We start from the raw sequence: 57671 nt of genomic DNA, 5'->3' as shown, positions 1-57671 counted from the left end.
GATTCTGAATGGCATCTTGGATTTTCTTCTCGGATTTTGCTTGCATAACAACAGTCCTTATGACCTGGCTTTATATAAAGTTAAAAAAGTGTCGTGAAAACACAAATAAAATAATCATTAAGTGAATTAATATTTACTTAAGGTTAATTGTTTATTATCACGAACAAATTATATTTACAAAAATTATATTATACGATGCATGAGAAAAAAGACAGGCTCACTCCTTCTAATCCAAAACCATTTAATCAAGAAGAATTCAAAGAAAACGTACTAAAAGGTGCCGTAATAGGTGCAACGAGTACAACTACAACTTTTTGCTTAATGGATAAACCTTTAGCCCAGGCAACAAAATCAGTTGCTGAAAATTCTAAGTTCCAATCTCAGGGTTTAAGATGGTTCGGTCAACAACTAATACAAGCAAATTATGCACGAATCTGGAATAATAGTTTATATACACATGCTTATCGTGCTGCATGGGTACACCCTTTCAAAGGATATCCCATTGCTCTATTGAATTCCTGCATAAAAAATACCGTACTTTTTCCTGCAATATATCTCTCTGAAAAAGCATTAAATTCACAATTAACAGATTCGGAAAATGCAAAGAAGTATTCCGGATTTCTTGGGGGACTTGCAACTGTTTATATAACAACCCCTATCTCTGTAATAAAAACAAGGATGATGACTGATGTGCCTCTAAACACCCTAAGCGTAAGTCGCTTCATGTCTGGGGTCAATGCTATTGCTATGAGGGATGCTGTTCAATACGGCATCTATTTTAATACGTTGGATTACCTTAAAGGAAGATATGGAGATAATTCCTTAGTGGCAGGTGTGGCAGGAATCGTGGGATATGCGTTTAGTAATCCTTTAAGTGTCATTGGACTTAATCAAAAAATTACAGAAAAGCCGGTGAATATTGGAGCCATGGCAGGCCAAATTTATAAAACGAGTGGTGTAAAGGGATTTTATCCTTTAATTGGCTTATCTGCTTTTGGAATGTTTGCACGTGGTATTGCAATTAGTCATGGAAAAAAAATATATGATGCGTTAATGAGTAACGATACATGTGAACAAGGCAATAAGTTATAGTTATCAAAAAATACATCAACGTAGAAATTTACTTATATTAAGCGATTTTTATCACTAAATGCATTTATTGGACTGGATGGCGAAATCTAAAGTGTAATGTTTTTAGAAGCATAAAATAACAGATAAATAAAACATTCTATACTATAATCATGCATACATGACACAAATAGGATTTTCCCATGTATGAAGAGTTTCCATTTGAAAACTATTATGCTTTTCTATGTAGCGATAATGAAGACTCTATCGCAAAAAGAAAAATAGCCCGAGAAGCACATGTTGCACGACTGAACCACTTAAGAAAAGAAGGGAGACTTTTATTAGCTGGTCCCCTTCTGAATCCAGAACATTTAGACATCCCCACAGGGGGGGTAATCATTGCACAATTTAATTCTTTAGAGGAAGCAAAAAAATGGTTAAATGAGGAGCCCTATTTAAAAACAACCGCCTATAAAAAAGTGGATATCCTTGCGTTTAAAAATGTCTTTAATAATTTATCTACTTGAGCAAATCAATGAATAAAAATAATAACTCCCTCATTTTTGTTAGCTTAAATGTCTCTGCAGAAAAAGAAGCTGAATTTAATGATTTTTATCATCACTTTTATATTCCCAATTTATTAAAAATTATTCCTGAAATAAAACTTGCAAGGCGTTATGAAGAGCATAATGTTGATGGCACGCTTAGGTATTACAGTAAACGATTCCTGACCATTTATGAATGTACTACAGAAACGGACACGCAACTCGCTTTAAAAGCGATCAAGGAGCGCCCGGGTCGAGAAAAAGAAAAAATGAAGTGGCTGCAATTTCAAACCAATGACTTACACCATCTTGAAAGTGCTTGTATTTATACGCTTCGCTACCAACATCTCCGTGGTATAGAAAATAAACATCCATTTGGTAGCCGCCCTTTTTTTATGGTCAGTGTCGAAGTTGTTTCCGATAAAACAACGTATTTTAATGAGTGGTATGAAACCGTTTATTTACCTAAAAATGTTGCTGATGTGCCAACCTGGACATCCTGTTTTCGTTACAGCAGTCAAGAAAGAGATCCTGTGTGATACTTCACTATTTATGAAACCCAGGATTTATGTACCTTAAAACAGAGCTTGGAATTAATGCGTGCACCCCATCGTTTAAAGGAAAATGCCTCATGGAAGCAATGGGATACAGGTAATAATGCTGCTATTACGTGGGAGGATGCGAGTAGTTTTAAACCCATTTTTCGTTATCCCGATTAAAGCAAGCCCATTACTAAGGCGACAGGAACAAGTCGCGCACGTAGGTGGTGGGTCAACACGACTTAATCAGCTGTTAGAATTATATTTTCCGAGTCATGCTTCAAATAAGCACATAATGATTCATTTAAGGCGCCCTATTCTAATGACTTTGATGTGGTTCCTTAGCCCCTCTTTTTCGAAGAAGTAGCTCTTTTGGCTATGTTTGCTATTGTGTCTTCAGGTTGTTGCCCAGGAATAAGGAACTTCATAAAAAATAATGGTATGGAATATAAATTGAGCGTATTCGCTATAAAAATTTCGAATTGGTTTTCTATAAGGTGAATAGGAGAAAAAGTCTCACCCCAGTCTTGAAAAGGAGGATAAGCTAAATTTAAAAAAAAACTTTCTGGTGCCATAATGATGGATGACCAATAAGCGTTCGAATCTTCCATTTCTATCTCCCTATTAATTCCTAATATTAATATAACTTATACTAAATAAGAGGAATTTTGAAACTTTTTTTATTATATTTGGAAGCTACAATAATATTCACTCATCGGAATAGATTGATTTAAAAAATGGTTCGTTGAATTTTCGTCAACAGACTTAACTTCATCTCAACTATTTTCTTAATAAAACCTTAAGGTTTTACTTTTATACTTGCGGCGATTTTGGCTTATATTATAAGGAGAAAAAATTGCCTAAACATCATCATAACCATCCTGGCCAGACATATGCCCCCCAACATGTACATGCTCATCCACATATACATGCTCATCCACATATACATGCTCATCCACGCGCACGTTTTTTTCCTCTGTTTCGTCCTTCTGTTCATGTTCATCGAGGATACACGTACTATAGTTCAGGCGCATTATTAATATGTGCTGCGATCTTAATCCCAGCCATGATTCTTGCTTTACTATTAAGTCCCACTCCAGGTGTTGCAGGCTATGCTGCGTCAACAATGACATTAGGAGCTACGTCTGCAGGAGCAGCAACTGTGTTTAGTGCCGCCACTTTTGGTCTAGGGGCGCTTGTACTGTATAGTGCAATAGGTTTAGCTTATCTTTATTCCAGTGCTAAAGAATGCTATTCAGGCAACAAAAGCATGATGGAGATGATGCATTCACGTGTCGTGAATGAAGATGGCTTAACAGTTAAAGGTATTGTAAAATCAATAGGTGCTGTGGTTTGGTCACCATTCTTACTTATTGGTGGCTTGGCAGGAGTAGGAATAAAAGCTACTGTCAACTTATTTAATGCTAGAAAATCAAGCGCCCAAGTTGATGAGCCCTTATCACATGTTGATCAACTAGTGGAAAGCCCTACATCTGATTTAGTTAAGGATCGTAATTTATCAGAAAAAAGTAATGAACCTACTAAGCCGGTTCACACTAAATCAATTTTTTCTGAATTTGATAAAAAGAATGATGAACCCCTGACACATAACAGCAGTTATACACTTTAGTGTTAATCTGGCTGACCAAGTTGAGTCTTAAAGTGAAAGAAATCACCTTAAGCTCAACTTATATAATCGATTATCGCTACGAATGTTAACGCTCCGATCCTAACCCATATAGAAACCCAGTAAAATAATTCCCCCTTTAAGAGGAAAGTATCTCGATAATGCCTTTAACATCAAAGACCTCGTAAGCAAATACCTCAAAAACTCCGCCTTAAGGAGATAGTTAGAGTTTCTAGTGATCCCTTGCAGTTTTTCGATAGCAATCACTAAGAGCATTAACTTTTAACGAAATATGTATACCAACAACGGAATTTGGCTATATACATTAACCTTCTCATAATTTTTTTATATTTAAATATAAATAATGAGTCTACTGATTTTAGGAGCCTTTTATGAGTATTTGGCAAGGAAATATAATAGAAACTATTAATGCTTATTTAGAAGAACATCCAACACCTATTCGAGTAAATACAAGCGGTATTTGCCGTGGCCTTTCAATTTTACACGCAAAATACATACTAGACGGGAAAGAAAAGGAATTTGAAGAATTACTTAAATTATTAGCTGGGGAACCAGAAATTTCTTTACGTAATGAAAATGAAATAGATCAAAAAATTTATAATTTTCTCACCAATCTTATCGAGGTTCATAATCCAAGAGAAGATCACCGCTACGCTAAAAGCTACGCAGAATCTTATGAGCAATTTTTTATAGGTAAAGACTCAAAACCCATAAAGTCGATGTATAAATTAGGCATGGTCACCACACCAGAGAATTGGGCTTCTATTTTTCAAGAACTTGACCTAAAAAATGATGAAGTAATGCTGGTTGGGAGTACCCGCCATGGTATCTCTATCATCAAAAGTGATTCTACTTATAAAATTTATGATCCCAATAACCCAATGCTCTACAAGGAGTTCTCTGCGGATAATCTAAGAGAAATGATGGAGTATTTACAAAATACGACCTTTCGCTATAAAGAAGAAGATAATTGCTTAGGATTGAGTCTTAATATAGTAAGCATAAAAAATCCAGATATGCGCTCTTTTCCTTCCAAAGATAGTTTTTATGAAAAATTCTTTTCTAAAGATCAAGATAAAGTTTCTTATAAAAAAGATGGCTATACAGAAACAAGTCTTATTTTTGCTGCACGAGTTAGCGATAAGGATTCTGTTGATTTACTGTTGAATCAAAACCCACCTAAAGAGGATATCCTTGAGGCAGCTATCCTTACCATTCAATATGGTAATTCTTACGTGTTGCCATCACTTGTTACTTCTTTAAAAAATATGGGGGACAAGTTTACAGTAAATGACAAAAAGTCATTGGTTAACAATGGAATTTCTTTCGGCTCACTTGAAATGCTTAAAACGCTCCTGGAGGAACCATCCATAAACGAAGCCTATCAGGCTTTTTTAAAACGTCTTCCTGGTGATTTTTTAAATTTAAGTCTGAAAGGTGGTAATCCTGATGTCATCTCAAAAGCATTGGATGATATTTTTTGTGAAAAAGAAATTCAAGAGATCTTTGAGGCGTTGCAAACAATGATTGGCAATCCGGAGGAAGACATTTTTCTGCGAGCAATCAATAGCCAAAATCCGAAAGCACTTGAAGTATTATGCCAGAAGCTTAAAACCTACCCTCAAGGTAAAGATTTAATAGAAAACTTAAAGAATAATCCTGACTATCTGGCTCAATCCATTAAAAACAACAATCCCGGGATGGTACGCACCTTGCTCGAAGAATTTAATTTTCAAACTGACAATGATAAAGACCATGAATGTATAAACACCATTTCTTTGAGCTTATCTGCTGTAAATAAAACGGATATAACCTTGTTGAGGACGCTGGAAACTTATGGGATGGAATTTTCAACAACTGCAAAAAACTTAATGGATAAAAAAGAATCTCTTAAAATAGGTGTTTTGGCTCAGTTTGGAATTGCTTTAATGAGTTTTTCGGAGTTTTTAAAGCGTCATATTCTAAGAAAAACTGAAGAAATTAGACTAAAGAACACGACAAACCCAACTCCAGTGGGGCATGACCAGTCAACCCCAGATCTATCTTCCTCGCCAATTATTATTCAATTTGATGAAGAAGAGGATACTGAAGAACGAAAAGCTAAAAAAAATATCGTTATTCAATTTGAAGATGATGATGACGAGGAGGAGGATAAAAGTGAGATGAAAGATGCTTCTTTAGTTGAGTCTATTCATTCAAACCCAGAGCTTTCTTCCTTGTCAACTGAAGAACCAATGTCTAAAGAAGAAAAACCTTATCAACAATTCCCACAGTCAGCACAAGCAAATAAAGCATTCTATGACTTCAAAAAAGAATTCAATTCTATCGTAGAATCTCGAAAAGACATCAATAAAGATAAAGAACCGGAAGCTCTCTCTTTTTCAAGTCCATAAGCAATCTCCTCATCAGCTCAAACATGAGATTGATGAGGATCAAAAGCATCTCTCACGGCATCGGCAAATAAGTTTATCGCCAGCACCAATAAAAACATAAAAAGAAATGCAGCAAACATAGGCCACCAAATAACCGGATTACGCGCCAACTCAAGACGTGCGCTGTTAATCATATTTCCCCAACTAATCGTCATTGGTGAGACGCCTGCCCCTACATAAGAGAGTAATGCTTCAGCCATGACTAAAAAGCTAAAATCCAATACTAAAGTAATCACCACAATATGCATGACATTAGGCAGTAAATGTTTACGAACAATAGTAAACCAATTGGATCCCAAGGCACGTGCTGCTAAAACAAAATCTATTTCACGTAATTTTAAAGTTTCAGCACGCAAAAGCCTGCATAGACTCGTCCAACTCGTTACGCCTAAAATGAAACAAAGAGCTAACAACCGAGCATCTGCACGTTGGGCTAAGGTAACAAATTGTCCTGGGTGATTAGCAATATATATCTGTAACGACAAAACGGATGCAGTAATTAATAAAACTCCCGGAATAGAACTTAGTGTAGTATAAAGATACTGAATCACATCATCAGCCAAACCACCAAAATATCCGGCTACAACTCCTAAAAATAAAGCTAATGGTAACATAAATAATGTGGTTAAAAAGCCAATTACTAATCCAGTACGAATACTTTTAATGGTGAAATAAAATATATCTTGTCCAATTTGTCCCGTACCTAATACATGAAATGTTCGTGATAACTCATATCCAAATACCACAAAAAAGGTAAGTAGACCTAATGTAATTAGTGTACTTAAGCTTGTAGAAGTTATAGTAAATAGATTTAACCCCAGACTAAATCTTATGGCAATTAATCCTAGACCACTTAAAAGAATTAAAAAAATGCTGCATTGCGACGCTTGAATAAGTGTATTTACTATAAGCTTTTTTTTCTCCTTTTCAGTTTTTATCTTGGCAGAATAAATAAGCGGAGGATATATTTGCTTGACCACTCCATTAATTAGAATAGTTTCACTGACAAACTGCCTTAAAGCCAATGGAGCTGAATAGGTTTTTTCTGTAATCTGATCGATAGGAGCTAAAATATTATCCAGAACGGTGCTTGGTGTTTCTGCTTGATGGTTCTTTGGCATTAAATGAATAGAGTCTAACACAGCAATTGCAATAAAAAACAAAAGGATAATTCCCGCACTTACTGCAATTGGTCGATGCAAAATAATAGAAAAAGAACGTCTAACATGTTGCTTACGCAAGCTCAATAAAATAACCCAGATGCTTAAGACTAATAAAGAAAGAAAACATTTATCTGTCCATAAAAATTCAACGGTCATTTTGTTCCTTGTTTTTTGATTTTTCTCATAGTCTTATATTAAATCAACGTGAGTATTGGATAGGGATTATATATAATCGGGCCTTTCCAGATCCTTTCGGGCTGGGTAACAGTGCTGAAGAAGCACGAAGTGTAAAACGCTGTTTGAACCAAGCATAAATTCGCTAGCTACCAACCTTTGCCCCTCCTCTTACTCAACGGTTCCAAGTAACTGCTAAATCATTCGTATTTAAATTTTGTGGCCATCTATCAATAAATTACGATAATTTTACACGCGGATCTACGAGCATGTAAGAAAAATCAGTCAGAACCAGCCCCATAATGTAAAGAATAGACCCTAAAAAAACCATTGCTCTTACTATAGCAAAATCCTGCTGCTGGATTGCATCAATCGTATAACTACCTAATCCAGGCACACCAAAGAATGACTCTAGAATCAAACTCCCCATAAATAAAGAGGGAATAAGTACAACAACCCCAGTTAAAATAGGCAACATAGCATTTTTTAACACGTGAACGAACATCACTCTTTGTTCGGATAATCCCTTTGCTCTAGCTGTTTTGACATAATCTTTATTGATTTCTTCCAAAAATAAAGTTCGATACCAACGTCCTCCTGCTCCTAAACCACTAAGTACCGCGACGGTAATTGGCAAAATAACAAATTTCAATGCATCAAAACCTCCGTCATAACCTGAAATAGGTACTAAGCGCAGCAACTTCCCAAAAAGATATTGGCCTCCAATAATATAAAACAAACTTGAAATTGACATTAAAATAATACAAATGATGACACCAGTTAGATCAAGATATGTCCCTCTAAAAAATGCCATAGCCATAGCTATAATAATATTGCTGATGATATCCAGAAATAAAACCGGTAACGCAATTGAAAGACTTGGCCACATTCTATAAGTAATGTCTTCACTGATATCTCGTCCCGCATCAGAAATACCAAAATCAAACGTAAAGAGTCGCATGGATTTTTGAAAAAATAAAGTTTCTGTTATTTTTTGCATTCCATTTTTTTGCCCATTGTAGAATAAGGGCAAATTATAGCCGTGTGTCGTTTTCCAATCATCGATCACTTGCTGTTCTACATATTTTTGTCCCAAGTGCATACGCGCAATATCGTCAGGTGTATTCACCATAAAAAACAAAATAAAAGTCAGTAGATTTATCCCCACCAGAATGGGAATTGAATAAGTAATTCGACGCAACAAATACTTAATCATAATATATTAAATCCTTTTTGCAGGTTGTTTCTCTTTTTTATGATAAGCAATCACCAGAGGCAGAATCAAAACCAAAAGAAGCAAAAATAACCAACCCAAAGGCCAAAGAACAGGCTGGTTCCAAACTTGCCTCAATGTATTTCTCTTGACTACATTAATCGCTGTATATTTTAAAGTTCCATAGCTCATAGCATTAGGCTTAATATGGGAGACCCAACTTTGGGATAATACAAACTCTTCAGGATTAATACCCCAGATCCAGGGAGCATCATGTCTTACAATATTCACCATAGCATCAATTAGCTGCTGCCTTTGTGTATCATTTTCTCGATTTTTCATTAAATTAAATAAACGATCAAACTCGGGATTTTCATAATTAGCAGCATTTTCACCACCAAATTTGACCTTGCCATTACCTCCATATAATTGAAATAAAAAATTCTCTGGATCCGGATAATCGGCCACCCAACCCCAACTAAATATCTGAGTCTCTCCAGTACGCATTTTTTCTTGAAAACGGTTATATAAAGTTGCTCTTACATTCAAATCAATACCAATTTTTGCAAATTGCTTACGCATCCAATCAAATAATGATTTATCCTCTGGCCCTCCCGACGAGGTTACATCATAATGAAGAATCAATGAATTGCCTGTTTTTAGATCAATACCCCCAGGATAACCTGCCTCAATCATTAATTGTTTCGCATCACTAATCGGCCTACGTATCGCTTCGTCATTGTCCCATTGATAAATATAAGGATTAATTCCATCTTTACCTTCTTTATAGCCAAAAATACCTGGTGGTATTGGGCCTTGTGCAGCGAGTCCTCGTCCATTAAAAAAAATTGCTATTTCTTCATCATAGTTTACGGCAATAGAAATGGCTTGCCTTAACTTACGAGCACGTTCACTAAAACCGCCAACAACGCTATCGAGCATATTAAAGCCCATATAATAAGTACTAGGCTGGACTGTTTGTGTTAAATACATATGCTTTTTACGCATTTCTCGAGTTAGGGTTGCATCACCATGTCGATTAATATGGATAGCCTGATCAAAACTATTCGAGCCAATTGCTGAATTATCATAATAACCTTGCAAAAACTTATTCCAACGAGGTATAGACTCCTTTTCCAAGGTAAAAACTACCTGATCCACTAAAGGAAGGCGCTTGCCTGCATTATCTAAGTACCCTAATTTCCTATCTATTTCAGAACCATGACTGGGATAGTACATCTCCCGAAAGTTAGGATTCTTTTGTAATACCATGCTCCGATTAGGGTTGTTTTCAACTAGCATGAAAGGACCAGTACCTATTGGATACCAACTTAGTGTAATATTATTATCTGCCATCCCTGGTTGAGAATAAAAAAGATCCGCCTCCCAGGGCACAGGTGCGAAAAAACTCATAGCCAGCCAAAATAAAAACTGTGTATATACCCCCTTTAAAGTAATCTCAAACCTATAATCATCGAGTTTTTTAATGCCCGCCAGGGGATAGCGACGCAAATCAATGTAATGCTTGGTGTTAGGAAGGGTCTGTCCGTATTTTTCAAATCCAACAATATAATTGCCCATAAGCCCGTATATTGGCGAACTTACTGCTGGATTAGCTAAGCGCTTAATTTGATATATATAATCATCAACAATTAACTCTCGAGTACCTGTATATTTAAAATCTGACAGCTGATGAATTTCTGCATCATCTAAATAGTCTTCTGATAAATGATGATAACGGTAGTCCCCTTTTTCATCTTTGGCAAACGCAGGATGTGGTTGATAATAAATTCCTTTTTTAATCTTAATAGTATAAACACTATAACTCGGGGTAACCTGGCTTTTTGCAGAGAGTACATTTCCTTCTTCATCCAGATACCTTAGTTGTGGCATTTGTGTTGCTGTTAACGGAGTTAATTGATAAGGCCTTAATAGATAGTCATATTCCAATAGAGGTTCATAAATTTGAGCAATAAAAAGATATTCATTTAAAGAATAAGAAAGAGCAGGATCCAATGTTTTAGGTTGTTCCGAAAAAGAAGAGTAATAAATATTCTTTTTGGCTTCACTTTGTGGATAAGGATTATTTAAAACCCCAGGCCATGCATAGACACAGCCTAGATTTTTAAAAAACAGAATAATGAAAATTATTCGATGTATGCGATTCAACTAAAATCCTTGTCCTAAGGTCATGTTAATTTATAACATATGAAGAAATTGTTCTTCATCCAAGATAGAAATCCCTAAATTATTTGCTTTATCAAGCTTTGTCCCTGCTTCAATGCCAGCAATCACATAATCTGTTTTTGCCGATACGCTACCACTTACTTTGGCACCCAAGATGAGTAATTTCGCTTTAGCCTCTTCTCGACTCAGTGTATTTAAAGTTCCAGTGAGTACCACAGTTTTTCCAAATAAAGGGTGCTCCTTATTTTGCTGTTTTTTCTCAATTTTTGGCCAATGAATTCCAAGTTCTAACAAATGTTGAATCACTTGCAGGTTGTGAGTTTGTGCAAAAAAATGGACTATATTTGCAGCGCCAACAGGCCCCATATCCTCCAAACTCATGAGATCTGCTTCTGTTGCATTTGAAATTGCTTCAATATCTCCAAAATGCTCTGCTAACACCCGAGCACTTGCCTCACCAATTTCGCGAATTCCTAAAGCATAAAGAAAACGACTTAATGTGGTCTTTTTGCTATGTTCTAAGGCTTGTAATAAGTTTTTTGCAGACTTCTCACCCATACGCGGAAGATTTGCCAATGTAGAAACGTCAAGCCGATAAAGATCAGGGAGATGCCGTACAATACCTTCATCAACCAATTGTTCTATTAAAACCGAACCTAATCCTTCAATATGCATTGCCTTACGTGAGGCAAAATGCCACATCATTCTTTTTAATTGGGCTTTGCAAAACAAACCACCAATACACCGGGCAACCGCTTCACCTTCTTCACGAACGACATCAGAATCACAAACAGGGCATTTCAGAGGTAAACAAATTTCCTTAGTATCTGCGGGTCGTTGTTCTAAAACAACTGAAACCACCTCAGGAATGACATCGCCAGCGCGACGGATAATCACTTTATCCCCTATTCTAATATCTTTTCTGGTAATTTCATCCATATTATGCAGCGTGGCATTACTCACCGTAACCCCAGCAACATTTACTGGCGCTAAACGAGCCACGGGCGTTAAAGCCCCGGTTCTCCCAACTTGAAAATCAACGGCTAAAATCTCTGTTATTTCTTCGGTAGCTGGAAATTTATGTGCGCAAGCAAAACGAGGGGCTCGGGAAATAAAACCCAATTGCTGTTGTAAAGCAATACTATCCACTTTATACACAACACCATCGATTTCAAAAGGAAGTTGGTCACGCCTGGCGAGCATGTTGCAGTAATAATCCAAACAACCTTTAATTCCCACTTCCCTTTTTGATTCAGAAGAAACTTTAAAACCAAGTTCTTTTAGTAATTGCAATTGCTCCCAATGAGTGTTTGGTAAACGATAATCTTCACAAGCGCCAATACCATAACAATAAATCGCCAATGGTCTATTTGCCGTTACTGCAGGATTCAATTGCCGTAAACTTCCAGCAGCTGCGTTACGTGGATTCGCAAAGGTTTTTTCACCCAATTCTTTGGCTTTTTTATTGTATTGCTCAAACCCTGATTTTGGCATATATACTTCGCCACGTATTTCAATAAAACGAGGCGGCTTATTGCTTCTTAAAACTAAAGGTATTGCTGCAATCGTTTTAATGTTGGCAGTAATGTTTTCACCTGTAGTCCCATCTCCACGAGTGGCTGCATAAACCAATACTCCATTTTCATAAGTAATATTTACAGCAAGACCATCCAACTTTGGCTCACACGTAAAAACTAATTGCTGAGCTGGCTCATCTAATTTTTCAGTGACTCGCTTAACAAATGCCTGTAACTCTTCTTCACTGAAAACATTTGACAAGGACAACATAGGTTGTCTGTGGGTTACGGGAGCAAAAGCATCTGCGGGAGTACCTCCGACACGTTGTGTTGGTGAATCAGCAGTCAATAATTCAGGATGCTGCGCTTCTAAATTTTGTAAAGCACGAAAACATCGATCATACTCAACATCAGGTACTAAAGGTTCATCCAGTACATAGTAATGATAATCATACTGTCTTATCTTATCTTTTAGTCTAGCCGCTTGTTCCTTTATTTCATCAATAATCATTCATTGCCATCCATCTAAAACATAACTACAAAGCATAAATCAATACTTATAATTATCTTAAAAACATTAGTTTATCACTAAAAAATATGCTATAGATACATGTTGATTTAATATAATCTAGGATAATAAAATGGATTTTAAACGTCTTATATTTACTTTGTATTTTCTTCTATTTTCTTCATGGGTTTATTCGCTTCCAGAGCCTGGTGGCAATTTAGGTATTGCATTAGTCCATGGCACCAAAGATCATCGTGATGATGCGGAAGGAGTTTACTGGAAAACAGACTTTATCCAGAGTCTCACCCAAGCACTTCCAAACCCCGAGAACTATTACGTGGTGCACTGCGATTTCAGCAAGTATATGTGGGATGAAGATGCAGCTGGATGCGCAGCAGATCAATTATTGAATTTTATAGCAGATAAAAATATTAGCTCTTTAATCGTATATACCCATTCTAATGGTGGAAATGTCATTCGTTGGATTCTTTCTAACCCCACCTATGACAGTCGCTACCTTCAGTTAAAAAACAAAATCGATCAAGTTATTGCTCTAGCACCATCAAGTGGAGGAACTCCACTCGCTGATGCCTTGCTTAATGGTGGAGTTTTTGAGGCCAGCCTAAGCTGGTTATTAGGCTATACCGGGGATGCTATAAAACAGCAGCGTATTGGTGATATGTACATTTATAATGAAGAGCTTTTGTTTGGTACAAAAAATCGCCCTTCCTTACCTAAACCCTTTAAGTCTGTTGTAGGTACCGATGTTATAGCATCTCCTTTGAATTCATCCAGTTATTGTAATGGATATATTCTTAACAGTGGCCTAAAAATAGCCAAACTCTATTTAGATAGTTGCGCTGATGGTTTTTTAAATTGCAGCTCACAAGCAGTTGCCGGCTCAATTTGGTTTTATGATAAAGATAAATTAGAGGATCATTTAACCTTAAGCCATAATCAGAGCAGACACTCATGTTTTGGTTTGGAAAAGATACTTACCTCTGTCATTGATTCAGAAGGAGCTGCTTAATGAAGACTAAACTTATTTTATTATCGTTGTTATATTGTGTTCAGCTAAATGCATACAACTTACCTCAACATCCAATCAAATCTTATGATTGCGAGACATGTGCTAATTTATCTCATGAAAATCTAAAAGACAGCTGGCAAACTACTGAGGCTCCTTTGAAAGCCCCAAGCAGCAATGCTCAAAAAAGCTACAGCTACATTAAGAAAGTAACAGCAGCACAACTAGAACAAGGAGTTACCTTACCTATTCATGCCCCAGGCGCCGTAATGCGTATTATACCTTTAGAAGATAAAGCTATTCCTGCATTAGAGCTTAAAAGTGCTTCGAATCCATTCGTGAGCTTGAAAGATGCATCGTCTTTATACAGCCAGGATGAAGCCATTGATGAGTCACTAAAAATGGGGGCACATCAGACGATGCTGCAAATCAAACCGGAATTAGGCATGGGCAATTTCATCATCAAAAGCAAAACGACCAAGTCTCCCAATGAGTCAAGCGCTTATCTGATTCATGTTTTTGAAAAATATTCGTTAATCTATCTACAAATCGAGCCTGCTGCATTACAGTATCAATATGGAGATCAATTTAATGCAACCATAACTTTAAAAGATAACGAGACCTCTTATCCTATAGATGATATTAATGCCACTTTAATTGGTCCTAATAATCAAGCTATTTCTCTTAAATTAAAAGAAATAAAACGCAATCAATATGAAGCCAGTGCACATTTACTTTCAGATATCAATACACGTGGTGATAATTGGTATATAGAAGTTGATGTGACAAGCGAGCTTGAGGACAATAGTCCTACTCATCGCACAGGACGTGCCGCATTTTCCTATTCCATACCTTCTGCAGGATTAGTCAGTATTAAAAAAACATCTTCTAAGCCGTTAACTTTCGCTGTAACTGCAGATATTGCCACCGCGAGTCGCTATGCATTACAAAGCGTTCTCTATAAAAAAAATGCAGCAGGTGAAAATATTCCAGTGGAAACAGCCCAAAGCGCATTATGGCTAGAGCCAGGAAGGCAAATAATTCACTTTAGCTTTGACAATTCCGCTCAATTAGCAGAGGATCTGCTTTCAGTGGGTTATTTACATTTAACCGATTATGGGCAATTAAAACCGGTTTATCAGCACGATCTTCCGATTAAACTCAGTCAAGTATTGGACTAATGAATGCAATTTTTATCATCAATACCCTTAATTGAGGGCATAGCATGTGCTTTAGCCCTCCAGTTTTTAATCGTAGTATGGCTTTTAATAAAACAACATCAATTAAAGAGTCTTAATGAACACTATCAGGAGAAAATTCTCAGCACATTTACTACAGAAATACATCAAATACACCTCGATATTAGTGGAAAAATTGCTCAAGGACAATTAATAACACAACAACTCATCCATGATACAGTTCAAAAGCAAATGACGGATGTTCGTGAACAAATAAACCATAGTTTTAAACAGCATGCCAGTGCACTTACCTCTCACTTGCAATTACTGACTGAAGAAATTCGCAATCACCTTCACAGTTTAACGCAACAAGTCAATCATAAACTAACCGAAGGCTTTGAAAAAACTTCCTCCACTTTTATTGATGTGGTCAAACGATTGACTATTATTGATGAAGCACAAAAGAAAATCACTGAATTATCAAATCATGTCGTAAGCCTACAAGATGTACTGGTTGACAAAAAAGCACGCGGAGCTTTTGGTGAAGTACAGCTTTCAACTCTCATCAGTAATATGATTCCTGCCAATCACTTTCAAATGCAATATACATTGAGCAATCAAAAACGGGCTGATTGTATTTTATTCTTGCCTGAACCCTCTGGAAACGTAGTTATTGATGCTAAATTTCCCCTGGAAACCTATCAACGTCTTATTAACGTCATCGATCCAGGATCAATGGAACGAAAATCCTTACAACAACAATTTCGACAGGATATTCAAAAGCATATTAAAGATATTGCAGATAAATACATCATTCCTAATGAAACAACTGACGGAGCTATGATGTTTATTCCTGCTGAATCTATTTTCGCTGAAATCCACGCAAATTATCCAGACTTGATCGCCCTATCACAAAGACTAAAGGTTTGGCTTGTCTCTCCAAGCACTTTGATGGCCGTGTTAACTACCGCTAAAGCGGTACTCAAAGATGATGCCACACGTAAACAAGTCCATATTATCCAAAAGCATTTACAAGCACTTGCAGATGATTTCCAGCGCTTTGAAAAACGAATGGATAAATTGTCCAAACATATTAATTTAGCACATCAGGATGTTAGTGAAGTAAATACTTCAGCCAAGAAGATTACATCACGTTTCCAAAAAATTGAATCTGTAGATATAGCATTAGATGAATTAGAGCTTATTGATACTGAAACATCAAACAACGCTTAAGTTATCGCTTCATATAAAATGAACATACATTTTGGGGTAAGAGAGCCTGATTTTACTACGCACAAAGCGAAAACTCTAAAAATCAATAAACCTTTCATAACAACTCACATTCGTCATGAAAAAGCACATTGGGAAATAATCCCTCATCTCTTTAATCTTGAATTACCCCAAGATATTTGACAACCTATAAACAGACTTATCCACAGAAAATGTGTATAACTTACAATATTAAACTGCTATGAAATTGACGAAAAATCTAGATAAAACAATGACTCTTAAAAAATTAAGTGTAAATTGCGGCTTTTACTTGAAAAAATATCCACAGGTGTGTGGCATGAAGAGAATTTAGCGAAAGCTATTTTATACAAACAAAAATAAAAAAAACAGTCTTGACTTGAACTATTTTCCTTTTGATTAGCTCGAGAGACATTTATCCAAAATAATCCTCCCTACAAAGTCGCACCTTCCTAATTCAAATGAGCCAAGATAAGAATGAGTCTTTATCCCCAAACCGACGTTAAGTATCATATAAGACCTCAAACTCATTTAGAGCAAATGAATGACACACACATTTCATGCAAAGACATATATTGAACAGACATTCACACAAGTAACTATTAAAAAAGGTCAAATAGAATTTGTTGCTTTTGAAAATTGCCGATTCAAACAATGCAAATTCCTTGAGACAATTTTTACTCATACCAAATTTATTGATTGTGATTTTGAATCCTGTGATCTTAGCCTCTCAAAATTTCCAAATTGCAAATTTTCAGAGGTCTCTTTTAATCACTCAAAACTCATTGGAATCAATTGGACGGAGTTGAACTGGCCTCTAGTCAAACTTACAAGCCCGCTCTATTTTTATAATAGCAATGTGAGTCATTCCAGTTTTTTTGGTTTAGAACTTGCTGATCTGCAGATGGAAGAGTGTAAAGCTCATGAAGTTGATTTTCGAGAAACCAATTTAAGCCATGCTCATTTTACAGGTACTGATTTACTCGATAGTTTATTTGTGCATACGAATTTAACTTCCGCTGATTTCACAAACGCGATTAACTACGGTATTAATCCAAACGAAAATAGAATCAAAAATGCACATTTTTCATTCCCTGAAGTTATTACCTTATTAAACTATTTCGAAATCAAAATTAATGACTCGCCATTTAATTAAAGAGTCATATTAATTGATGCTTCATTAGTCTCAGTTTTTGTTTCAGTCTCCTTTGAGGATGAAATAATAGAATGAAACCTTTCTTTGAACTCCTTAAAAAAAGGGACATTCTGCTTTAAAGATTTAGCCTCAACGGTCAATTCATCATCATCTCTTTCATCATCAGTGGCAAAAACAATCACTGTTTTTTTTGCTCGGGAACCTTTGGTGAATATTCATTAACTTTATCATTGTCTACTTGAATCTTGTTTTGATTGGTAAGAAATTCTGAAAAACGTATAAACGCAATACCTAAACGCTGCAAAATCCCAATACTTCGTGCTTGCTTACGCTCAATTAACTCCTCTGCTTCTGGAGTAAATTGATAGCCACTCTCTTTTGAAGTGATAAAAATTTCAACATTATATTTGTTAACTACCAACAACCCCATATTTAAGCAGTTTTATTCATCTGATGATATATTGAGATTAGTGATTAATGATCTAACCATTACCGGATCATTATTCTCTATAGCTTCCTTTAAAAACCCTAAACGATTATTACTAGAAATTATTCGATCAAAATTGGCTATTTTTTTAGCAAGAAGACTTATAGCATGAGCATTTTGTTTTTCTACGGATATTTCTATCAACTCCGATACAAGTTCAGGGGTAAATACTTTATGTCCTTTCTGTTCCAAAACATCTTTCACTACTTTATCAATTAACTGCTCATTCATCCCTGTAAACACACCTTGTAGAGTTTTTTACATTCAAATTCTATGCAATCATTTTATACTTCGGAAATATGGGCATTTTTCAAAAATTTATCTATGCATCGAGCACTACCCGAAGACAATGCGGACCAAAAGGCCGCTTCAAGAACATTCATTTTTTCATCTTTCACTAGGTCAATGAGCTCACCTAGGGCATTGGCTGTATCACGAGCAATCGCACATAATGCAATACGTCCAATTTCTTGATCGTCTAAAAGGGTTAAGTCCATTTCGCTATCTCTTAATAAAATATACCTAGCAGCTTCAGCATCATCAAACTTCATCGCAAAGTGCAAACCACCGCCAAGCTTGGCATCGAGCTTTTTTTGCTCTGGTGTTATATATTTGCCCAATAGATCATTTTTATCGGGAAAATTTCTATCCATTGGGCTTGGCTGATGACTAATGACACTTATATTCATGTCCAACTTGTCGGAGCCCGATGAAACTAAAGAGAAATTAAATGCTTTTTTGGATAACCACCGGACCATTTCCTGTTTATTTTGGAATTTCTGATTTATGTTTGAATTATTTGGGTCATATACTTTATAATGGCTCTTTTTATCCCGTGCAATTGCAATAGTATGCTCTAATGTACTGACACGCATTACTTCATTGTCTCTTAAATTGACATCTTTTGCTATTTGGGCTCAGTTATCAAGATTGGTTTGAAGGCCCATTTGAAAAACTGACTCCAAATTTTGTCTTTTTACCTGTAACTGTTCATGGAAGTTAGATTGACTGTATTTATTACGGGTGCTTTTCCCCTCTTGTAACGCGATTATTTTTTCAACCAAAATAAATAGTTCTGCATCGGGAAACTCATTGCTATCCACCGGAATTTCTTGGGCTATAAACGATAAAAGCTTTTCAAACTCCTTCTCTTTTCCCTCTAATGTATATTGAATGTATAAGGTAGATAATGCATGGCAGATTCCATCTTCAACTACTTTGAGTGGCAGATCATGATATTTAAGGTAATTGTTTAAATTCCTAATTACTAAATATTGTTCTGTATTGACGCTGTCTCTTGGCATAATATGGCTCCTAAAATTAATACTAAACATATTTACTATTTAAATATAAAAAAATGTGGGTAGGATTAACGGGACTATTCAAGTTTCGTTGTCGGAATACGTATATCGATATAAGATTTCAAAATCGCTACTAATCGACAACTTTAAGATACAACCTAAGCAACTTATCAGGTATAATAAGTGATTTGTCAGCCGATTAACCAAGCTATGCCCATAAGTACACTACTCTTCCAACCACCACAAGCCAAACAAACATGGGGACAGCTCCATGGCAGTAGCCTGGCACTTGCACTGGCAGAGTATTGCCAACAAACATCTGGAATTAAGCTCTTGATCGCACAAGACAATCTGAGCGCTAATCAATTACAAGCAGAGTTAACTTTTTTTCTTAATACGGCTTCGTCTCAAGAATTACTTTTTTTTCCTGATTGGGAAACACTGCCTTATGACCAATTTTCCCCACATCAGGATATTATTTCTGAACGATTGTATGCTTTAAGTCGTATTCAACAAGTGACTGATGCAATTATTATCACTTCAGCAAGTACCTTGATGCATAGGTTATGTCCCCCTGAGTTTTTGAATCAACATGCATTAATGCTTAAAGAAGGGCAGAAATTAGACCTAAATGCTTTTCGCAACCAACTCCAGCAATCCGGATATCATTGTGTCAACAAAGTACTCGAGCATGGTGAGTATGCCTTACGGGGTTCAATAATTGATGTATATCCCATGGGCTCAGGTTTACCCTTTCGTATCGAACTTTTTGATGATGAAATTGAAAGTTTAAGAGAATTTGATACTGACACGCAGCGTACCATAGAAAAAATTAAAGAAATCAATGTATTACCCGCGCGAGAATTTCCTTTAAACGAACAAAGCCAACTCAAATTTCGGCGCGCTTTTAGAGAGTTATTTTCTGGAAACCCAAGCCAATGTCCGATTTATGAAGCAATCAGTGAGGGACAATTCCCTTCTGGTATTGAATACTATCTTCCTTTGTTTTTTGATAAAACAGTGACTTTTTTTGATTATCTTCCAAGCACGGCCAAGGTATGTTTCATTGAAAATATTCAAGATAAAGCAGAGCAATTCTGGCTGGAGTTAAATGAACGGTTCGAACAAAGACGATACGACATTAGCAGGCCTATTTTATCTCCATCGACCTGTTTTATTAATCCTAATGAACTTTTAACCTTGGCAAATACTTATCAACAATTACGTTTATTTCATCATGCCTCAGATAAAAAGGGTGCAGTTAATTTTGAGGTTGCTCCTGGCCCACAATTACCGATTGACAGGAAAACCCAAGAACCTTTAAGTCAGCTGCGTGATTATTGCTCTGACTCTTCCAGACGCTACCTAATTGTGGTTGAAAGTGCTGGACGACGTGAAGTATTACTTGATCTGCTAAAACCAAGTGGGCTTACTGCTAAAATACAGTCCTCATGGGATAGTTTTATTCATGATACAGCTAAACTCAATATAACCACAGGAGAGCTCATTTACGGATGTGAGTTAATCCAGAATAATATTGTGATTATTGTTGAATCACAATTATTTGGAGAGCACAGCACACCACAAAGACGTAGTTCACAAAAATTGGTTGATCCAGACCTGATTATTCGTGATATGGCTGAATTACGTATCGGCTCTCCTGTAGTGCATTTGCAGTTTGGTGTTGGACGTTATCAAGGATTACAGCATATTGAGTCCAACGGAATGGCTAGCGAATTTTTAGTTCTCGCCTATGCGGGAGAAGACAAAATTTATGTTCCAGTGACATCCCTTCATCTCATCAGCCGTTATACTGGTGTAGATAGTGAGCATGCACCCCTGCATAAATTGGGAAGCGATCAATGGCAAAGGGAAAAGAAAAAAGCCGCCGAGAAAATCCATGATGTGGCGATTGAATTACTTGACCTCTACGCCAAAAGAGAAGCACAACCGGGACATCAATATCAAGTCGATCACAGTGACTATGCTAAATTTGCAAGCGGTTTTCCTTTTACAGAAACTCCAGATCAACTAAACGCAATTGAACAAATTATCAAAGATATGGAGTCTTCGAAGCCCATGGATCGCTTAATTTGTGGCGATGTGGGTTTTGGTAAAACTGAGGTAGCTATGCGTGCGGCATTTGTGGCCGTTCAAAGCAATAAACAAGTGTGTGTCCTGGTACCGACCACACTTTTGGCCGGGCAGCATTTTGAATCATTTAGGGATCGGTTCGCTGATTTCCCTATTAATATCGAGCTGCTTTCGCGTTTCCGATCCAACAAAGAAAGTGAAGCGGTACTTGCTGGATTAAAATCAGGTACTGTAGATATCGTTATAGGAACACATAAACTATTTCAAAGCAGTATCGCTTTTAAAAACCTGGGACTTCTCATTATTGATGAAGAGCACCGCTTTGGGGTAAAACAAAAAGAGCATATCAAAGCGCTACGTACCCACGTGGATATTTTATCGATGACAGCCACACCTATTCCCAGGACATTAAATATGGCTATGGCAGGGATTCGCGATATATCATTAATGACTACCCCCCCTGCAAAACGTTTAGCGATTAAAACCTTTTGGCAGGAAAAAAAGGATCCTATTGTTCGTGAAGCCATTTTAAGAGAAATTTTAAGAGGTGGCCAAGTATTTTTCTTACATAATAATGTCGAAACCATTGAGCGCATCTGTGAGGACCTGCAAAGTTTAGTTCCAGAAGCTAAAATTCGCAGTGCTCATGGGCAAATGCGTGAGCGTGAGTTAGAGCGCGTGATGTCTGACTTTTATCATCACCGTTTTAATGTTTTGGTATGTACAACAATTATTGAAACAGGAATCGACATCCCCACGGCCAATACAATTATTATTGATAGAGCTGATAAATTTGGCCTGGCACAACTTCATCAGCTACGTGGGCGTGTAGGACGCTCCCACCATCAAGCCTATGCCTATTTGCTTACGCCCAACCAAAAGTCCTTGACTTCTGACGCTGTAAAACGCCTTGAAGCAATTGTATCTTTAGAAGACTTAGGAGCAGGCTTTACTTTAGCGACTCATGATTTGGAAATTCGTGGCGCAGGAGAGCTTTTAGGTGAAGAACAAAGTGGTAACATGCACGCCATAGGATTTAATTTATTTATGGAGATGCTTGATAGAGCCGTAAATGATTTAAAAGCCGGGAAAATACCTGAATTATCCGCTCCCATGTATCAAGGCCCAGAGATCGACTTGCGGATTAGTGCAGTAATTCCTGAGGATTATATTTCTGACGTCCATAATCGGCTTATCATGTATAAACGAATTTCAAATGCAAAAAATACTCAGCAATTACACGATTTGCAAATTGAACTCATTGATAGATTTGGACTGCTCCCCCAACAAGTGAAACATTTATTATTGATTACTGAATTAAAATTAAAAGCAGAAAGAATGGGGATTCAAAAAATCAGCGCTGGAGCCCAGCAAGGTAAAATTGAATTTGGTGATACCCCAACTATCGACACTGGCGTTTTAATCAGTTTGATACAGGTACATGCCAAAAGGTATAAAATGGATGGGCCTCAATGCTTACGTTTTACCCTCGACAGCACATCTGCCGAGGAGCGTCTTTTTGAAATTGGGTCTTTGCTTGATAAATTGACAGGTTAAATTGTATTGATAAATAGTACCAGGATAAATATTATTTTTGACTCATTTTCGAATTTGACTCAAGACCATGTTGTGCTGATGCATGTTATTTCAAGAAGTTAAATATATTTTGCCCAATACCACTCGGTTCCGAATACGAAGACTACATAGAATCGTTGGGCCTGAGCCCAACAAGACAATCAACTTAAAACCAATAAGTAAACGTTAATTAATGGGTACCACCTACTGTCAAGGCATCTATTTTTAGCGTTGGTTGCCCTACACCAACTGGTACGGACTGTCCTTCTTTTCCACAAACACCAATTCCACGATCTAATCCTAAATCATTTCCTATCATACTGATTTTTTTCATCACATCAGGACCATTACCAATTAATGTAGCTCCCTTAACTGGTGTAGTAATTTTCCCATCTTCAATAAGATAAGCTTCGCTCGCAGAAAACACAAATTGGCCAGAGGTAATGTCAACTTGCCCACCGCCAAAATTAACTGCATACAAACCACGTTTAACTGAGCGAATAATTTCTTCAGGATCATATGAACCAGCTAACATATAAGTATTTGTCATTCTTGGCATAGGCACATGGGCATAGGATTCACGACGGCAATTACCTGTAGATTTCATACCCATCAATTTGGCATTCAGTTTATCCTGCATATAATTCACTAAAATACCATTATCAATTAAAGTGGTACATTGCGAAGGAGTTCCTTCATCATCAATAGTTATTGAACCTCGCCTGTCTTTTAAAGTGCCATCATCTACTACGGTAACTCCTGGTGCAGCAACCTGTTCACCAATACGCCCTGAAAATGCAGACAATCCCTTACGATTAAAATCACCTTCCAATCCATGCCCTACTGCTTCATGTAATAAAACACCTGGCCAACCAGGACCTAGTACAACGGGCATAGTTCCTGCGGGTGCAGGTCGAGCTTCCAAATTAATTAAGGCTTCACGTACGGCTTCACGTGCATAACTTAAAGCATTTTCTTTTTCAAGAAAATAAGAGTAGGCTACTCGACCACCGCCTCCAGAACGAGCAGATTCTCGCCTTCCTTGTTTATCCTCCACAATGACGCTTACATTGATACTTACTAATGGCCTAACATCCGCGATCATCTGTCCGTGCATCCCCGCTACCATCACAACCTCATAACAGCCGCTTAATGCAGCATTTACTTGAATGACGCGAGGATCAATCCGGCGTGCTTCTTTATCAATTGCTTCTAATAAAGCGATTTTTTCATGTTTACTCATACCTTCCATCGGGTTTAAACCTTGATAACGGCTTATCGCAGCACTTTTTACATGAATGGATTGAGTTGGCCTGGAGCCAGTTAGTGCAATGGATCGTGCCGCATCAGCTGCTCGCAGCATTGAGGGCAGTAAAATATCATCGCAATAGGCAAAACCTGTTTTATCGCCACTAACAGCACGAATACCCACCCCTTTATCCAAAGAAAAACTACCACTTTTCACGACTGAGTCCTCTAGATACCAAGACTCATATTGGCAGCTTTGAAAATAAAGATCTGCATCGTCAATATGATGGTTCATCATGGTTTTAAATAATTTTTCAATCCCTGTCTCATCCAAAGCCGCAGGAGCCAATAAAACTTTTTTCGCTGTAATCAGTGCTTCTGTCATTTAATTACCCATATAAAATATTTATCCAATTACGCTGTGTTAAGCAGACCCTATATCTATAAGTTTAATACATGATGGTCTAAACAAGGGAACTTTTGGCGTAACTCTTGCTGTTTTTTTAAATCAATATCTGCAGTAACAATACCAGATCCGGTTTCTTTTTGTACAAGTATCTTACCCCAAGAATCAACAATCATGCTATGTCCATAAGTAGTTCGTCCATTTTCATGTATCCCACCTTGATTCGCTGCCAAGACATAACATAGATTTTCAATGGCTCTTGCCCGTAATAATGTATCCCAATGCGCCAAGCCTGTTGCTGCTGTAAATGCAGAGGGAACTGTAAACAACTGGGATCCTTGAAACATTAGTTGTTGATAAAGTTCAGGGAAACGTAAATCATAACAAACAGTTAAACCTATTTTTCCAATTGGCGTATCAACAAGGGCAAGCTCATACCCGCGCTCAATAGATGAGGATTCCAGGTAAGATTCATGAGGTGATACCTGGACATCGAATAAATGAATTTTATCATAACGTGCGGCGCATTTTCCTCGTTCATCATAAACAAGGCAACTGGCTCGAACCTTAGCTCCCGAACTTTTCAGAGGAATAGTCCCGGCAATTATCCATACACCTAACTGCTTTGCGAGTTGGCTAATTTTTTTTTGAATTGGGCCTTGGCCATAGACTTCTCCTACCTGTAGTTTGTCCGACTCATGCAGCCCCATAAATGCAAAATTTTCAGGCAAAAGAACGAGATCAGATTGATCCTCGCGTGCTTGCAAAACCAGTTTTTCCACTTGTTGCAAGTTATCAGTGACATTTGCTGACGAAACCATTTGTACTAATGCTGCCCGTGCCATATAAATCCCCAATTTATGTCATCAAACTGTCGAACTAATGCCTATTGTAGACATAGGATACAATAATGTAAAACATAGAAAAGCCGAGGGCTGCTTCTTTAGATTTATCCCTCGTACATGAATTTATATTTTATTATCCGGAGGACAATTTATTGTACCAATCTATCCACTTAATCTTGTCGAGCGCAAAATTAGATCGCCCTGATCAATGACTTACTTAAAGAAGTCCTAAAATTTTACTTATGATACTTAGGCGTGTTGACATGCCTTAAAGAAGTATTGTTGAATTTAAAACAAAAATAATAGGTTTTAGACTTGAAATATGGGAAACTTTCCCTTAGATATGCTAGACTAAATATATACATAAAGAGGAGATCTAAACAATGAACCGAAATGATGTTACTGTCCTAACGAGACGTAATGAATCTGTGCTCGCAAGCAACAAAGTATTGCGAAATACTTATCTGTTACTTAGCCTAACCTTTTTTTTCAGTGCGTTTATGGCCTACATCTCCCTTGCAAGCGGTGCTCGGCCGATGAACCCCATACTTATGATAGTTGGTGTTTATGGGTTAATGTTTTTAACTCAAGCACTGCGTAATAGCGTTTGGGGCTTGGTAAGTGTTTTTGCTTTCACTGGATTTTTAGGTTATACACTTGGTCCAGTACTAAACTTTTACATTAGTAGTTTTACAAATGGGCCGCAATTAATTGCTACTGCATTAGGCGGAACTGGTATGATTTTCTTTGCATTATCAGGTTATGCGCTTACTACAAGAAAAGATTTTAGTTTTCTTGGCGGGTTCCTTTTTGTTGGTGTAATGGTAGCATTATTAGCAATGATTGCAGGAATTTTCATTCAGATTCCCGGATTACAACTCGCTATTTCAGCCGCCTTTATCCTAATTTCTTCCGGATTAATTTTGCTACAAACCAGTGAGATTATCCATGGAGGAGAAACAAACTATATTTCAGCTACGGTAGGTCTGTTCGTTTCAATATACAACTTATTTGTGAGCTTGCTTAACATATTAAGCGCCTTTTCTGGCCGCGACTAGTTATCAGTCTCCTCTACCTGAATCCCGGTTATTTATAGCCGGGATTTTTTTATGCGCATAATAAATTGATAATCAATCCAAAACTTCTTAGCCCGAGACTGTTAAAATTTGATTTTGATAATTACTAAAACTAATTCACCTATGTCCTCTGGTTTACCTATTCTTTTTAATGATATTTAATTGTTAAGTTTACCAACAGCCCCACTAAGTGATTTGCACGATTAGTCATTATCAACCCAGCCGCTTTTACATCAACCTTTAATACAGGAGTCAATAGCAATTTTAATACCCATCACAGAACGCATTTAGAAATATTATCGCTTATCCAATAAGAAGATCCAATAGTAATAGTAACTTTAGGTTTTACTGATAGAGGATACTTAACCAAGGTTTATGGGAATAATGCCGTGTTTATAATTCTTTAGAAAATGCAAGGTATCAGAGGAAGGCATCGGTTTAGCAAGCAGGAATCCTTGCCCATAATCACATTTGTTAGCAATAAGAAAATTTAATTGATCTTGATTTTCTATACCCTCTGCGAGCACAGAAAGATTTAGTGTTTGAGCTAAATAAATGATGGCTTTAATGAGATTTTTATTATTTTCACTGTACATCAAATTTGATATGAATGATTGATCAATTTTCAACTTATCAAGAGGAAAGTTTTTAATACGGTTGAGATTTGAGTATCCCTTACCAAAATCATCTAAAGCGATCGTTATCTTTTTCTTGCGTAACTCCCTTAGTGTCGATATTACCTCTTCAGAGCCTTGTATCAAGGTTTGTTCAGTCAATTCCATTTCAAGACATGAACCTGGCAAAGCATAATGATCTAATGCCTTATTAATATCATGAAGTAACTGGGCGTGTTTAAACTGCTGAGCAGTTACATTTATAGAAATTTTAATTAAATGATGTCCTTGTTGTCGCCAAATATTGAGCTGGCTACAGGCTTCATTCAACACCCAGGTACCTATTTTAGTTAAAAGCCCCAAATCATGCGCATAAGGGAGAAAGTTATCAGGGCTTAAAAGACCTAATCGCGGATTTTGCCATCGCAACAATGCTTCTAAGCCAATAACTTTTTGAGTTTTCAACTCAACCAATGGTTGAAAGAACAACTTAAATTCTTCATTTTCCAACGCCATATAAAGTTCATTTTCAACCAACATGCGCTCGTATGTGTATTCACTAAGCTTCTTTGTATAATAGGCAAAAGAGTTTCTACCCTGTTCTTTTGCTCTGATCATGGCAATATCAGCACACCTTAACAATTCATCTGCTTTAATTCCATCTTGAGGACAAATCGCCACTCCAATAGCACATGACAGTGTCAAGTAACTGTGATCAAACTCAAAAGCTGGCTTCAAAGCACATAGAACTGCTTTAATGATTTTTTTAGCGGAAACATGATGATTCAGCGATGAAAGAATAACAAACTGATCCCCCCCCAAACTGCACAAGGTGCCCAGGTTTTTGACAGCGTCATTTAATCGTTCGGCAATCATACATAAAAGCTGATCACCTTTGCTGTGTCCAAAAACATCGTTTACTTGTTTAAATCTATCAATATCTACAATAAAGACGCCAAACTTGTGATTATCATTTACTAAATCCTTAATAACAGTGTCTAAAATATCAAATATAGAGGATTTATTAGGCAGTCCAGTGATTAAATCATGCTTATTACGATGTATCATCTGATTTTCAAGATTCTTGACAACCGTCATATCATGAAAACTTAACACTTGAATGAGTGGAAGTTCTTTGGATTTTGAAGTTTGCATAGAAGCCTCTAAAAATCGAGGGCCTTTTAGCTCTAGAGTTATTCGCTTCCGGCTCTCTGATGGTTGGATAAGGATATCCATTAATTCACGAAAATTTTCCTTATTCTTTGCTTTTTCACTCATGTTGACAAGTAAATCAAAGATAGAATAGTTTTTGACATCTTTCGCAGGAACCTCCCATAACTCGGTAAACTTAGAATTACAATGAGTAATAATCCCTCTTCTATTCCAGGCAAGAATACCATCATTAGTGGCATCCAGTGTTGCTTCAGTTAAAGCTCTGAGTTTTTTTTCCTCTTTTGAGCGCTGTCTTTCAAGCTGTACATAATAGAATAATGAAGAAAACATTAATGTAAAAATTGTACCAAGTATAAATATAACTAATGGCAATAAAGATGGAACATGGTTTATATATTCTTGTTCGTGTACGGATAGGGCGAGCATGCTGTTTATTAAAAACATACCCTGACCAATTATCAATGGCATTGCAGGCCATACAGAGATACCGTGATATTGGCACCTATAGAGTAGTGAGAATAATAGCGTTAATGAGAGCAGTATAAAACCTATAGCCGTATTAAGAGCCATTGGAGTAAATTGACTCCATTGATAAGCTCTTTCTAGCGAAGAAAAATAACCACTTGCAAACAATAAAGACATAAAAAACAAGATAATGGCAAAAATTGATGCGACTACTCCCATTCGAAACGACAATTTATCTCTACCTATAATAAGGATCACCAACCCGACAATAATAAATGAAACACATGAATTTGGCGCCATTCTCCCTGGGAACAAATTTGAACTACTGTAATAATGATGAAAAAATAATTCATCAATATGCAGATTAATTCCCGTTGCTGATTGAAGAAGTGCTAATATAGAAAAGGTAACAGCTATTATGTTTAGAAATTGACAGATTTTATAATAATGAAAAAGCAAAAATAGTAGGCAAATACCAAAAATCAAAAAAGATAACGCTGTATTATATACCATGGCAATCGTGTTAGCCTGATACTGCAACAGCCAAGTGATTCCAGAGTACCATCCAATCAAAACAGAACTGCCCAGCACAATAGTCATGCAAGAAAACAAGATACTAAGCTGTAGGAATATTCTTGGTTCTTTCATTACTACTCTATCAGTCCCTTTTATGTAACTTATAGAATAGAGTAAAAAATTGAATTGATCATCTTCTTTTTTAGTATCGATTAGAGTGATTTTTAAAAAAGGAAGTTCTCATCTCAAGATTGTATTAATGTATTGTAAGGTGAAAATCCCTGGATGTAAGCAATCAAGTATGTGACCAGGTATCCTTGGTCTTGAAAAGATCAGGGAGATCCTCGACTGTTTTCTTTAATGTTTGTTCTAGACTAAATACTTCCCTTGTCTTTTGATAATAAATCCCCAAAGGAACCGGATAGGCAGGGAAAGATAACGAAGCTAATTGCATAGCAGCTATAAAATTACTTGGATCGTGCTGATAAAGCTCCTTATCCGAGTTTGAAATACAAACAAACTCATCTCCTTGTCTATGAAGTGCCTTTTCTTGTTCCAAGCCATATAACAAAGGTTGTCCTTCTTCTAATATAACCGTATTTTCAACTCGATTATTTTTTAACGCGAACTCATCAAATGCACCATGATTAAATATATTGCAATCCTGATAAATTTCTACAAAAGAGCACCCTGGATGTTCATGTGCCTTCTTTAATATTAATCCTAGATGCTGAGGATCTTTATCTACTGCACGAGCAACAAAACTTGCACCTGAGGCCAGAGCCAAAGCAAGCGGATTCACGGGCTCATTAATCACGCCCTTAGGTGATGTTTTAGTAATTTGTCCTTTTTGTGAAGTAGGCGAAAATTGGCCTTTAGTTAAACCATATACCTGATTATTAAATAACAGTATATTTACGTTCACGTTGCGGCGCAAAATGTGAATTAAATGGTTGCCTCCAATACTTAGGGCATCACCATCACCCGTAATTACCCAAACACTTAGGTCATCGCGAGTGGCTTTTAAGCCAGTCGCCACTGCAGTAGCTCGGCCATGAATAGTATGAAAGCCATAAGTATTCATGTAATAGGGCAATCTACCCGCACAACCTATTCCAGAAATAAAAACGTGTTGTTCTGGAGGTAAACCCAACTCAGGGAGCATTTTTTGTAACGCCATCAAAATGGCATAATCGCCGCAACCAGGACACCAGCGCACCTCAGTTGCATTGGTAAAATCTTCACGTTTTAAATTCTTATTCATAATGTACTTCCGTTTTTAGAGTATTCACTAAATAACTGACAGTAAACGGCTGACCATTAGTTTGGCTAATCGCTTGTACATCCACTAGATAAGTTGCACGGAGAATTTGGCATAAATGACCGCTATTTAATTCTGCAACGAATACTTTACTGTATTTTTTTAATAGTTCCCCTAAATCATTGGGCAAAGGATTTAGATTACGTAAATGAATATACGCAATTGCCAGCCCTTGTTCTGAACACTGTAAAACAGTAGATTTTAAACTACCATAGGTACTACCCCAGCCAATTAATAAGATTGAAGCATTAACATTTCCTTCAATGATCATGGGGTTATATTCACGGGCAATCCCGTTAATTTTTTGCTGACGTAAATGAACCATTTTTTGATGATTTTCTGCATCATAACTTACCCTCCCATCATCTCCTTGTTTTTCTAATCCACCTAATTGATGAATATGCCCTGGAGTACCTGGTTTATTCCAGCTACGACTTAAAAATTCGTCGCGCATAAATGGTTTTGGAAAACGATTAAATTCGATTTTAGGTAGTTTTAATGATCCCATTTCAGGTATTTTCCAAGGTTCAGCAGCATTAGCTAAATAAGCATCGAGTAAGACAATTACTGGAGTCATATATTTAATCGCTAAATAAAATGCCTCCAAAACAGTATAAAAGCAATCCGCAGCTGATTGAGCTGCTAAAACAGGCAATGGAGCCTCTCCATGACGTCCATATAGAGCTTGCCTTAAATCACTTTGACTTGTTTTAGTTGGTAATCCAGTGGAGACACCTGCACGCTGTACATCAAGTACAACCAGGGGTAATTCAGCCGCTACTGCTAATCCAAGGCTTTCACTCTTTAAATCAAGACCAGGACCGGAAGTTGTGGTCAAAGCCAATCTTCCCCCGTATGCAGCTCCAATACAAGCACAAATTGCTGCAATTTCATCTTCTGCTTGTAATAACTGCACGCCAAAATCAGTCAATCGCGCACATTCATGGAGGATAGCAGAGGAAGGTGTAATTGGATAACCAGAAACTAACATGGGTACTTGCGTCGAAGTAGCAAGTGTCGCAAGCGCTAATCCTACCGCCTCAACACCAGTTATTTGTCGATATTCCCCTGTCTCGCGGCGAACTTCACCTAACATATAATCACGCCGACTTAATTCCAAGGTCATGGCATAATTATACCCAGCTAATAAAGCCAATTGATTCGCTTGGGCAATTACGATATTGGTTTTGAATTTTTTAGCAATAAATGCTTCGCAGACTGCTGTAGGCAAATCAAACAGCCACAATACTAATCCTAAAATATAAAAATTTTTAGCTTTTGTAGCTTGAGGTTTTGTTAATTCAAGAGAGTTAACAGCCTGTAATGTTTGTGTAATTAAAGGAAATGAAATAATCTGATAATTTCCAGAGCAATTGTCAAGAAAGCTTTTATCAATACCTGCTTTTTGCCAATCTTTTACCTGATAACTATCCTCATTGATAATCAGTAAACCACCCTGATTTAAATATTGTAAGGAATTTTTCAAAGCCGCAGGATTTAAAGCAACAAGCACATCAAGGGATTCACCCGCAGTAAAAATAGCATGTTCTGCCATTGCTAATTGAAAACCAGAAACTCCCGATATTGTGCCTGCCGGGGCCCTGATTTCTGCAGGAAAATCGGGTAAAGTTCGTACATCACGTCCAGTAAGTGCGGCACTAAGAGTTAATTGTTCACCAACCAATTGCACTCCATCGCCAGAATCTCCTGTAATCCGAATTACAATCACGTCAGTTGTTGACATAAAGTCTCGCTTCTTGCATTAATTGGCGCATATGCCTTACAGCCTCTTTCATTCCACAAAATAAAGCTCTGGCAATAATAGCATGGCCTATGTTAAGTTCATGCAACTCTTTTATAGCTGCAATAGACTGCACATTATGATAGTTGAGCCCATGACCCGCATTGACAATGAGATTTAAGCCTGCTGCATATTCTGCGGCGCGCTTTATTCGCTCGAGTTCATGCTGTTGCTGCTCAACCCCTGTTGCATCTGCATAACATCCTGTATGTAATTCAATTACAGGAGCACCTATTTCAGCAGCTGCCTTAATCTGTTCCAAATCAGGATCAATAAATAAAGATACTTCACTGCCCATAGCCTGCAAACGTCTCACTGCCTGTTCTACGATTTTATGGTGGGTAATAATATCTAAACCACCTTCAGTCGTAAGCTCTTCCCTTTTTTCAGGAACTAAACACGTATGTTCTGGAGAAATCTCTTCAGCAAAATTAAGCATCGCCTCAGTAACTGCTAATTCAAGATTCATACGCGTTTGCAGCACTTGTCTAATTAAACGAACATCACGAGCTTGTATATGCCGTAAATCTTCTCTCATATGCAAGGTTATCCCATCTGCACCCGCTTCTTCTGCATCAATTGCAGCTTGAACAGGATCAGGATAACGAGTACCGCGCGCCTGACGTACAGTAGCTATATGATCAATATTAACACCCAAGAATATCGGCTTGTTCATTCTACACCTTACATATCAAAATTAAGAGTATAAGGTTCATCCGGAGTTAAACACAAGTTGATTCAATATATGTGCTGCCAACTTCATAACGTAGTGTCTTATTTAGCTTCTACAAAATACAAAGATCGCGATTTAATTTCGCGCCCTCCTACGAGATGGTCTATAGCCTGGCGCATTATTATTTTTGCTGATTTAAGATAGGCTGTGTCACTTAAATTATCTTGTGCTAATGCTAGAATATGTTCACCAGGGATGCCTCCACTATCACTAACAAACCCTTCACCAGCAATAAATTGATAATGCAATTCAGCAAGAATCAAATTTTCAGTTCTAGCTTCCTGAGTTAATGAAAAAGAATAACCGCAAGTTCGCAGCAAGGTCCATTCAAAGCGTCTTAACAGAGCTTCTAATACTAATCTATCTTTTGTTGAAACCAGTTTATTTAAAGTGAATAAATAAGCTTCAAACAACATCGAGTCGGAAGAATTAGGGGCTAGAGCATAATAAAGAATTTCATTGATATATAAGCCTGCAAAAAGAGCATTGCCTATGAGTGGCAATGTTGATGAGATACTTTCAATAGATTGTATATAATACCGATCGTAACGCTCAGCAATACTTACCCATAAAGGGGTAAAAGCTTGTAAAAGCGCCTGTTTTTTAGGAGTACGCCCTCCTTTATAAAGGCATTGAACTATGCCAAACTCGCGTGTCAAAAAACTGACTCGGGCACTGGTGTCCCCAGACCATTGTTTGTGTAAAACCCATGCCTCTACAGTCCTAGTCATAGCCGAGTTGTTTTAAAATACGCTCATCATCCGACCAGCCTGATTTCACTTTACACCAACATTGGAGAAAAACCTTTTTGCCTAATAACTTTTCCATATCTATTCTGGCAGTTGTTGCTATTTCTTTTAACTTTTGTCCTTTATCACCAATAATCATACGCTTATGATTATCTTTATCAACTAATATCAAGGCATGAATACGTACAAGAGTACCCTCATCCTTAAACGATTCAATATCTACAGTAACAGAATAAGGTAATTCTTGCCCACAAAAGCGAAATATTTTTTCACGTATAAGTTCTGCACACAAAAATTTTGTGGGCCTATCGGTTAATTGATCATCTGGAAACAAATGCGGTCCCTCAGGTAAATAAGCCTGTAGTTTTGCCTGTAATTCATCAACCTGCATCCCTGTTTTTGCCGATATAGGTATAATCGCTGCAAACTCGTGCTTTGCACTCATTTGCTCTATCCAAGGTAACAACTTATCTTTATCGTCAATTTTATCCACTTTATTAACCACTAAAAGACTGGGTACTTTGGCTTGTTTCACCAAACTTAGAACATATTCGTCTTCTTCCTTCCAATGAGTACCATCGACTAAAAAAGCGATCACATCTACATCACGCAATACACTAATCGCTGTTTTATTCATCATACGATTCATGGCTTTTTTGTTTCCCTGGTGAATACCCGGTGTATCCACATAAACAAATTGATAATCTCCTTCAGTGCATATACCTAAAATACTGTGCCGCGTTGTCTGGGGTTTTTTTGAGGTAATGCTTACCTTTTGCTGCAAAATACAATTAAGTAGTGTTGATTTGCCTACGTTAGGCCTACCAACTAATGCGATATAGCCACAATAACTTGTCATTAATATTGATCCCTACTCATATAACCACTTTGTCTTCCCTACATTACAATTAAGTAAAGAAGCGCACTCTTTGAAATCTACAGCCCGAAGCTGTTCTGAGTAATTTTTTTATCTCTCAGGGTTTGTCTGCAATGTCTCAATCATAAAGAGAATAGCTATTTTGTTTATTTTTAAAACATTGTATCAGTGCCCCTATAAAATTTCTAGCTATACGGTTTGAGCCACTTGATATTTCACTAAAAAACCAAGTATCCTGTCCACTATGTGAACAACGGAACGTTCTAATGCCTGATTTTGTAACAACAAATGGCCACACCCAAATTATTGTTCCCTTAACCATTATGCCCCATCGTCATCAGGCATTGCCCACTCTAACGGGCAGTCCCTTTAGCTATGAAGCAGGAACAGTATTATATGGCCATTATAATATGGAATACCTTCTTCCTGGAGGAGACATACTTCGTTTAATTGCCAATCATAATCAAAAAACCGTGCAGCTTATGTTATTCACACATCAACCGGATTTAATCCAACTTCTTCCGGGTGATAGACCCTCTTCGTTAGTTGCGAATGTAATAAGTAAAATTCATCGCTATTGTATCCGATCCGCGAGTTACAACCATCCCCTGACACCAATACAAGAACAAAAACTGAAACTCGCTAATGAATGCATTGGGTCTTTAAAAAAATTGTTAAAAAAAGAAAGGCGTTTAAACAACCAAGATCATGAGGGCCACGAAACATTAAGAAGAAAAGTAATTGAAATTGTAGGACTTTGCTCCGGTCAAAATCGCTTATTAGCAACATCCCCTTTAATATCAGAAGGATACTTAGGCAACGTCCTGTATGAGGCTCATAAAACAGCACAGCATTACTCCTTTAATCGTGTCTATCCCGTATCACGACAAGATCAAATGGATTTTAGCAAAATAATAAAAAGCAATGGGGGACAACAACAAAAGTTACCCTGCCTTATTTGGGATAGTGAACTTCATATAGGGCATAATAATAAAGATTTGGATGATGCCCTAAGAGTCATTTGTCATTACTATAAATTACCTCCTGCAAGCAATCTAATCGATGTTCCAGCAAACAGATTTGCCCAACTTAAAACATTTTTCAGGAAATTATGGGATGATGGCCATGATTGGATCAATTATTTGGCTATGGATGCCAAACCAGAGCATAAAACAGAAATACAAAAGCGACTGGATGGGGTTACCCTGACTCAGATAAGCCCTTACTATCGATTTCAAGGATTCCCACAACAAGGTTATCTTGATTTAAAAAGCCTAATCTACAGACTCACCAATATTTCCAGCGAACCTATCCTTGCAAAAGACATGCAGCATGCAAAAAAAGCAATCAGCCAACATTCTCATGGCAGCTGGGCAATTATTCCAAATAAAGAGCTGATTCTGATAAGACTAGAAAACAAAGTAGTAGAATTACGCTATTTTATTCACGATAAACTTTTCTATCCATTACCAGAAGGACAAGATCTATATACTCTGGGACAAATTAGCAAGCGCCATCTTTACTTACCTGAACGCGCCAGTCTAAAGCTAAAGGCTTTTATTTCACGGATCCCAGGATTTTTCAATAAATTTTACAAAAGTATGCACCAATTTATTGTTCGTGATTTACAAGATGAATTTTTCAATCATATTCATGAAACACACATCCCAAAACCGGCGAAACAAAATTCAGATGAATTTAACGAAGGAAGAGTTAAAATACGAAACTCTCTCATTTTAGCACTGGAAAATAAAGGGCTTTTAACCACAGGGCAAACTTTGGAGGAGTTTATTAAGGAGCAAATTAGCAAAAGCCCCTATATCATTGCGCGTCCCAAGCATCCTCCAAGCCCCCATCCTTACGATAATCCCATGCATCGCATTTTAGGAGTGATACGCCATGCTGCGGGTTTTTTTATAGATATTAGTGAACAAAAACCCTTAATCGGTACTTTAGCAATGGCGGCATATGCATATGGCGGTGGCGCGGTGCTTGCACCCGAATTACTCAAATCAATTTTAACCAAACTCCATTTACATGGTTTAATTGCAGGTATTGAACCAACCCAAAAATTAGCACAGTGGTTGAGTCACGGAACCATTCCTGAGGCCATTTCAGCCTCAGCAATCTACTGGCAAACCACGGTAGCTGGAGGTAATCTCGATAAATTTTTTATTGAAGCGATCAGCGTACTTAAAGAAGATCCAGGAGAAATTGCTATTATTGCAGCCTTAGCTCTTGGGTTAGGCTATGGTTTAACCAAGCTTATACCCTCCTTAGGAGAGGAAATGGGTGATTTCCCCTATACCAATTACGCGGCTCTAGGTGGGAAAGGAGGCGCGGCTCTATATGATACAATTATGCATCCTGGAGATGATTGGTTTCTTGGAACCTGTAAATGGTTATGTAAAGGCTTTCTTACTTTAGGTAAATTATGCATCTCCCCTTTTTTTGAAGGATATTATTATGGTTTTAGTAACGGTTTTCTTAAAGGATGGAAAAAAAGCGGAATTCTTCTTAAGAGTTTAAGCAAACAAATATTAGCGGCAAGCATTGATTTTTCCTTAGCCTTACTCACCATTCCACTAGTTGAGTTAAGCGCTCTTTTAATTCACGTGCCATTTCGTGGTATTTCTATTTTATTTATAAAAACTCTTGCTATTCTTGGTAATATCAGTGCGCCTGGTGAGTTATTAATAGCTTTTTCTACCAGAGAACCTTCAGAAAATTTAATTGCTAATTTCAGATTTTCACCCCTGTACGGTTTTACCTGGCCTTTTGGACATTTTTCAGATAATCCATTTACCAATATTAGTATCAACATCATTCGTGCTCTCTATTTGCCACCTTTGCAATTAGCCAAAAACCTGGCTATATTACCTATTCTTGATGTTATTTCTTTCTCCACTCGATTATTTCTCACTGTCCTAGACCCTATAACTCGAATAATGACTTTTGCTTTGGGCAGTGTATTAATTACAATAGGAGAAGCTTGGGATAAATCTTTTGGTATTTTATTTTCAGCAAGTTCAAAAGGAATTGCCTCTGCATGTAATTGGATAGACAACAAGGCAAGTGCAGTAAAACAAACTGCATTATCATTCATTGAAAATCAAAGAGGGCAATTATATCACTGGGCATTTGCACAAGAAGATCTTAAATTACACTCTATATCAGATGATGCAAAATATTATTGCAGCGATCCCAGGCGCTATGAACTCATTCCTCATTCAAACAGTCATTGCTTATTATATGCATTACTAAATACTAATAATCAGTCCGTATTTCAAAATGAATGCCATCATAACCCATCTCATTACCAAGAATTATTTTCAATAAAAAAATCAAGGAAGGAAAAAATCATTAATTCTAAAGATCAATCAATTAGTAATTGTATTTAGTGTGGTATTCTCAGTAAATGCCTCAGGGAGCTCATGTTTTATCGAGTAATATTGTGTATAATTAGATCAAGATGATGTGAATAGGATATAAAATTTATGACAACCGAACTTTTAGAAATTGCTTCTGAGGCTCCGCTAAAACAGTTTACACAATTGGAACTAGAAACTATCAATCAAAAATTGGATGAAGCGATACAATTAAAACAAGACTCTGGTGAGCTTCAATTAAAGCAAGACTCAAGTGAAATTCGATTGTCTTTGTCAGAAAGTGATATGGATCCTAATCCCTCAAGTATCGATCTAAGTAAATATGGCTTAAAAAATCCTGAGGATATAAAAATTTTTTTATTAACGCCAGCAGGAGAAACAGTAATTCATGAGATTGGCACTGAAATATCCCTTGAACGTGCTCGTGAAGAAGAGCTGCAATTTGAAATCCAGCAACAAATTATAGAACAGGAGCGGATAAGAGCTTTTTTATTTCATTGGCTACTAGAAGAAGAAGCCCATGCTCAAAAAATTCAAGAAGAAATAATAATGGAGCAACAGGAAAAGGTGCTTAAAGAAGAACATCAAACGTCATCAAGCCAGCCTTCTAAACCTAAATCCGATTATAATAACACATTAAGGGGTTATGATACTTCTATAGACAAACTGTCAAAAGATCAACGTATGCTTAGTGCACGCATAGAAAAATTAGAAAAAGAACAGCAATTAATTACCGAAAAGTATGATGATTATGAAAAAAGTCTTGATGAGTTTTATGAATCCTCCGATATGTATACAGCGGACAATGAAGAACAAATCAATGAAGAAATAGCTAAACTTAATCAAGAAAAAACTGAGATTGATGAATCGATTAATGCTACGGAAGACCAGCAGGAAAAAAGCAAGTTAGAACACAAGTCAAAAAAATGCGACCACAAAATAAGAAACCTGGAAGATATACAATCTGTTCTAAAAGGTGAAAAGCGATTTGCTGATGCGAATGGACGTTTTGAGGATGAAAATGGAAAGCCAATTACCTTCAAAAATGCAGTTTTTGTTCTCTCTAGAAATCATAAGATAGAAAAAGACAACGATAAATGTTATCTCCTACAAGAAGGACAAACATTGTCTGGAATGAATGAAGAAGAAAAATCCAAATGCCACCAAATGTATACCCACGCAAAAAAAGATCTTCAAGTTGTTAAACATGCTCTACATGATGCCAAAAAAGAGGAATTGCAATTAAATGCGTTGCAACTCGCAAGAGATAAAGCGGAACACAGAATGCTCCAAAATCAAATTAATTTAATGCACGCAGCTCGAGCAAAGTTAATGCAACAAGCATTAACCCCAAACCCACATTTAAATGTTCCTCAATCATCCATGACGCCACAAAAAGTAGCTTCAATTTCTAATCATCCTAATGCAGTATCCAAGCCTTCACCAACCCCACCCCGTCCTATGGATGAGGTCTTTGGTAATTTTGTAAAGAACTCCCCAAAGCCCATGACCTGGGGAATGTTATTCAAGTTTGTAGAAGAAATTCCTAATCCCAAAGCTAAAAATGAAGCAACTAAAGTTTTAGTTGATCAATACCAAAAGGACAAGGATAAGGAGTTGACTGAAGATCCTAAAAATTCCAAAAAGAAAGAAAATTTAGCAGATATATTGAAACATCCAGAAAAGTTTAAGGCATGGTTAAAAAACACTTTGAGTGCAGCGCCTGTTCCTGATGCAACAATGCAAGATCTCCTGAAAAATATGGCTACTAACTCACAAAACCCATATGATCCTGACGTAACCTCGTTAAAAAGCCCATTAGAACTACAACAAGAACCACAACAAGAGCCACGCAATGCGCCTATCAAACAATAGAAAGAATCTTGTAGCTTAGAAATTAAGGCGTGTTGACAGTTCATCCCCACCACTTACGTGCCGCGACTTGGTTGCGGCATTGTAAGTTAATAAATTTGTATAATGGCATTAAGAGAGTAGCCCCTTATTGTAACAATAAAGGACACAGGCTTGATCAACCGTCGCGGCGCAGGTTGAAACAACGTCTGGCTCAAGGTACTCTAGCCCTGCTCTCGAAACGTTTGAATAGTTGAAAGGACTCCTGATTAAGAACGTCCGCTTACAATCCTAAACATAAAAATATTGTTATTGCTAATGCCAGAATAAGAGACTTTAATTTGAGTCAAGTCTTTTCATCATGAATAATTATTAATAATTTAAAATTTTGTTGAGACATAGTTGATCCAGGCGGTGGGGATGAATTGTCAACACGCCTTAAGGTATCGAAAAAACAATATCCAGGCTACAATTGATTAGGTAGCCAAATTTCCTTTTTTTTAAAATGAATGGGTTTATTAATTTATTTGAATAAGCATAACAATATGCTTGCCATTATAAGCTAACTCTTCTAACATTGGGTTTTATGCTTTAACCAATATGAAATATTGTTTACTAAAAATATAATTATCGGCGGAATTCACCATGATCTTAGATAAATTACTGGGCAATCAATCTGTAATCATATCACTAGATGTAGACAATTTCTTATTTGAAAGAATAGAACAAATTCGAGAAGCAGGATTCGATTTAGTAGAAATTAACTCTACGGATCAACAATTATTGGAACAAGCAATCAAACACTGCCCATCGGTTAGAATAGGTGCTGGTAATATTATTGATACGCAACAATTGGAAAACTGCTATCAAGCAGGTGTACACTTTGCAACCAGTCCTGGTTATTTACCCGCGATAGCTCAAACAGCAAATGTTTATTCAATGAATTATTTACCTGGAGTTGCAACAATTTCCGAAGCAATGGCGGCAATGAGCTTGGGGTATATGCATGTTCGTCCCTTTCCAGCCGATCTAACTTTTTGCACACTCCTAAATAAATGTCTTCCCAACTTAAGATTATTCCCGGCCGAAATTGAATGGGAGGAAGCAGAACATTTCTTATATTTACCTGCTGTAGCTGCAGTAAGTATCCATAATCCCGATGCCAAACAACTAAGTGCACTCACAACAAGTATTTTAGCATAAAAGGTATTATTTAAATTTATAGCTCAACATTTTGTGCGTAGTCAATCGCCAAGCATAAGTTATAAAATAATACTTAGAAATGACTAATACGCTCGTTTGCTAAGACGAGTTGACAATTTATCCCTCCTGCGTGCAAGACTTGTTCGCGGCATTGTAAGTTACAAAAATTTGTATAATGGCATTAAGGATGTATTGTCAACTCGCCTTAATATTTTATTGGATATTTAGGATCTTATTTTCATTAATTATCAGAAGTAAAAATACTTAACTCACTTGATGTATTAACCCAATTTATTAAATTATCAATAAAAATCCGAATCAGACGTTCATCCGCGCGCTTTTTTAAAAAGTGACAATAAAAATCAATTGTGGGTGTATAATTTACTATTTTTAATGGAATAAGATTAGGATTCAACAATCTTTCAAAGATAATACACCAGCCTATACCATGTTCTACAAGAGCAATATTATTATAAATAAGGTTAGCTTCAGATCTTATTTTCATTGTCAGTTTTTGTTTTTCAAATTCTTTATCGATAATTTTACGAATCATAAAGTTTTTTTCCATAAGTATTGCATCAAACTCTGCTAACTCAGCTAAAGATAACTCTTCTTTAATCTTAGCCAATGGGTGTGAGGGCCCAACTACAAATATAAGTTTTTCACTCCACAAGCGAATGGATTTAGTGTCAGGATTATTATTCACAAATGGAGAAATAATAAGATCATTACCACCTTCCTTTAAACTATGAACTACATCTTTATCTGCTGTAAGATTAGTGTTGATAAAATAATTTAAGCCTAGAGAATTCATATAAATTATCATAGGAGGAACAATAGTTTTTGCGACATATACGTTGGTACCAAGATTCATTAGTAATTGTGGCTGATTAATATTCTTGCCTGTATTTTTGAGTAATTCAGTATTAAGATGAATCATTTGTCGAATATATGGTAATAATTGCTTGCCCTTTTCCGTCAGCTCGGTTCTTAATCCAGAAGATATAAAAAGTTGAGCATTCCATTCTGACTCAAGCTTTTTAATCCTTTTACTTAAAGCAGGTTGAGTGATATGTAGCTTTTTGGATGCTAGCGAGATGGAATGAAGTTCTACAACCGCTAGAAAGGATTGCAGGTCGGTAATATTCATTACTGTTAAATACCATTTATCATAAGACTTAAGTTAATACTAGGACAATTTTGATTATTGTTCAAAATCAAACCATTGGTTATAACCTATAAAAACAAGTAATAGCATTCTAATACCACCATAATGTTATGCCGTCATAATATTGAGTAATCCAATAACATGAAGGTTAAATGATGACAATTACAGAATTATTATCTTACTTTGGTCACAAAGAATCTAAGAATCTAACTCAAGAAATCGCCCATAATATTGCTCAAATTAAAGAAATTTGTGACAACGAATTTCATAATCAGTCTTTTTACGGCAATAGTGCATTAAACCGGCTTATGCTTTTAAACGAAAGAATAGCTAATCTTCTTACTCCAGAGGTTATCGAGTATTTATTTACTAATGAACCAACAGATCAGAGCAAAATATTTCGTAATTCAAGCGGTATGATTGCTCTTAAAGATGCTATTTATCACGGCTTTAATGATGGTTTAATTGCTATTAAGCTTATGACCAATAATGAGCAGAAATTTGGGCCAGAGCAATACGAGGCTCAAAAAGCAAATTATGATAAAAATACTACTCGAATAGTAGAAAATATTAAAATTGCCGCAGGTATTGCTGAAAAAATTGAAGATGATATTTCAAAAGCAATCTCAGTTTCTGAAAAATTTGAGCATATTGTTGAAACAATTGATAATGTAAAAAAAGCTGATAAATCAGATAAATTACTTTATGTTCCCGGATATACTCCTCAAAGTATGCGTAGCCAGGTAAAAGGAGGTTTCAGTCATCTTTGCTCCGCGTTGAAAATTGAGTTTGATAAAGAGTTTAATGAAGTAAAAAATGAAACTTTAGATTCTTTATGTGAAAAATTTCTTAATAGCTCTAGTGCAATGCTCGAAGGGACAGTTATTCATCTATTTTATGATCGTGCTCATATTGAAGCGGCTATAGAGCAAGATACAGTCATTACCATTGGTGGTGTAGGCTATCACTATCAAGATATTTTCAGAGCTATGGTAAGTAAAATCGATTCTGCTCCCGAAAAATATCCTGCTTGTGCTAAAGAGCAATTTGATGTACGGCTCACCCTGGTTATGAATGATTTGGAAAAACGTAAAAAAGAATTTGAACCTGATTCATTGATAATAAGCCTTGATGCTAAAACTCAGTTTTTGAGCCTTTTGCATGAAATTAAGAGTAAAGTTAAAGCCTTTAAACATAATAATCAGCCCCGGGCAGCCAAAGCAGCTTCTAAGCTGCATACCCAATTATCTACAGCAAGCCTGGAATACTTTAAGGCTGAATATGTTACACGAAAAAACTATAAAATATTCAATGAGCTCTGTGCTAATGCCATTCAGGAAGCAAGACCTGTATTAGAAAAACATCGCGGATGGAAAGATATCTTTGCCAAACTGATAGTGGGAATTGCAACTTTAGGGATTGTGCCTGCGGCCATGGCAATAAAAAGCAAGATACAAACAGGAAGTTTTTCATTTAGGTTGTTAAAGACAGCGAGCCATAAGCAATTGGATATTATCGAAAAACAAGCTCGAGAACTGGAACCAATACAAACAATATCAATGAATTAAACGTAATTTCTCAAAGCTGAATCCCATCGCCATTGATGTAGGAAATTCGCAATAGAAATGAATTTCCGCTTTCGCGAAAATGACGAAATCATCAAGTCAATTGCTTTGGCGTTTGGTTTTATCCCTATCTTGTATTCCAGATAGGGATAGGTATTATGCTGCGATCTTATTTTAATTCAATTACTTTTTATTGATGAACACATCCAAAACAAAAAATCCGGCGCCAAGGCAAATGGCACTATCTGCTATGTTAAAAGTAGCGAAATGATGATTCTTATAATAAAGATCAATAAAATCAATTACATATCCATGAAGTGCCCTATCAAATAAATTACCAATAGCCCCCCCCAAAATAAGGCTAATGCCTGTTGAAAGCAAACAAGTTTGATTTTCACCCTTATATAACCAAACAGCAAGAATAATACTTACAATAAAGCTAAAGGCCGCAAAAAACCATCTATGCCAATCCCCTGCCCCACTTAAAAAACTAAAAGCAGCGCCAGTATTATAAGCCAAAGTAAGATTAAACATTGGAAAAACAGGCAATGGGTGATAAGGAGTTAAAAATATGCCAACTAAATATTTACTTAACTGATCACAAACGATCACAGCTAAGCTCAGCATAAACCAATACCACTTTTTCATATAAACTGCCTCATTTCCTCTTGGCCCTGAATGTTTCCTACGCAGCGTAAACACAATTCAGGATGCTGGTCATTTTGTCCTACATCAGAACGCCGATGCCAACAACGTGCACATTTTTCATACTGACTTGCTCTAACAGCAATTGAAATGCCACATTCTGTAGTCGCTAATCCGGTAGGAGCTACATGCATAGGATGTACTTTTGCTTCCGAGGTGATTAATAAAAAACGTAACTCTTCACCCAAACGGGTTAATTTAGGTAAGGCTTTATTATCTGCATATAAAGTAACTTCTGCCGCTAATGCGGAACCAATTTCACCCTTTTGGCGTGTTGCCTCTAAAGCTTTATTCACTTCATCACGGATTAAATGCAACTCATCCCAATCTTCCATATTAACTGAGTCAACTATAGGCCATGCAGTATACCAAAGCTCGGTAAAGATCGAGTCCTGTTCGTATCCAGGAATATAGCGCCCAATTTCTTCGGCAGTAAAAGACAGTATCGGTGCGAGCCAAAGAGTAAATGCTCTGATCATATGATACATTGCAGTTTGACAAGAGCGCCTGGCTCTACTGTGTTTAGCGGAGGTATATTGCCTGTCTTTAATCAAATCAAGATAAAAGCTCCCCATGTCAACCGCGCAAAAATTATGAATCTTTTGGTAAATAATATGAAATTGGTAATTCTCATAAGCCTCAATAATTTCCTCTTGAAGCAGCTGGCAACGTTTTAAAGCCCATTTATCGAGCTCCAAAAGGTCGTTGGCTTCTACACAATCTTTAGTAGGATCAAAATCGAATAAATTAGCTAATAAGAAGCGGGCGGTATTACGAATACGCCTATAAGCATCTGCATTACGCTTAATAATTTCATCAGAAATACTTACTTCATGACGATAATCCGTAGATGCGACCCATAAACGTAATATATCAGCTCCATATTGATTAACAAGCTGATCTAAAGCTACATAGTTCCCTTTGGATTTCGATAATTTCTTTCCTTCTGCATCGACAGTATATCCGTGCGTTAATACAGTCTTATAAGGTGCCACATCATACATCGCTACCGAAGTAGTTAATGAAGAATTAAACCACCCCCTATGTTGATCAGAACCCTCAAAATAAATATCTGCAGGAAATGACAAATCTTTATTTTGCTGTAATACACAGAAATGAGTGACACCCGAATCGAACCATACATCCATAGTATCATTGATCTTTTCGTAAAACTCAGCATCATTACCCAATAATTCTTTAGCATCCAATTCAAACCAAACATCAATTCCTGATTTTTCAATAAGTAAAGCTACTTGTTCAATCAACTCAAGCGTATTAGGATGTAACTCGCGTGTTTTGTGATGTACAAATAAAGGCATAGGGGTCCCCCATGCCCTCTGTCTTGAAATACACCAGTCAGGTCTATTTTCAACCATATTGTTAATGCGAGCTTTACCCCAATCAGGTACCCAGTTGACCTTATCAATTTCTCTGATGATGTTTTGCCTTAATTTATTTTTATCCATAGAAATAAACCATTGCGGAGTGGCAAGAAAAATCATCGGGGATTTATGCCTCCAACAATGAGGGTAACTGTGCTTAATACTCTCCTTCGCTAAAAGCACACCCTTATCTGCTAAAGCCGATAAAATACTTTCATTAGCCTTTAGCACATGAAGTCCGGCAAATAACGCAACATCATCCGCAAAACAGCCATTTGTTTGAACTGGATTTACTAAAGGCAAATTGTAGGCTTTACCAACCAAGTAATCATCAGGGCCATGAGCAGGTGCAGTGTGCACACTTCCGGTACCTGATTCAGTAGTAACATGCTCACCTAAAACTACAGGAACGATACGCTCGTAAAGTGGGTGATTTAATTTTAAATGCTCAAAAACACTTCCTTTTGCAGATCCAAGTATGGTGTAGTGAGCTATGTCATATCGTTCCATCGCTGATTCAACTAAATCTGATGCAAGAATAAAATAAAACTCGCCACCATCTACCAAGGAATAATCAATTGCTGGATGCAAACACACCGCTTCGTTAGCAGGTAAAGTCCAGGGAGTAGTTGTCCAAATTGGGAGGCTAACGGGTTTCACTTCTACTTTTAGCTGGAAGGAATGAATAAATTCTTCTGGATTTACAGCAAAAAAAGAAACATCTATGGATGGTGAAACTTTCTCATCATAATCAACTTCAGCTTCAGCCAACGCTGAACCACAATCAATACACCAATGTACTGGCTTGAAGCCCTGCTGTAAATGTCCATTTTTGATCATCAAACCTAAAGCACGGACTATATTAGCTTCGTAACGGAAATCCATAGTAACATACGGATTATACCAATCACCAAAAACCCCAAGTCGTTGAAACTCATCACGTTGAATATCAATTTGGCTTGCAGCATATTCTCGGCATTTTGCTCGAAAATCTCGAGCAGATACTTTATCTCCAACTCGACCTATTTTTTTTTCTACATTCAGTTCTATAGGCAAACCATGACAGTCCCAGCCAGGAACAAATGGCGCATCATATCCACTTAATGATTTCGATTTAACAATGATATCTTTAAGAATTTTATTTAACGCATGGCCGCAATGCAAATGGCCGTTCGCATAAGGAGGTCCATCGTGTAAAATAAATTTTTTATTTCCTATTCGAGCATTACGAATTTTTTCATATACTTTCTTTGCTGTCCAATCAGCTAAAACTTCTGGCTCTCGAGTTGCCAAGCTAGCTTTCATTGGAAATGAAGTATTAGGAAGATTTAATGTATCTTTATATTCTGCCATAAGAGCTCACTCTGCGAAATCGTTAATTTTATAATAATTATTTATCTGGAATTATGGAACAGCTGACCGCTCACTAAAATTTTGTGGTGAATGGTTATAAGTCCTAAGATATGCTTTAGCCGCTTTAATATCCTCATTAATCTGCGCAAGCAAAGCATCCACTGAATTGAATTTAACCTCATCCCGTAATTTGTGCAAGAAAAACACTTGCATTAACTCCCCATAGATTGATTGATCAAAATCAAACAAATGAACTTCCAGAATATTTTTACTACCATCTACTGTAGGACGACGTCCCACATTTGCTACCCCATACACCGTTTTAGATGCAATACGAACTTGAACAACAAATACCCCTTGTAAAGGCAGGGAATAGCGATTAAGAGCAAGATTTGCCGTAGGAATACCCCACTGACGTCCACGACCATCCCCATGCAATATACGTCCACAAATATTGTAAATTCTGCCAAGATATTTTGCCGCTGTATTTAAATCACCTTTTTGTAAAGCGCTCCTAATCCTTGTTGAACTAATTCGGTCTTCATTAATACAAAAATTAGAATAAATTGAGACATCGCAGGCATATTCTTGACTGAGTTCCTTGAGGAGACTAATGTCTCCTTCTCTATTTTTACCAAAACGAAAATCTTCACCTACTAGAAGATGTTTCACATTGAGCATAGAAAACAAATAATCCCGAGCAAAATCTTCTGCGGATGTTTGTGCCAGGTCATTATTAAACTTAAAGCAATAAATATAATCAACCTGACAACAGCGTAATGCCTCTAGTTTCTCTCTTAAACTTGAAAGTCTTGCTGGTGCTTTCTCTTTCTGGAAGAATTCCCTGGGTTGTGGTTCAAACAAGATGAGAACCAAAGGCAACTTTAAATGATTTGCTTTAGCTCTTAAAGTTCTGATAAGACTTTGATGACCTAAGTGCACTCCATCAAAATTACCAATAGTAGCTACTACGCCTTTATTAAAAGCAGAAAAATGTTGAACACCACGCAACAATTTCATAAGTAGATTCATCATATAAACCGGAATTAAGTAGTATACCGGTTTTCTAGTCTCTTGAGAAATACAATGAGGGGTAAACTTCCATTGAGAATGAATGATAACCTAATGAAACTAAGGATCTCCCTGCTTAAGAAACCCTTAGTTCAAATAATAACTAATTAATGAGTTTGTGTTTGTTTCTCTGGAAGAATAGATCTAACAATTAGTACATCACACTCAGCTCCATGCAAAATAGAGTTTGCTGTCGATCCTAATAGTAAAGACAATCCGTGTTTTCCATGACTACCTGTAACTATCAAGTCAATATTTCTCTCTTGTGCTACCCGTAGTATTTCATTTTTGGTAGAACCAAATTCGATGAATCTATGTTTTGCATCTACCCCTAGTTTTTCGCCTAATTCATTAAGTTCTTTTTCAGCTTGCTCCCGGATAGACATTTCAACTTCAGCAAATCCAGCAAATCCAGGGTAAGCATAAGCAGGAATGGGCTCTACGACATGGACAAGTATTAAATCGGCCCCATTTTCATCAGCGATTTTTTTTGCCTTATGTGCGGCTATAATACCAACCTCATCAAAGTCAGTAGCAAACAATACCCTCTTATACATCGTTTTCTCCTTAAAATTCTTATACTATTTAAAGACTAGCAGATTTAAAACTTATTGCATTATAAATGGAGACGTAACGAGAGTACATGGTTCAACTTTTATTTTCTTATTTAAGTGTGTTGACCCCATAGCATCAATCGATATTTTTATTTTTTAATCGAATGTGTTCTTCTGCTTTAGCAATCGCCTTTCGAATTGCCTGGGCCTCTTCCGATTGTGTGGGCACTATTTTTAACAAACGCTGCCAATAATCTATTGCATCTTCGTACGCATGACTTGTGAATGCATCCATGGCAAGCATAGATAATGCATCTGGTTGATTTGGATTGAGCTTTAACAGCCGATTAAAGATTTCTGTAGTTTGTTCAGTAAATTGATAATTATTGAGTACCCATAAACTATGGGCATAATTCACTGCAAACTGTTCATTTGTTGATTCAAACTGATACGCTTTTGCAAAAGCATCTACCGCATTTTGTTTTTCATTTTGACTACTGTATAATCGCCCTAAAAGATACCAACCCTTAGCACTTTTAGGATTATCATCTAATTTTGCACGTAATTTCTCAATCAACTCTTGAGGGCCCTTAATGCTCTTAAGAACTTCATTCGCTTTTTTTTGCGAATCAAGGAGATGCACATATTGTTGCCATGAACCAAAACTCCCCCAATAAAAATAACCTGAAAACGCAGCTAGAAAAACAATTGGAACCAGTAAATAACTAGCAAGCAAGCGACGTCTCAAGGGATAAATCATAAAAATATTTGCTAGTACAGTTAGTCCGCACAGTAAACTCAGTAACCACCACTCATTCATAATAACTCACTTTATAATACCTTGGGTAAGCGAAGCATATTTGCTCACAATCAAGTTACGACGTTTGCTTATTTTTGCGAGTCACCAGGCAAGTTCGCCAAAAAATAATGAACCCCAGGAATAAAAATAAAAAAGGACCGAACCATAATAAGAGAGTAATTGATTTCACAGGTGGTTTAAATAAAATAAAATCACCATAGCGTGCCGTCAGATAATCACTGATTTCACTATCGCTTTTACCCTCTCTAACCATTTGGTAAACTTGATCACGTAAATCTTTAGCTAACTCTGCATTGGAGTCTGCCAAGTCTTGATTTTGACAAACCAAGCAACGTAAATCTTTTAAAAGATGTTTAAATTGAACTTCTTTTTTTTCTGAATCAAAAGGATAACTACTGTTTGCCCAAGCATATGAACCTAAAAAAAGAAAGATGCTTCCAAAAATAAGTGTCGCAAGAAGTTTATTCATCAAGACAATTCCAGTTGTTTCATTAAGGGAGCAATTTCTTTTGACCAAACTTCCTGGTTTATAACACCGGCATGGCGATAACGAATAACTCCGTTTTTATCAATCACAAATGTTTCAGGTGCTCCATAAACACCTAAATCAATAGCAACTTTTCCTTTTCTATCTTGAAAAACCTGCTTATAAGGATTCCCCCATTGTGACAACCATTGCAGTGCAGCAGTTGTCGTATCTTTGTAATTTAAACCATAAATGGGTATTCCTTGACGAGCTAATTGCAACATAAATACTTGCTCATCTATACAAGCCGCACACCAACTAGCCCATACATTTAACAAAACTACTTGATCGCGAAGTTGGCTGGAACTAAAGAAAGACTTCGGATTTTGCAATTGAGGTAAACGGAAGTCAGGTAAGGATTTACCGAGTTGAGTAGAAGGCAATTCGTGGGGATTAAGTGATAAACCTCGCCAAAGAAAAACACTCAGCAATAAAAAAAGAAAAATAGGAATCACTTTCCAATATCTTGTTATCATACGCTAAGCTCCTCAACGCCTACAACTACCGAACGACGTCGTTGATAATAGCGTTTATCGGTCAGGGCAAGAAAACCACCAGCTAAAATCATAAAACCACCAAACCAAATCCAACGGATAAAAGGTTTATAATAAAGTCGTACAGACCATGAGTCATTGGATAAAGGTTCTCCCAAAGCCACATAAATATCCCTAAATGGCGTCACATCAATTGCAGATTCTGTCATAGCCATTTGACCTACAGTATAAAGTCTTTTTTCAGGATAAATAACTCTCGCTTTGCCATTATTGCTTATTTTAAATTGAGCCCTAGTGCCTTTGTAATTTGGGCCAATAAGCGGCTCTTGGTGCATAAACTCTATAGAGTAACCAAGCAAATATACTTTTTTTCCTGGCGCCATCTGCACATCATCTTCTACTCCATAAGCAGTAGAAACGGCAATACCAATTACTGTAGCAGCAACGCCCAAATGAGCCAAAACCATACCCCAGTATGCTTGTCCCACATGGCTTAAACCCCGTTCAGTGACTCGTTTATATGCTGCCTGAGCCGTACTTAAAATCACCCAAAAAGACAAACACAATCCCATATAAGCAGAAGCATCAAATTTCTTGGTGCCCATTAATAAAACAAAAGGAATCAATAAACTCAGCGCGGCCGTTCCCAAAAATTTTTTTAATACTACCCGCCAATTATCTTTATTCCATTTTAAATGAATACCAACGCCCATTAATAACAACATTGGAACCATCAAAGGAACAAATACAGAATTAAAATAAGGAGCCCCTACAGATAATTTACCTAATCCTAAACCCTCTATAAGAAGTGGATAAACTGTGCCCATTAAAACAGTAAGCATAATAACCACTAAAAAAACATTATTTAATAATAAAGCACTTTCCCGAGAAAATGGACTTGGATTATTTTCTGAATGTAATGTTTGTGCTCTAAAAAGAAATAATACCAACGAGCCGCCAATAACAAAGAGTAAAAACCCTAAAATATATAATCCACGTTGAGGATCAACAGCAAAGGCATGCACCGAAGTTAGAACACCTGAGCGAACTAGAAAAGTACCAATTAGACTTAAAGAAAAGGCAGCAATAGCAAGTAACATAGTCCATGCTTTAAATTGTTGCCGTTGTTCTGTTACCGCTAGAGAATGTAATAAAGCTGTACCTACTAACCAAGGCATAAATGAAGCATTTTCAACAGGATCCCAAAACCACCATCCTCCCCAGCCTAACTCGCGATAAGCCCACCAGCTTCCTAATGTAATTCCAGCTGTTAAACAACACCATGCAGCCAGTGTCCAAGGCCTTGTCCATTTTGACCAACTTGACTCTACTTTACCAGCCCAAAGCGCAGCAATTGCAAATGCAAAGGCCACAGAAAAACCAACATACCCCATATACAACATAGGGGGATGAAATAAAAATCCGGGATCTTGTAACAATGGGTTCAAATCACGTCCTTGTGTATTTAAAACTTGAAATTGACGTAAAAAAGGATTGGATGTGATCAATAAAAAAAGAATAAATCCAATACTCAACCAGCCTAAAACTACTAAAACCCGTGTACGCATCTCCCTATCAAGACCAGAACTGAAAAAAGCAACCAACAAAGTCCAGAAACCAAGAATTAAAACCCACAAGAGCATAGATCCTTCATGCCCACCCCACACGGCACAAAGTTTATAAAACCAGGGTAAGGAAATACTTGAATTACTCACCACATAAATCACTGAAAAATCATCCTGCAAAAAACACAGGGTAAGCATCAAATATGACAGGGCAATAAAGAAAAACTGACAAACTGCATATACCCTGGCGGCATTCATCCAGTCGTTACGATTCAATTGCACCCCAGCTAAAGGAATCACAGCCAACATGATGGAGGCAATCAAAGCCAAAATTAACGAAAACAATCCTAATTCTGCAATCATGAAGACACCTTTTTCGATAAAGCAGCCTTTACTTCAGGCGGCATGTAATTAGCATCATGTTTTGCCAGTACTTTTGTAGCGCGGAAATTTTGATTATCAATGAGTTGCCCTTCAGCCACTATGCCTTGCCCTTCTCTAAATAGATCGGGAAGAATTCCCGTGTAAGATACAATAATTGTTTTATCAAAATCTGTAATCTTAAATTGCACTTCTAAGCCTTGCTGGGCACGGATAATTGATCCTTTCTCTACCATGCCACCTATGCGAATTGAATGATGTTGTGGGGCTTCGCCAGTGATAGCCTGAGTAGGTGTATAAAATAAACTGATATTTTGTCTTAGGGCATATAAAACTAATGCAGCAGCTATAGAAATAATGCCCAAAGTGAAAAATAAAATGATTAACTTACGTCTGCGTGCTGAAACCATGTCTATCGCTTAAACCATTGTTGTAATTTTTGACGTGTTTGTTTTCTTTTCCATTTCATCCCTAATAAATTCATGACTATTACCACACTAACTAAGCCATAAGCTGACCAAACATAGATGGAGTACCCACCCATAGTGATCCATTCTAAAAATTGATTCACTTATATTTCTCCCTCAAATTGAATTTTGACCCAGGATTGTCTTTTTTCTCGAAACAATAACTCTTGACGTGCTTTCTCTAAAATAATCCATATGCAATAGAGGAAAAAACCAGCCAGGGTCAACAATAAAGGATACAACATACTGCTATCAATCTTGGGTTTAGCAAAAATGGATAATGTAGATCCTTGATGCAAGGTATTCCACCAATAAACGGAGTAGTGAATTATTGGCAAGTCAATAATACCGACTAAGGTCAAGATAGCAATAATTTTATCCCCATCTTCTTTATTTTTTGCAGACTGATATGTAGCCAAAATTGCAGCATAGAGTAAAAAAAGCGCCAATTCGGACGTTAAACGTGCGTCCCATACCCACCAAGTCCCCCACATGGGCCGTCCCCAAATACTACCCGTCGCTAAAGCTAAAAAAGCCATACAAAGACCAACTTGAGCGACAATGTGAATGAGAAGGCCTGCTATTTTAATACGCCAAATTAAAAGCAATACTGCTAAAAAACCCATCCACATATAAAGTGCCATGGATAAAAACGCAGTAGGAACATGGACATATATAATACGAAAGGCATCCCCTTGCTGGTAATCAGGTGGAGCAAATGCTAATCCCCAGACTATGCCTACAACGAGTATCACTACTGAACTCACTGCTAAACGTGGCGTAATACGTCCAGAAAATGTATAAAAGAATTTTGGCGATGCTAACTGGTATAAAAATTTCCACATAGGAATAATTGAAATCAAAAAAACCAGATTTTATCATGTATCCTGATTTTCTCAAAACAAGATGAGTAAATTATTCAGCATAACTAATACGCATTATCCCAGCAATTGCATAAGGTAAAAATCCAATTGCAATCACAGACATCGCTAGCAATAAAGCCAAATAAGCACTGATGGGCAGATCTTGCATTGCTATACTCAAAGTTCCGCTTGCAAAAATCAATAAAGGTAAGGTGAGCGGTAATAAAATCAATGCCATTAAAACACCTTTTTGATTACCCACTCCAAAAGCAGCAACCAAGGCGCAAAGAAACAATAAAGCTGGAGTCCCGCAGATAATAGTCAACGCTAATACCCATGTCTCCCATACGCTCAAAGAAAACAAGACAGCAACTACGGGGCATAAAATAAGCAGTGGCAATAAATGAAAAAACCAATGCGCAATTACTTTAGCACTAACAAGCAATGGTAACGAATAACCTGAAACGAGCCATTGCTCAATAATGCCATGCTCATAATCCTGTTGAAATAAACGTTCTGCTGAAAGCAATATTGATAAGAGAATTGCCATCCAAACTAAACCGGGAGCTATGGTACGCAATAATGCTACTTCTGGTTTTAACGTAAGAGGAAACATAAAAAGAAAGATTAAGAAAAACAAACAAGAGTTCACTAAAAAACGCGGTTGGCGTACTTGAATCAATAATTCACGCCTGCATTGGCTTAAAAACAAGGAACAAGTGAAACTCATAAGCAATACTCCTGATAATCAGAGCGATTGAGAGATAATTTCTGATGTGACGTTAACAAAACTGCCCCACCTTGCTTTCGATGAGCCTCTATTTTAGACATAATTACTTCAATCGCTCTTTCGTCCAACGCAACTAAAGGTTCATCTAGAAGCCATAATTTGGCACCGGACATCCATAAACGCAGCAAGCCTACTTGCCTGCGTTGTCCTGCCGATAATAGACCACATGGAAAATCCAGATAATGTCCCAGTTTAAAAATCGTCACCAGCTCATCTATTTCTTCAATTTTTTGGGGTAAATTAGTAGAGGAAGTATGAAGATCGAAATAGCAATTTTCTCTCAAAGTTAAATTAGGATTAATGCCTGTCTTATGACCAACAAAACACAATTGCTGCTGATATGCAGCCCGATCTTTATCTATGTTTTGTCCAAAAAATTGAATTTCACCACTCTGAGGACGATATAAACCCGCGATTAATTTTAATAAAGTCGTTTTACCTGCCCCATTTGCCCCGCGTAGATGAAGCAATCCGCCTTTCGGCAAATGAAAAGATACATTATTTAACAAAAGCTGATCCTGATAATCAAAATCAAGATTGATCACATTAAGCATAGATAAACGATACACTGTAGGTTTTGCCAATAGTCTGCAAATTGCAATTATAAAATGAATTTTATTGAGTTTTAATAAATCCTTGAACTACTTTACTGCAACCAGAACTACAAATTATCCAAGAATAGTACTAAATATAAAAAACAAAACAAGTTTTTTAGTGTAATTAGAATATTTGTATAATATTTGAACGGCATAGAAAATCTTCTATGCCGAATTCAATATGGAAATTAACGTGTGGTGATTATAGTTATATGGTGCTGTTAGCTGTAGTTAGCGCAAGTTCATCCATAGCTTTGGATAAACCAGATTGCTTCCCTTTCGCAAAGACGCCTATCCCCGCAGCTAAAACACCTAAACCAACAGCCGCAGTTGCAGCACCCGCAACTACACCGATACCACTAGCAGCCAAAGTGATACCTACAGCAACAACTGCTAATCCTAACGCAAACATCAAACCACCAAGAATTTTCATACCCATAGAAGGCTTTCCTTGTACGGTTTTGGCCTCTATTTGGTAATCCTTAACAGGCATCTCATTTTTCAATAATGAATCAGTATTCTTTAAAATTTTTGTTAAATCGACAATTGATTCTTTACCTTCAGCTTTTAATGCTTCAATGTGCCTAACGACTTTCTGCGCATGGTTACGAGTTTGAGCATCCAAAGTCTCTTGTTGCAACTGCTCCTTCAATTTTTGTAGTGCATTTTTATAAAGAGCCAGAGGAGAGGTAGATGAGAAGAAATCTACCAGGGGACGCAATATAACCGTTTTGAGATTAGCAATATCAGTTTCTCGAGGAAATGTAGTTTTTATGCGTTCTGAATTAAAGTGGCTTTCAGCTAAGTCTGGATATAGGGCCATTTCATAAGCAAGAAGCGCCTTTTCTAATGTTGAGTTACGCATAAAGGTGTTTTCACCTCTATCTGGCGCTCTTTGAATGATACGATCAGTTAAAGTATGCAAAACTTCAGGGCTTAATTCTTCGCCAACTGTTTCGACAAAATCTTTGATGGCATCCATTTGCGTATGATTTGTATCAGTAACTGGTTTATTGGGATCAACATAGGCTGTTCCTGGTGAGCGTTTAAAAGTATCTGGTTGAAGCAGTAGATCTAGAGTTTGATCTGAAATGGTGCCATCGTTTAAAGATTTACCATATTTCTTCAATAATTTACGTGTTTGTTGCAAAGGCATGTGATACTCCTAAAAGCCCAAAATACAGGTCAAATTATACTCAATGTAGCTTAAGGAATTATTATCACTCACAAATTGGAATGATTCCTGCTTTTGTTATCAGATAAAATAGAATCGCTCCTCGTGATATCGAATGATAAAATAGTTACTTTTTGAACAAAAAATAGAAAATTGCAGTGTGATTTTTTAATAAAATATAAAATAATCAACTTTTTTTAAAAAAAACAGCAATCAACACTTGACTCAAAACGCATCTCGGAGTCTAATATCAAGCCTCGGGGCCAGATAGCTCAGTCGGTAGAGCAGAGGACTGAAAATCCTCGTGTCGGCAGTTCGATTCTGCCTCTGGCCACCATAAGAACCCGAGTTTAATCAATAAGTTACAATCGGCTCATCCCCATTTCCGGGGGCACTAATCAAGAACACAGAACCTTAACTCTTAATCTGTAATTTTCAAAATTTCTAAATCCATAAGCACGACGTTGAATCAATTTCATTTTACGATGAAAGCCTTCCGTAATGCCGTCGTTTTTAGTAAAGCGCCACATTCTAACCACTTCTTCCCGACATTGATATAATGTTTTACCTAGAGTCTTTAGTGAGTCAAAAGGACTTGCCTTCAGACTGGCAACAAGTTTAAGAAAGAGAGGTATTAAACGCGTACACTGCTTTGCGGTACGATGTTTGCGCATGAGTAAGCGATGTAATCGCTGTTTAAAGTAATAGATGGCAGCAATGACAGGCTGCTGTTGCAAATAGCATTCTCGTCTATTGAGCCGCTTTACAGTGAGATTATTGGGGTTAGCTCTCAATGCGGCCAAGAGACCTCGCTGATATTTCATTTCAGGGTCAATCTGCTGATAAGTCTGCAAACAGAATTGGTTCAAT

The 57671-nt window shown here is 36.9% G+C and carries 50 protein-coding genes and 1 tRNA gene (1 of these 51 running past the window's edge); 17 read left to right on the top strand and 34 right to left on the bottom strand.

Annotated elements, in window-relative coordinates:
* Positions 1-46: the 5' portion of a hypothetical protein gene (locus EKG34_RS16750; RefSeq protein WP_012979206.1), read on the bottom strand. Its footprint begins 173 nt before the window's first position; only the first 46 of its 219 coding nucleotides appear in the window; its start codon is at positions 44-46; its stop codon lies beyond the left edge, outside the window.
* Positions 47-195: 149 nt separating this feature from the next.
* Between EKG34_RS16750 and EKG34_RS16745 the strand changes: the two genes are divergently transcribed.
* From EKG34_RS16745 to EKG34_RS18880, 4 genes are all read left to right on the top strand, one after another.
* Positions 196-1092: a hypothetical protein gene (locus tag EKG34_RS16745; RefSeq protein ID WP_003636872.1), complete on the top strand. Its 897-nt coding sequence runs from the start codon at positions 196-198 to the stop codon at positions 1090-1092.
* A gap of 179 nt (positions 1093-1271) precedes the next feature.
* Positions 1272-1595 carry a YciI family protein gene (locus EKG34_RS16740; protein ID WP_003636871.1) on the top strand — a complete coding sequence of 108 codons (324 nt, stop codon included), beginning with the start codon at positions 1272-1274 and terminating at the stop codon, positions 1593-1595.
* 8 nt (positions 1596-1603) lie between these two features.
* Positions 1604-2152: a DUF4286 family protein gene (locus tag EKG34_RS16735; protein ID WP_003636870.1), complete on the top strand. Its 549-nt coding sequence runs from the start codon at positions 1604-1606 to the stop codon at positions 2150-2152.
* A 57-nt stretch (positions 2153-2209) separates the two neighbouring features.
* Entirely contained in the window at positions 2210-2332 is a 123-nt protein-coding gene (locus EKG34_RS18880) for a hypothetical protein (RefSeq protein WP_003636869.1), read from the top strand.
* Between the two features lie 161 nt (positions 2333-2493).
* Here EKG34_RS18880 and EKG34_RS16730 read toward each other — a convergent pair whose 3' ends face one another.
* Positions 2494-2763 carry a hypothetical protein gene (locus EKG34_RS16730; protein ID WP_003636868.1) on the bottom strand — a complete coding sequence of 90 codons (270 nt, stop codon included), beginning with the start codon at positions 2761-2763 and terminating at the stop codon, positions 2494-2496.
* 245 nt (positions 2764-3008) lie between these two features.
* Between EKG34_RS16730 and EKG34_RS16725 the strand changes: the two genes are divergently transcribed.
* Positions 3009-3782 (top strand): hypothetical protein, encoded by a 774-nt coding sequence (locus EKG34_RS16725; RefSeq protein ID WP_080619714.1) that lies wholly within the window; start codon positions 3009-3011, stop codon positions 3780-3782.
* A 389-nt stretch (positions 3783-4171) separates the two neighbouring features.
* On the top strand, positions 4172-6193 hold the full coding sequence (locus EKG34_RS16720) for a hypothetical protein (protein WP_012979208.1): 2022 nt from the start codon (positions 4172-4174) through the stop codon (positions 6191-6193).
* Positions 6194-6210: 17 nt separating this feature from the next.
* Here the strand turns inward: EKG34_RS16720 and EKG34_RS16715 are convergent, their stop codons facing one another.
* The 4 genes from EKG34_RS16715 to ligA all read right to left on the bottom strand — a co-directional run bounded on the left by EKG34_RS16715 (position 6211) and on the right by ligA (position 12997).
* Positions 6211-7551, bottom strand: coding sequence for an ABC transporter permease (locus EKG34_RS16715; protein ID WP_012979209.1), 1341 nt, complete (start codon positions 7549-7551; stop codon positions 6211-6213).
* A 256-nt stretch (positions 7552-7807) separates the two neighbouring features.
* Positions 7808-8785 carry an ABC transporter permease gene (locus tag EKG34_RS16710; RefSeq protein ID WP_003636861.1) on the bottom strand — a complete coding sequence of 326 codons (978 nt, stop codon included), beginning with the start codon at positions 8783-8785 and terminating at the stop codon, positions 7808-7810.
* Positions 8786-8791: 6 nt separating this feature from the next.
* Positions 8792-10951: an ABC transporter substrate-binding protein gene (locus EKG34_RS16705; RefSeq protein ID WP_003636860.1), complete on the bottom strand. Its 2160-nt coding sequence runs from the start codon at positions 10949-10951 to the stop codon at positions 8792-8794.
* Positions 10952-10981: 30 nt separating this feature from the next.
* Complete coding sequence (ligA, locus tag EKG34_RS16700; RefSeq protein ID WP_012979210.1) at positions 10982-12997, bottom strand: NAD-dependent DNA ligase LigA; 2016 nt, start codon at positions 12995-12997, stop codon at positions 10982-10984.
* 130 nt (positions 12998-13127) lie between these two features.
* Here ligA and EKG34_RS16695 point away from each other — a divergent pair, with 130 nt between their 5' ends.
* From EKG34_RS16695 to EKG34_RS16680, 4 genes are all read left to right on the top strand, one after another.
* A complete protein-coding gene (locus EKG34_RS16695) occupies positions 13128-14024 on the top strand; it encodes a hypothetical protein (protein WP_003636858.1) in 897 nt (298 codons plus the stop codon).
* A complete protein-coding gene (locus EKG34_RS16690) occupies positions 14024-15202 on the top strand; it encodes a DUF4785 domain-containing protein (RefSeq protein WP_003636857.1) in 1179 nt (392 codons plus the stop codon). The genes EKG34_RS16695 and EKG34_RS16690 overlap by 1 nt, the downstream gene beginning before the upstream one ends.
* Before the next feature lie 3 nt (positions 15203-15205).
* Complete coding sequence (locus EKG34_RS16685) at positions 15206-16432, top strand: DNA recombination protein RmuC (RefSeq protein ID WP_012979211.1); 1227 nt, start codon at positions 15206-15208, stop codon at positions 16430-16432.
* A 559-nt stretch (positions 16433-16991) separates the two neighbouring features.
* A complete protein-coding gene (locus tag EKG34_RS16680; RefSeq protein WP_003636854.1) occupies positions 16992-17603 on the top strand; it encodes a pentapeptide repeat-containing protein in 612 nt (203 codons plus the stop codon).
* Positions 17604-17781: 178 nt separating this feature from the next.
* On the opposite strand, the gene EKG34_RS16675 is transcribed toward EKG34_RS16680, so the two are convergent.
* The 4 genes from EKG34_RS16675 to EKG34_RS16660 are packed head-to-tail and all read right to left on the bottom strand — an operon-like array spanning position 17782 to position 19394.
* Positions 17782-18033 (bottom strand): hypothetical protein, encoded by a 252-nt coding sequence (locus tag EKG34_RS16675; protein WP_003636853.1) that lies wholly within the window; start codon positions 18031-18033, stop codon positions 17782-17784.
* Between the two features lie 12 nt (positions 18034-18045).
* Complete coding sequence (locus EKG34_RS16670) at positions 18046-18321, bottom strand: hypothetical protein (RefSeq protein WP_003636852.1); 276 nt, start codon at positions 18319-18321, stop codon at positions 18046-18048.
* A gap of 53 nt (positions 18322-18374) precedes the next feature.
* Positions 18375-18965, bottom strand: coding sequence for a hypothetical protein (locus EKG34_RS16665; RefSeq protein WP_012979213.1), 591 nt, complete (start codon positions 18963-18965; stop codon positions 18375-18377).
* A 42-nt stretch (positions 18966-19007) separates the two neighbouring features.
* On the bottom strand, positions 19008-19394 hold the full coding sequence (locus EKG34_RS16660; RefSeq protein WP_003636849.1) for a hypothetical protein: 387 nt from the start codon (positions 19392-19394) through the stop codon (positions 19008-19010).
* A 207-nt stretch (positions 19395-19601) separates the two neighbouring features.
* Here EKG34_RS16660 and mfd point away from each other — a divergent pair, with 207 nt between their 5' ends.
* Positions 19602-23042, top strand: a complete 3441-nt coding sequence (mfd, locus tag EKG34_RS16655; protein ID WP_003636848.1) for a transcription-repair coupling factor — start codon at positions 19602-19604, stop codon at positions 23040-23042.
* Between the two features lie 208 nt (positions 23043-23250).
* Here mfd and tldD read toward each other — a convergent pair whose 3' ends face one another.
* Both tldD and EKG34_RS16645 read right to left on the bottom strand, forming a co-directional pair.
* The gene (gene tldD / locus EKG34_RS16650) at positions 23251-24693 is read right to left on the bottom strand and encodes a metalloprotease TldD (RefSeq protein ID WP_003636847.1); all 1443 of its coding nucleotides are present in this window, start codon (positions 24691-24693) and stop codon (positions 23251-23253) included.
* Positions 24694-24749: 56 nt separating this feature from the next.
* Positions 24750-25559, bottom strand: a complete 810-nt coding sequence (locus EKG34_RS16645) for a carbon-nitrogen hydrolase family protein (RefSeq protein ID WP_003636845.1) — start codon at positions 25557-25559, stop codon at positions 24750-24752.
* 383 nt (positions 25560-25942) lie between these two features.
* On the opposite strand from EKG34_RS16645, the gene EKG34_RS16640 reads away from it, so the two are divergent.
* Complete coding sequence (locus EKG34_RS16640) at positions 25943-26617, top strand: Bax inhibitor-1/YccA family protein (RefSeq protein WP_003636844.1); 675 nt, start codon at positions 25943-25945, stop codon at positions 26615-26617.
* A 380-nt stretch (positions 26618-26997) separates the two neighbouring features.
* Here the strand turns inward: EKG34_RS16640 and EKG34_RS16635 are convergent, their stop codons facing one another.
* The 6 genes from EKG34_RS16635 to era all read right to left on the bottom strand — a co-directional run bounded on the left by EKG34_RS16635 (position 26998) and on the right by era (position 34866).
* Positions 26998-29535, bottom strand: coding sequence for a putative bifunctional diguanylate cyclase/phosphodiesterase (locus tag EKG34_RS16635; RefSeq protein ID WP_003636841.1), 2538 nt, complete (start codon positions 29533-29535; stop codon positions 26998-27000).
* 163 nt (positions 29536-29698) lie between these two features.
* Positions 29699-30667 carry a 2-oxoacid:ferredoxin oxidoreductase subunit beta gene (locus EKG34_RS16630; RefSeq protein WP_003636840.1) on the bottom strand — a complete coding sequence of 323 codons (969 nt, stop codon included), beginning with the start codon at positions 30665-30667 and terminating at the stop codon, positions 29699-29701.
* The gene (locus tag EKG34_RS16625; protein WP_003636839.1) at positions 30660-32468 is read right to left on the bottom strand and encodes a 2-oxoacid:acceptor oxidoreductase subunit alpha; all 1809 of its coding nucleotides are present in this window, start codon (positions 32466-32468) and stop codon (positions 30660-30662) included. Before EKG34_RS16625 ends, EKG34_RS16630 begins: the two co-directional genes overlap by 8 nt.
* Positions 32455-33201: a pyridoxine 5'-phosphate synthase gene (gene pdxJ / locus EKG34_RS16620; protein WP_003636838.1), complete on the bottom strand. Its 747-nt coding sequence runs from the start codon at positions 33199-33201 to the stop codon at positions 32455-32457. Before pdxJ ends, EKG34_RS16625 begins: the two co-directional genes overlap by 14 nt.
* Positions 33202-33299: 98 nt before the next feature.
* Positions 33300-33989: a DNA repair protein RecO gene (recO, locus tag EKG34_RS16615; protein WP_003636837.1), complete on the bottom strand. Its 690-nt coding sequence runs from the start codon at positions 33987-33989 to the stop codon at positions 33300-33302.
* Positions 33982-34866 carry a GTPase Era gene (era, locus tag EKG34_RS16610; RefSeq protein ID WP_003636836.1) on the bottom strand — a complete coding sequence of 295 codons (885 nt, stop codon included), beginning with the start codon at positions 34864-34866 and terminating at the stop codon, positions 33982-33984. The genes recO and era overlap by 8 nt, the downstream gene beginning before the upstream one ends.
* Before the next feature lie 284 nt (positions 34867-35150).
* On the opposite strand from era, the gene EKG34_RS16605 reads away from it, so the two are divergent.
* The 3 genes from EKG34_RS16605 (at position 35151) to EKG34_RS16595 (ending at position 41327) form a co-directional block, all read left to right on the top strand.
* On the top strand, positions 35151-38285 hold the full coding sequence (locus EKG34_RS16605) for a hypothetical protein (RefSeq protein WP_003636835.1): 3135 nt from the start codon (positions 35151-35153) through the stop codon (positions 38283-38285).
* 96 nt (positions 38286-38381) lie between these two features.
* Positions 38382-40148 carry a hypothetical protein gene (locus EKG34_RS16600; protein ID WP_003636833.1) on the top strand — a complete coding sequence of 589 codons (1767 nt, stop codon included), beginning with the start codon at positions 38382-38384 and terminating at the stop codon, positions 40146-40148.
* Between the two features lie 621 nt (positions 40149-40769).
* Positions 40770-41327, top strand: coding sequence for a bifunctional 4-hydroxy-2-oxoglutarate aldolase/2-dehydro-3-deoxy-phosphogluconate aldolase (locus EKG34_RS16595; protein ID WP_003636832.1), 558 nt, complete (start codon positions 40770-40772; stop codon positions 41325-41327).
* A gap of 241 nt (positions 41328-41568) precedes the next feature.
* On the opposite strand, the gene EKG34_RS16590 is transcribed toward EKG34_RS16595, so the two are convergent.
* Positions 41569-42477, bottom strand: a complete 909-nt coding sequence (locus tag EKG34_RS16590) for a LysR family transcriptional regulator (RefSeq protein WP_003636831.1) — start codon at positions 42475-42477, stop codon at positions 41569-41571.
* 170 nt (positions 42478-42647) lie between these two features.
* Between EKG34_RS16590 and EKG34_RS16585 the strand changes: the two genes are divergently transcribed.
* Entirely contained in the window at positions 42648-44063 is a 1416-nt protein-coding gene (locus EKG34_RS16585; RefSeq protein WP_012979215.1) for a hypothetical protein, read from the top strand.
* Between the two features lie 180 nt (positions 44064-44243).
* Here EKG34_RS16585 and lspA read toward each other — a convergent pair whose 3' ends face one another.
* The 14 genes from lspA to EKG34_RS16515 all read right to left on the bottom strand — a co-directional run bounded on the left by lspA (position 44244) and on the right by EKG34_RS16515 (position 56783).
* Positions 44244-44708, bottom strand: a complete 465-nt coding sequence (gene lspA / locus EKG34_RS16580) for a signal peptidase II (protein WP_003636829.1) — start codon at positions 44706-44708, stop codon at positions 44244-44246.
* Positions 44705-47500, bottom strand: a complete 2796-nt coding sequence (ileS, locus tag EKG34_RS16575) for an isoleucine--tRNA ligase (protein ID WP_003636828.1) — start codon at positions 47498-47500, stop codon at positions 44705-44707. Before ileS ends, lspA begins: the two co-directional genes overlap by 4 nt.
* A 51-nt stretch (positions 47501-47551) precedes the next feature.
* Positions 47552-48520 (bottom strand): bifunctional riboflavin kinase/FAD synthetase, encoded by a 969-nt coding sequence (gene ribF / locus EKG34_RS16570; protein ID WP_003636827.1) that lies wholly within the window; start codon positions 48518-48520, stop codon positions 47552-47554.
* Positions 48521-48678: 158 nt separating this feature from the next.
* Positions 48679-49128 carry a universal stress protein gene (locus tag EKG34_RS16565; RefSeq protein WP_003636826.1) on the bottom strand — a complete coding sequence of 150 codons (450 nt, stop codon included), beginning with the start codon at positions 49126-49128 and terminating at the stop codon, positions 48679-48681.
* Positions 49129-49261: 133 nt separating this feature from the next.
* On the bottom strand, positions 49262-49945 hold the full coding sequence (locus EKG34_RS16560; RefSeq protein ID WP_012979216.1) for a tetratricopeptide repeat protein: 684 nt from the start codon (positions 49943-49945) through the stop codon (positions 49262-49264).
* Between the two features lie 55 nt (positions 49946-50000).
* Complete coding sequence (locus tag EKG34_RS16555; RefSeq protein WP_003636822.1) at positions 50001-50414, bottom strand: cytochrome c-type biogenesis protein; 414 nt, start codon at positions 50412-50414, stop codon at positions 50001-50003.
* Positions 50414-50947, bottom strand: coding sequence for a DsbE family thiol:disulfide interchange protein (locus EKG34_RS16550; RefSeq protein WP_003636821.1), 534 nt, complete (start codon positions 50945-50947; stop codon positions 50414-50416). Before EKG34_RS16550 ends, EKG34_RS16555 begins: the two co-directional genes overlap by 1 nt.
* Entirely contained in the window at positions 50944-52893 is a 1950-nt protein-coding gene (locus EKG34_RS16545; protein WP_012979217.1) for a heme lyase CcmF/NrfE family subunit, read from the bottom strand. The genes EKG34_RS16550 and EKG34_RS16545 overlap by 4 nt, the downstream gene beginning before the upstream one ends.
* Complete coding sequence (ccmE, locus tag EKG34_RS16540) at positions 52890-53321, bottom strand: cytochrome c maturation protein CcmE (protein WP_003636819.1); 432 nt, start codon at positions 53319-53321, stop codon at positions 52890-52892. The genes EKG34_RS16545 and ccmE overlap by 4 nt, the downstream gene beginning before the upstream one ends.
* A 2-nt stretch (positions 53322-53323) precedes the next feature.
* Entirely contained in the window at positions 53324-53482 is a 159-nt protein-coding gene (gene ccmD / locus EKG34_RS16535; RefSeq protein ID WP_003636818.1) for a heme exporter protein CcmD, read from the bottom strand.
* Positions 53483-54223, bottom strand: coding sequence for a heme ABC transporter permease CcmC (gene ccmC, locus EKG34_RS16530; protein WP_003636817.1), 741 nt, complete (start codon positions 54221-54223; stop codon positions 53483-53485). It abuts the gene before it with no gap.
* A gap of 70 nt (positions 54224-54293) precedes the next feature.
* Positions 54294-54971 carry a heme exporter protein CcmB gene (ccmB, locus tag EKG34_RS16525; RefSeq protein ID WP_003636816.1) on the bottom strand — a complete coding sequence of 226 codons (678 nt, stop codon included), beginning with the start codon at positions 54969-54971 and terminating at the stop codon, positions 54294-54296.
* Positions 54968-55585: a cytochrome c biogenesis heme-transporting ATPase CcmA gene (gene ccmA, locus EKG34_RS16520; protein WP_012979218.1), complete on the bottom strand. Its 618-nt coding sequence runs from the start codon at positions 55583-55585 to the stop codon at positions 54968-54970. The genes ccmB and ccmA overlap by 4 nt, the downstream gene beginning before the upstream one ends.
* Before the next feature lie 250 nt (positions 55586-55835).
* Positions 55836-56783, bottom strand: coding sequence for a hypothetical protein (locus tag EKG34_RS16515; protein WP_003636814.1), 948 nt, complete (start codon positions 56781-56783; stop codon positions 55836-55838).
* A gap of 279 nt (positions 56784-57062) precedes the next feature.
* Here EKG34_RS16515 and EKG34_RS16510 point away from each other — a divergent pair.
* Positions 57063-57138, top strand: a tRNA-Phe gene (locus tag EKG34_RS16510).
* 61 nt (positions 57139-57199) lie between these two features.
* On the opposite strand, the gene EKG34_RS16505 is transcribed toward EKG34_RS16510, so the two are convergent.
* Positions 57200-57671: transposase (locus EKG34_RS16505; protein WP_165391554.1), on the bottom strand; the 472-nt coding region annotated here is incomplete at its 5' end.

The organism is Legionella longbeachae, assembly GCF_004283175.1.
In the GTDB taxonomy this organism is placed as follows: Bacteria; Pseudomonadota; Gammaproteobacteria; order Legionellales; family Legionellaceae; genus Legionella; species Legionella longbeachae.
Note: the sequence above shows the minus strand (reverse complement) of the source record. Positions and strands in the feature narration are given on the sequence as shown.

Excerpts from the sequence above, each read along its gene's own strand:
- EKG34_RS16745 (WP_003636872.1), top strand. The coding sequence starts at position 196 with ATGCATGAGAAAAAAGACAGGCTCACTCCTTCTAATCCAAAACCATTT.
- EKG34_RS16740 (WP_003636871.1), top strand. The coding sequence starts at position 1,272 with ATGTATGAAGAGTTTCCATTTGAAAACTATTATGCTTTTCTATGTAGC.
- EKG34_RS16735 (WP_003636870.1), top strand. The coding sequence starts at position 1,604 with ATGAATAAAAATAATAACTCCCTCATTTTTGTTAGCTTAAATGTCTCT.
- EKG34_RS18880 (WP_003636869.1), top strand. The coding sequence starts at position 2,210 with ATGCGTGCACCCCATCGTTTAAAGGAAAATGCCTCATGGAAGCAATGG.
- EKG34_RS16730 (WP_003636868.1), bottom strand. The coding sequence starts at position 2,763 with ATGGAAGATTCGAACGCTTATTGGTCATCCATCATTATGGCACCAGAA.
- EKG34_RS16720 (WP_012979208.1), top strand. The coding sequence starts at position 4,172 with ATGAGTATTTGGCAAGGAAATATAATAGAAACTATTAATGCTTATTTA.
- EKG34_RS16715 (WP_012979209.1), bottom strand. The coding sequence starts at position 7,551 with ATGACCGTTGAATTTTTATGGACAGATAAATGTTTTCTTTCTTTATTA.
- EKG34_RS16710 (WP_003636861.1), bottom strand. The coding sequence starts at position 8,785 with ATGATTAAGTATTTGTTGCGTCGAATTACTTATTCAATTCCCATTCTG.
- ligA (WP_012979210.1), bottom strand. The coding sequence starts at position 12,997 with ATGATTATTGATGAAATAAAGGAACAAGCGGCTAGACTAAAAGATAAG.
- EKG34_RS16695 (WP_003636858.1), top strand. The coding sequence starts at position 13,128 with ATGGATTTTAAACGTCTTATATTTACTTTGTATTTTCTTCTATTTTCT.
- EKG34_RS16690 (WP_003636857.1), top strand. The coding sequence starts at position 14,024 with ATGAAGACTAAACTTATTTTATTATCGTTGTTATATTGTGTTCAGCTA.
- EKG34_RS16685 (WP_012979211.1), top strand. The coding sequence starts at position 15,206 with ATGCAATTTTTATCATCAATACCCTTAATTGAGGGCATAGCATGTGCT.
- EKG34_RS16680 (WP_003636854.1), top strand. The coding sequence starts at position 16,992 with ATGACACACACATTTCATGCAAAGACATATATTGAACAGACATTCACA.
- EKG34_RS16675 (WP_003636853.1), bottom strand. The coding sequence starts at position 18,033 with ATGGGGTTGTTGGTAGTTAACAAATATAATGTTGAAATTTTTATCACT.
- EKG34_RS16670 (WP_003636852.1), bottom strand. The coding sequence starts at position 18,321 with ATGAATGAGCAGTTAATTGATAAAGTAGTGAAAGATGTTTTGGAACAG.
- EKG34_RS16665 (WP_012979213.1), bottom strand. The coding sequence starts at position 18,965 with ATGCGTGTCAGTACATTAGAGCATACTATTGCAATTGCACGGGATAAA.
- EKG34_RS16660 (WP_003636849.1), bottom strand. The coding sequence starts at position 19,394 with ATGCCAAGAGACAGCGTCAATACAGAACAATATTTAGTAATTAGGAAT.
- mfd (WP_003636848.1), top strand. The coding sequence starts at position 19,602 with ATGCCCATAAGTACACTACTCTTCCAACCACCACAAGCCAAACAAACA.
- tldD (WP_003636847.1), bottom strand. The coding sequence starts at position 24,693 with ATGACAGAAGCACTGATTACAGCGAAAAAAGTTTTATTGGCTCCTGCG.
- EKG34_RS16645 (WP_003636845.1), bottom strand. The coding sequence starts at position 25,559 with ATGGCACGGGCAGCATTAGTACAAATGGTTTCGTCAGCAAATGTCACT.
- EKG34_RS16640 (WP_003636844.1), top strand. The coding sequence starts at position 25,943 with ATGAACCGAAATGATGTTACTGTCCTAACGAGACGTAATGAATCTGTG.
- EKG34_RS16635 (WP_003636841.1), bottom strand. The coding sequence starts at position 29,535 with ATGAAAGAACCAAGAATATTCCTACAGCTTAGTATCTTGTTTTCTTGC.
- EKG34_RS16630 (WP_003636840.1), bottom strand. The coding sequence starts at position 30,667 with ATGAATAAGAATTTAAAACGTGAAGATTTTACCAATGCAACTGAGGTG.
- EKG34_RS16625 (WP_003636839.1), bottom strand. The coding sequence starts at position 32,468 with ATGTCAACAACTGACGTGATTGTAATTCGGATTACAGGAGATTCTGGC.
- pdxJ (WP_003636838.1), bottom strand. The coding sequence starts at position 33,201 with ATGAACAAGCCGATATTCTTGGGTGTTAATATTGATCATATAGCTACT.
- recO (WP_003636837.1), bottom strand. The coding sequence starts at position 33,989 with ATGACTAGGACTGTAGAGGCATGGGTTTTACACAAACAATGGTCTGGG.
- era (WP_003636836.1), bottom strand. The coding sequence starts at position 34,866 with ATGACAAGTTATTGTGGCTATATCGCATTAGTTGGTAGGCCTAACGTA.
- EKG34_RS16605 (WP_003636835.1), top strand. The coding sequence starts at position 35,151 with ATGCCTGATTTTGTAACAACAAATGGCCACACCCAAATTATTGTTCCC.
- EKG34_RS16600 (WP_003636833.1), top strand. The coding sequence starts at position 38,382 with ATGACAACCGAACTTTTAGAAATTGCTTCTGAGGCTCCGCTAAAACAG.
- EKG34_RS16595 (WP_003636832.1), top strand. The coding sequence starts at position 40,770 with ATGATCTTAGATAAATTACTGGGCAATCAATCTGTAATCATATCACTA.
- EKG34_RS16590 (WP_003636831.1), bottom strand. The coding sequence starts at position 42,477 with ATGAATATTACCGACCTGCAATCCTTTCTAGCGGTTGTAGAACTTCAT.
- EKG34_RS16585 (WP_012979215.1), top strand. The coding sequence starts at position 42,648 with ATGATGACAATTACAGAATTATTATCTTACTTTGGTCACAAAGAATCT.
- lspA (WP_003636829.1), bottom strand. The coding sequence starts at position 44,708 with ATGAAAAAGTGGTATTGGTTTATGCTGAGCTTAGCTGTGATCGTTTGT.
- ileS (WP_003636828.1), bottom strand. The coding sequence starts at position 47,500 with ATGGCAGAATATAAAGATACATTAAATCTTCCTAATACTTCATTTCCA.
- ribF (WP_003636827.1), bottom strand. The coding sequence starts at position 48,520 with ATGAAATTGTTGCGTGGTGTTCAACATTTTTCTGCTTTTAATAAAGGC.
- EKG34_RS16565 (WP_003636826.1), bottom strand. The coding sequence starts at position 49,128 with ATGTATAAGAGGGTATTGTTTGCTACTGACTTTGATGAGGTTGGTATT.
- EKG34_RS16560 (WP_012979216.1), bottom strand. The coding sequence starts at position 49,945 with ATGAATGAGTGGTGGTTACTGAGTTTACTGTGCGGACTAACTGTACTA.
- EKG34_RS16555 (WP_003636822.1), bottom strand. The coding sequence starts at position 50,414 with ATGAATAAACTTCTTGCGACACTTATTTTTGGAAGCATCTTTCTTTTT.
- EKG34_RS16550 (WP_003636821.1), bottom strand. The coding sequence starts at position 50,947 with ATGATAACAAGATATTGGAAAGTGATTCCTATTTTTCTTTTTTTATTG.
- EKG34_RS16545 (WP_012979217.1), bottom strand. The coding sequence starts at position 52,893 with ATGATTGCAGAATTAGGATTGTTTTCGTTAATTTTGGCTTTGATTGCC.
- ccmE (WP_003636819.1), bottom strand. The coding sequence starts at position 53,321 with ATGGTTTCAGCACGCAGACGTAAGTTAATCATTTTATTTTTCACTTTG.
- ccmC (WP_003636817.1), bottom strand. The coding sequence starts at position 54,223 with ATGTGGAAATTTTTATACCAGTTAGCATCGCCAAAATTCTTTTATACA.
- ccmB (WP_003636816.1), bottom strand. The coding sequence starts at position 54,971 with ATGAGTTTCACTTGTTCCTTGTTTTTAAGCCAATGCAGGCGTGAATTA.
- ccmA (WP_012979218.1), bottom strand. The coding sequence starts at position 55,585 with ATGCTTAATGTGATCAATCTTGATTTTGATTATCAGGATCAGCTTTTG.
- EKG34_RS16515 (WP_003636814.1), bottom strand. The coding sequence starts at position 56,783 with ATGCCTTTGCAACAAACACGTAAATTATTGAAGAAATATGGTAAATCT.